The 55,692-nt window shown below is 64.6% G+C and carries 55 protein-coding genes (1 of these 55 only partly in view); 24 read left to right on the forward strand and 31 right to left on the reverse strand.

What is annotated here, in order from left to right; genetic code table 11:
- Positions 1-42: 42 nt before the first annotated feature.
- Genes ABB27_RS01810 through ABB27_RS01820 form a run of 3 tightly spaced genes read right to left on the reverse strand, consistent with a single transcriptional unit; the run spans position 43 to position 2,068 of the window.
- Positions 43-933 (reverse strand): DUF4097 family beta strand repeat-containing protein, encoded by an 891-nt coding sequence (locus tag ABB27_RS01810; RefSeq protein ID WP_057626522.1) that lies wholly within the window; start codon positions 931-933, stop codon positions 43-45.
- An 11-nt stretch (positions 934-944) separates the two neighbouring features.
- Positions 945-1,496, reverse strand: a complete 552-nt coding sequence (locus tag ABB27_RS01815; RefSeq protein WP_057626523.1) for a hypothetical protein — start codon at positions 1,494-1,496, stop codon at positions 945-947.
- Positions 1,496-2,068 carry an RNA polymerase sigma factor gene (locus ABB27_RS01820; RefSeq protein WP_057626622.1) on the reverse strand — a complete coding sequence of 191 codons (573 nt, stop codon included), beginning with the start codon at positions 2,066-2,068 and terminating at the stop codon, positions 1,496-1,498. Before ABB27_RS01820 ends, ABB27_RS01815 begins: the two co-directional genes overlap by 1 nt.
- Here ABB27_RS01820 and ABB27_RS01825 point away from each other — a divergent pair.
- From ABB27_RS01825 to ABB27_RS01840, 4 genes are all read left to right on the forward strand, one after another.
- Complete coding sequence (locus ABB27_RS01825; protein WP_152984388.1) at positions 2,055-2,324, forward strand: hypothetical protein; 270 nt, start codon at positions 2,055-2,057, stop codon at positions 2,322-2,324. The genes ABB27_RS01820 and ABB27_RS01825 overlap by 14 nt on opposite strands.
- A gap of 20 nt (positions 2,325-2,344) precedes the next feature.
- A complete protein-coding gene (locus ABB27_RS01830) occupies positions 2,345-2,926 on the forward strand; it encodes a mechanosensitive ion channel family protein (protein WP_057626525.1) in 582 nt (193 codons plus the stop codon).
- A 272-nt stretch (positions 2,927-3,198) separates the two neighbouring features.
- Positions 3,199-4,458: a sugar transporter gene (locus ABB27_RS01835; protein WP_057626526.1), complete on the forward strand. Its 1,260-nt coding sequence runs from the start codon at positions 3,199-3,201 to the stop codon at positions 4,456-4,458.
- 91 nt (positions 4,459-4,549) lie between these two features.
- The gene (locus ABB27_RS01840) at positions 4,550-5,068 is read left to right on the forward strand and encodes a GNAT family N-acetyltransferase (protein ID WP_057626527.1); all 519 of its coding nucleotides are present in this window, start codon (positions 4,550-4,552) and stop codon (positions 5,066-5,068) included.
- A gap of 85 nt (positions 5,069-5,153) precedes the next feature.
- Here the strand turns inward: ABB27_RS01840 and ABB27_RS01845 are convergent, their stop codons facing one another.
- Together ABB27_RS01845 and ABB27_RS01850 are read right to left on the reverse strand one after the other, a co-directional pair.
- A complete protein-coding gene (locus ABB27_RS01845; protein WP_057626528.1) occupies positions 5,154-5,417 on the reverse strand; it encodes a DksA/TraR family C4-type zinc finger protein in 264 nt (87 codons plus the stop codon).
- Between the two features lie 109 nt (positions 5,418-5,526).
- Positions 5,527-6,081 (reverse strand): DUF2058 domain-containing protein, encoded by a 555-nt coding sequence (locus ABB27_RS01850; protein ID WP_057626529.1) that lies wholly within the window; start codon positions 6,079-6,081, stop codon positions 5,527-5,529.
- Positions 6,082-6,163: 82 nt separating this feature from the next.
- Here ABB27_RS01850 and ABB27_RS01855 point away from each other — a divergent pair, with 82 nt between their 5' ends.
- Both ABB27_RS01855 and ABB27_RS01860 read left to right on the forward strand, forming a co-directional pair.
- A complete protein-coding gene (locus tag ABB27_RS01855; protein ID WP_057626530.1) occupies positions 6,164-6,661 on the forward strand; it encodes a M48 metallopeptidase family protein in 498 nt (165 codons plus the stop codon).
- 66 nt (positions 6,662-6,727) lie between these two features.
- The gene (locus ABB27_RS01860; protein ID WP_057626531.1) at positions 6,728-7,438 is read left to right on the forward strand and encodes an rRNA pseudouridine synthase; all 711 of its coding nucleotides are present in this window, start codon (positions 6,728-6,730) and stop codon (positions 7,436-7,438) included.
- Positions 7,439-7,636: 198 nt separating this feature from the next.
- On the opposite strand, the gene ABB27_RS01865 is transcribed toward ABB27_RS01860, so the two are convergent.
- From ABB27_RS01865 to sstT, 3 genes are read right to left on the reverse strand one after another with little or no spacing between them, the layout of a single operon-like run.
- Positions 7,637-7,939: an AzlD domain-containing protein gene (locus ABB27_RS01865; RefSeq protein WP_057626532.1), complete on the reverse strand. Its 303-nt coding sequence runs from the start codon at positions 7,937-7,939 to the stop codon at positions 7,637-7,639.
- Positions 7,936-8,664 (reverse strand): AzlC family ABC transporter permease, encoded by a 729-nt coding sequence (locus ABB27_RS01870; protein ID WP_057626533.1) that lies wholly within the window; start codon positions 8,662-8,664, stop codon positions 7,936-7,938. Before ABB27_RS01870 ends, ABB27_RS01865 begins: the two co-directional genes overlap by 4 nt.
- The gene (sstT, locus tag ABB27_RS01875) at positions 8,664-9,869 is read right to left on the reverse strand and encodes a serine/threonine transporter SstT (protein ID WP_057626534.1); all 1,206 of its coding nucleotides are present in this window, start codon (positions 9,867-9,869) and stop codon (positions 8,664-8,666) included. Before sstT ends, ABB27_RS01870 begins: the two co-directional genes overlap by 1 nt.
- Positions 9,870-9,992: 123 nt before the next feature.
- Here sstT and ABB27_RS01880 point away from each other — a divergent pair, with 123 nt between their 5' ends.
- Positions 9,993-11,564 carry a phospholipase D family protein gene (locus ABB27_RS01880; protein WP_057626535.1) on the forward strand — a complete coding sequence of 524 codons (1,572 nt, stop codon included), beginning with the start codon at positions 9,993-9,995 and terminating at the stop codon, positions 11,562-11,564.
- Positions 11,565-11,631: 67 nt separating this feature from the next.
- Here the strand turns inward: ABB27_RS01880 and ABB27_RS01885 are convergent, their stop codons facing one another.
- On the reverse strand, positions 11,632-12,690 hold the full coding sequence (locus ABB27_RS01885) for an HDOD domain-containing protein (RefSeq protein WP_161809594.1): 1,059 nt from the start codon (positions 12,688-12,690) through the stop codon (positions 11,632-11,634).
- A 70-nt stretch (positions 12,691-12,760) separates the two neighbouring features.
- Here ABB27_RS01885 and ABB27_RS19550 point away from each other — a divergent pair, with 70 nt between their 5' ends.
- The 3 genes from ABB27_RS19550 to ABB27_RS01895 all read left to right on the forward strand — a co-directional run bounded on the left by ABB27_RS19550 (position 12,761) and on the right by ABB27_RS01895 (position 14,403).
- A complete protein-coding gene (locus ABB27_RS19550) occupies positions 12,761-12,982 on the forward strand; it encodes a hypothetical protein (RefSeq protein WP_161809595.1) in 222 nt (73 codons plus the stop codon).
- A gap of 399 nt (positions 12,983-13,381) precedes the next feature.
- Positions 13,382-13,612: a hypothetical protein gene (locus ABB27_RS19880; RefSeq protein ID WP_057626537.1), complete on the forward strand. Its 231-nt coding sequence runs from the start codon at positions 13,382-13,384 to the stop codon at positions 13,610-13,612.
- On the forward strand, positions 13,612-14,403 hold the full coding sequence (locus ABB27_RS01895) for an IclR family transcriptional regulator (protein ID WP_057626538.1): 792 nt from the start codon (positions 13,612-13,614) through the stop codon (positions 14,401-14,403). Before ABB27_RS19880 ends, ABB27_RS01895 begins: the two co-directional genes overlap by 1 nt.
- A gap of 179 nt (positions 14,404-14,582) precedes the next feature.
- On the opposite strand, the gene ABB27_RS01900 is transcribed toward ABB27_RS01895, so the two are convergent.
- The gene (locus tag ABB27_RS01900; protein ID WP_057626539.1) at positions 14,583-14,873 is read right to left on the reverse strand and encodes a DUF5640 domain-containing protein; all 291 of its coding nucleotides are present in this window, start codon (positions 14,871-14,873) and stop codon (positions 14,583-14,585) included.
- A 103-nt stretch (positions 14,874-14,976) separates the two neighbouring features.
- Between ABB27_RS01900 and ABB27_RS01905 the strand changes: the two genes are divergently transcribed.
- Both ABB27_RS01905 and ABB27_RS01910 read left to right on the forward strand, forming a co-directional pair.
- On the forward strand, positions 14,977-15,780 hold the full coding sequence (locus ABB27_RS01905) for a carboxylesterase family protein (RefSeq protein WP_057626540.1): 804 nt from the start codon (positions 14,977-14,979) through the stop codon (positions 15,778-15,780).
- Positions 15,781-16,088: 308 nt separating this feature from the next.
- Positions 16,089-18,827, forward strand: coding sequence for a bifunctional diguanylate cyclase/phosphodiesterase (locus ABB27_RS01910; RefSeq protein ID WP_152984390.1), 2,739 nt, complete (start codon positions 16,089-16,091; stop codon positions 18,825-18,827).
- Positions 18,828-18,884: 57 nt separating this feature from the next.
- Here the strand turns inward: ABB27_RS01910 and ABB27_RS01915 are convergent, their stop codons facing one another.
- Positions 18,885-19,520, reverse strand: coding sequence for a LysE/ArgO family amino acid transporter (locus tag ABB27_RS01915; protein WP_057626542.1), 636 nt, complete (start codon positions 19,518-19,520; stop codon positions 18,885-18,887).
- 133 nt (positions 19,521-19,653) lie between these two features.
- Here ABB27_RS01915 and ABB27_RS01920 point away from each other — a divergent pair, with 133 nt between their 5' ends.
- Complete coding sequence (locus tag ABB27_RS01920) at positions 19,654-20,559, forward strand: LysR family transcriptional regulator ArgP (protein ID WP_057626543.1); 906 nt, start codon at positions 19,654-19,656, stop codon at positions 20,557-20,559.
- 114 nt (positions 20,560-20,673) lie between these two features.
- Entirely contained in the window at positions 20,674-21,813 is a 1,140-nt protein-coding gene (phaZ7, locus tag ABB27_RS01925; RefSeq protein ID WP_057626544.1) for an extracellular native short-chain-length polyhydroxyalkanoate depolymerase PhaZ7, read from the forward strand.
- 9 nt (positions 21,814-21,822) lie between these two features.
- On the opposite strand, the gene ABB27_RS01930 is transcribed toward phaZ7, so the two are convergent.
- Together ABB27_RS01930 and ABB27_RS01935 are read right to left on the reverse strand one after the other, a co-directional pair.
- Positions 21,823-22,575, reverse strand: a complete 753-nt coding sequence (locus tag ABB27_RS01930) for a transporter (RefSeq protein WP_244479103.1) — start codon at positions 22,573-22,575, stop codon at positions 21,823-21,825.
- A gap of 225 nt (positions 22,576-22,800) precedes the next feature.
- A complete protein-coding gene (locus ABB27_RS01935) occupies positions 22,801-23,724 on the reverse strand; it encodes a M14 family metallopeptidase (RefSeq protein WP_057626546.1) in 924 nt (307 codons plus the stop codon).
- 191 nt (positions 23,725-23,915) lie between these two features.
- Between ABB27_RS01935 and ABB27_RS01940 the strand changes: the two genes are divergently transcribed.
- Positions 23,916-24,287, forward strand: coding sequence for a glycine zipper 2TM domain-containing protein (locus ABB27_RS01940; RefSeq protein ID WP_057626623.1), 372 nt, complete (start codon positions 23,916-23,918; stop codon positions 24,285-24,287).
- A 63-nt stretch (positions 24,288-24,350) separates the two neighbouring features.
- On the opposite strand, the gene ABB27_RS01945 is transcribed toward ABB27_RS01940, so the two are convergent.
- On the reverse strand, positions 24,351-25,235 hold the full coding sequence (locus ABB27_RS01945) for an acyltransferase (RefSeq protein ID WP_057626547.1): 885 nt from the start codon (positions 25,233-25,235) through the stop codon (positions 24,351-24,353).
- A gap of 194 nt (positions 25,236-25,429) precedes the next feature.
- Positions 25,430-26,152, reverse strand: coding sequence for a cyclic nucleotide-binding domain-containing protein (locus ABB27_RS01950; RefSeq protein ID WP_161809596.1), 723 nt, complete (start codon positions 26,150-26,152; stop codon positions 25,430-25,432).
- Positions 26,153-26,436: 284 nt separating this feature from the next.
- Between ABB27_RS01950 and ABB27_RS01955 the strand changes: the two genes are divergently transcribed.
- On the forward strand, positions 26,437-27,327 hold the full coding sequence (locus tag ABB27_RS01955; RefSeq protein WP_057626549.1) for a GGDEF domain-containing protein: 891 nt from the start codon (positions 26,437-26,439) through the stop codon (positions 27,325-27,327).
- A 35-nt stretch (positions 27,328-27,362) separates the two neighbouring features.
- On the opposite strand, the gene ABB27_RS19555 is transcribed toward ABB27_RS01955, so the two are convergent.
- Complete coding sequence (locus ABB27_RS19555) at positions 27,363-27,707, reverse strand: hypothetical protein (protein WP_152984392.1); 345 nt, start codon at positions 27,705-27,707, stop codon at positions 27,363-27,365.
- Between the two features lie 47 nt (positions 27,708-27,754).
- Positions 27,755-28,690, reverse strand: a complete 936-nt coding sequence (locus tag ABB27_RS01965; RefSeq protein ID WP_425477468.1) for an MBL fold metallo-hydrolase — start codon at positions 28,688-28,690, stop codon at positions 27,755-27,757.
- Between the two features lie 126 nt (positions 28,691-28,816).
- Between ABB27_RS01965 and ABB27_RS01970 the strand changes: the two genes are divergently transcribed.
- Complete coding sequence (locus ABB27_RS01970) at positions 28,817-30,544, forward strand: serine hydrolase domain-containing protein (RefSeq protein WP_161809597.1); 1,728 nt, start codon at positions 28,817-28,819, stop codon at positions 30,542-30,544.
- A 49-nt stretch (positions 30,545-30,593) separates the two neighbouring features.
- Positions 30,594-31,568, forward strand: a complete 975-nt coding sequence (locus ABB27_RS01975) for a tetratricopeptide repeat protein (RefSeq protein WP_057626552.1) — start codon at positions 30,594-30,596, stop codon at positions 31,566-31,568.
- 48 nt (positions 31,569-31,616) lie between these two features.
- Here ABB27_RS01975 and ABB27_RS01980 read toward each other — a convergent pair whose 3' ends face one another.
- Positions 31,617-32,657 (reverse strand): S66 peptidase family protein, encoded by a 1,041-nt coding sequence (locus ABB27_RS01980; protein ID WP_057626553.1) that lies wholly within the window; start codon positions 32,655-32,657, stop codon positions 31,617-31,619.
- A gap of 220 nt (positions 32,658-32,877) precedes the next feature.
- Complete coding sequence (locus tag ABB27_RS01985) at positions 32,878-36,405, reverse strand: methylmalonyl-CoA mutase family protein (RefSeq protein WP_057626554.1); 3,528 nt, start codon at positions 36,403-36,405, stop codon at positions 32,878-32,880.
- Between the two features lie 304 nt (positions 36,406-36,709).
- On the opposite strand from ABB27_RS01985, the gene ABB27_RS01990 reads away from it, so the two are divergent.
- Complete coding sequence (locus tag ABB27_RS01990; protein ID WP_057626555.1) at positions 36,710-37,807, forward strand: Glu/Leu/Phe/Val dehydrogenase dimerization domain-containing protein; 1,098 nt, start codon at positions 36,710-36,712, stop codon at positions 37,805-37,807.
- Positions 37,808-37,886: 79 nt separating this feature from the next.
- Here the strand turns inward: ABB27_RS01990 and ABB27_RS01995 are convergent, their stop codons facing one another.
- The gene (locus tag ABB27_RS01995) at positions 37,887-40,739 is read right to left on the reverse strand and encodes an autotransporter serine protease (RefSeq protein WP_057626625.1); all 2,853 of its coding nucleotides are present in this window, start codon (positions 40,737-40,739) and stop codon (positions 37,887-37,889) included.
- Between the two features lie 192 nt (positions 40,740-40,931).
- On the opposite strand from ABB27_RS01995, the gene ABB27_RS02000 reads away from it, so the two are divergent.
- The 4 genes from ABB27_RS02000 (at position 40,932) to ABB27_RS02015 (ending at position 45,016) form a co-directional block, all read left to right on the forward strand.
- Complete coding sequence (locus ABB27_RS02000) at positions 40,932-42,107, forward strand: thiolase family protein (protein ID WP_057626556.1); 1,176 nt, start codon at positions 40,932-40,934, stop codon at positions 42,105-42,107.
- 121 nt (positions 42,108-42,228) lie between these two features.
- Positions 42,229-42,570 carry a hypothetical protein gene (locus tag ABB27_RS02005; RefSeq protein ID WP_057626557.1) on the forward strand — a complete coding sequence of 114 codons (342 nt, stop codon included), beginning with the start codon at positions 42,229-42,231 and terminating at the stop codon, positions 42,568-42,570.
- 195 nt (positions 42,571-42,765) lie between these two features.
- Positions 42,766-43,161, forward strand: coding sequence for a hypothetical protein (locus ABB27_RS02010; RefSeq protein ID WP_057626626.1), 396 nt, complete (start codon positions 42,766-42,768; stop codon positions 43,159-43,161).
- Between the two features lie 112 nt (positions 43,162-43,273).
- Entirely contained in the window at positions 43,274-45,016 is a 1,743-nt protein-coding gene (locus ABB27_RS02015; RefSeq protein ID WP_425477466.1) for a diguanylate cyclase, read from the forward strand.
- Here the strand turns inward: ABB27_RS02015 and ABB27_RS02020 are convergent, their stop codons facing one another.
- The 9 genes from ABB27_RS02020 to rlmD all read right to left on the reverse strand — a co-directional run bounded on the left by ABB27_RS02020 (position 45,017) and on the right by rlmD (position 53,577).
- On the reverse strand, positions 45,017-46,657 hold the full coding sequence (locus ABB27_RS02020) for an acyl-CoA dehydrogenase family protein (protein ID WP_057626558.1): 1,641 nt from the start codon (positions 46,655-46,657) through the stop codon (positions 45,017-45,019).
- Positions 46,658-46,719: 62 nt separating this feature from the next.
- A complete protein-coding gene (locus ABB27_RS02025; RefSeq protein WP_057626559.1) occupies positions 46,720-47,958 on the reverse strand; it encodes an FAD-dependent oxidoreductase in 1,239 nt (412 codons plus the stop codon).
- A gap of 78 nt (positions 47,959-48,036) precedes the next feature.
- Positions 48,037-48,243, reverse strand: coding sequence for a transcription antiterminator/RNA stability regulator CspE (gene cspE, locus ABB27_RS02030; RefSeq protein ID WP_057506519.1), 207 nt, complete (start codon positions 48,241-48,243; stop codon positions 48,037-48,039).
- A gap of 90 nt (positions 48,244-48,333) precedes the next feature.
- The gene (locus tag ABB27_RS02035; protein WP_152984394.1) at positions 48,334-49,086 is read right to left on the reverse strand and encodes an S-methyl-5'-thioinosine phosphorylase; all 753 of its coding nucleotides are present in this window, start codon (positions 49,084-49,086) and stop codon (positions 48,334-48,336) included.
- Between the two features lie 98 nt (positions 49,087-49,184).
- The gene (locus ABB27_RS02040) at positions 49,185-49,739 is read right to left on the reverse strand and encodes a hypoxanthine-guanine phosphoribosyltransferase (RefSeq protein ID WP_057626561.1); all 555 of its coding nucleotides are present in this window, start codon (positions 49,737-49,739) and stop codon (positions 49,185-49,187) included.
- On the reverse strand, positions 49,739-50,746 hold the full coding sequence (gene nagZ / locus ABB27_RS02045; RefSeq protein ID WP_057626562.1) for a beta-N-acetylhexosaminidase: 1,008 nt from the start codon (positions 50,744-50,746) through the stop codon (positions 49,739-49,741). The genes ABB27_RS02040 and nagZ overlap by 1 nt, the downstream gene beginning before the upstream one ends.
- A gap of 79 nt (positions 50,747-50,825) precedes the next feature.
- Positions 50,826-51,521, reverse strand: a complete 696-nt coding sequence (locus ABB27_RS02050; protein ID WP_057626563.1) for a DsbA family oxidoreductase — start codon at positions 51,519-51,521, stop codon at positions 50,826-50,828.
- 226 nt (positions 51,522-51,747) lie between these two features.
- A complete protein-coding gene (locus ABB27_RS02055; protein WP_057626564.1) occupies positions 51,748-52,233 on the reverse strand; it encodes a CYTH domain-containing protein in 486 nt (161 codons plus the stop codon).
- 3 nt (positions 52,234-52,236) lie between these two features.
- Entirely contained in the window at positions 52,237-53,577 is a 1,341-nt protein-coding gene (gene rlmD, locus ABB27_RS02060) for a 23S rRNA (uracil(1939)-C(5))-methyltransferase RlmD (protein ID WP_057626565.1), read from the reverse strand.
- A 124-nt stretch (positions 53,578-53,701) separates the two neighbouring features.
- On the opposite strand from rlmD, the gene ABB27_RS02065 reads away from it, so the two are divergent.
- Complete coding sequence (locus ABB27_RS02065) at positions 53,702-54,415, forward strand: Hpt domain-containing response regulator (RefSeq protein ID WP_057626566.1); 714 nt, start codon at positions 53,702-53,704, stop codon at positions 54,413-54,415.
- 133 nt (positions 54,416-54,548) lie between these two features.
- Here the strand turns inward: ABB27_RS02065 and recO are convergent, their stop codons facing one another.
- Positions 54,549-55,271 carry a DNA repair protein RecO gene (recO, locus tag ABB27_RS02070; RefSeq protein WP_057626567.1) on the reverse strand — a complete coding sequence of 241 codons (723 nt, stop codon included), beginning with the start codon at positions 55,269-55,271 and terminating at the stop codon, positions 54,549-54,551.
- A 198-nt stretch (positions 55,272-55,469) separates the two neighbouring features.
- Positions 55,470-55,692, reverse strand: the 3' portion of a protein-coding gene (era, locus tag ABB27_RS02075; RefSeq protein ID WP_057626568.1) for a GTPase Era. The gene runs 680 nt beyond the window's last position; the window shows 223 of its 903 coding nt (coding positions 681-903); its start codon lies beyond the right edge, outside the window; the stop codon is at positions 55,470-55,472.

Here is a 55,692-nt window from a genome sequence, read left to right on the forward strand (position 1 = left end):
CCCAGCCCTCCCCTTGCCTGCGGCAAAGGGAGAGCGGATCCATCAGCGGTCCAGACTCACCCGCACACTGCCCGAATGCGACTGGATCGAAATATCGCCGTCGCCGCCACCGATGCGTGCATCCAGATTCTTGCCCGGCCCGTAACGCGGGGTCTGCACCTGGCCGACGTCGGAACGGATGCTGCCACTGAAGCTGCTTACCTTCAGCTGCGCCGAGGTACTGGCAGGCAGGCTCAGCGACACCGAGCCGCTCACCGTTTCCAGGTTGACCCGGCCACCGGGCTGCAGCCCCGCACTGCGCACGCCAAGGCTGCCGGACACCGACTCGGCGTTGAGCCGCTGCACGTTGGCCAGGTCCAAGGTGATGCCACCGGAGACGGTATTGGCCGACACTTCGCCACCGCTGCCACCCGCGGCATTGATCGAGCCGCTGACCGTGGTGGCATCCAGCCGCGAAGTACGCAGCTGCGAACGGATCTGGCCGCTGACCGTGGTCAGATCCGCCTCACCGGCGCGTCCGTTGGCAGTGAGGTTGCCGCTGACGGTGTTGACCTGCAGGCGTCGCAAGTCCACCTCGTTCACGTCCACCGCCGCACTGACGGTGCTGGTCTGCAACTGCGCGGCGCGCGGCACCCGTAACTCCAGCACCGCGCCGCGGCTGTTGCTGCGGTTCTGCGGATAGACCACTTTCAGCGCCACACGGTTGGCACTGCTTTCCACGTCCAGCCGCTGGCCATCACCCAGCGAGCCGGTCAGCTGCACTTCGTTGCGGTCCCAGCCGCGCACGGTGACATGGCCGGCAATATTGCTCAACTCCACCCGGCCGCCGCTGGACAGCGGCAGGCTGCGGTTGACGGCGGTCTGCGCAAACGCGCTGGTCAGCGGCGCAAGCAACAGGGCTGCTGCCAATAGACGCTGCAAGGAAACATTCATGAGGGGCTCCTTCAAGTCGAAATTCCGGTCGGGTTGACGCCCTTGCGGGTGAGTTCCAGCCGCAGCGCATAGGTACGCTGCAACTGTCCAAGTAGAAACGTGGCATCGGGGCTCTGTGCGATGGCGCTGCGGATGCTGCCGGCGCTTTCATCCAGCTCGCGCAATGCCGGTTGCAGCTCAGCTGGCAGCTTGTCCTGGGGAAGCGTCGCCATCGCCTGCCGGTATTGATAGGTGATGCTGTTGGCGTGCTGCTGCAGGGCCGATTCCGTCACCGCCACGGTCGCCGGTGGCTGCTGCGGCAGCAACATCATGCTGGCCATGCCAACCAGGGCCACCACGCCTGCTGCGGCGGCGTAGCGCGGCCAATGCCGGCGCAGCGCGCGCCGCGCGGGTGCGCTGCTGACGGCGGCAACCGCTGCCACAGGCGGCGGCTGCAAGCGCGGCGTCTGCTCCATCTGTGCGGCAATGCGCTGCCATACCGCCGCCGGCGGTACCCGTTCGGACGGCAGCCCGCGCAGGCGCTGGGCCAGCGCATCATCGTGATCGTTGTCGTGGTGGTTCATCATGCGTCTCCAAGCCGCGTGCGCAACAAGCTGCGCGCACGATGCAGCTGTGCCTTGGAACTGCCGACGGCCATCTGCAGTTCCACGGCGATTTCCTGGTGTTTCCAGCCTTCGATGTCGTGCAATACCAGCACCGCACGTGCACGCGGCGGCAGCGTCAACAGCGCCCGCTCCAGGTCCATGCCGGTGGCATGGCAGCGCGGGGTGTCGGCCATTTCGGCCAATACGTCCATCCCCGACTCACCGATATCCAGCGACTCGAACGTCGCCGCGCGCAGCTCCATCAGCGCCGTATTCACCGCCAGCCGGTGCAACCAGGTGGCCAGCGCGCTCTCGAAACGGAACTGCGGCAGCTTGCGCCAGGCCTGGATGAAGGTCTCCTGCAGCACATCCTCGGCGCGCGCGGCGTTGCCGCCACACAGACGCCACAACAAGGCATACAGGCGCGGTGAGTGTCGCCGGTAGATACGCTCGTAGGCGCGGGTGTCGCCTTCGGCGGCAGCACGGGCCAGCGCGGCATCGTCGATGACGGGCGGTGAGGGAGCGGCAGCGGTCACAATGGTGTCGAGCATATCCATTGGATGCGGCAAGCAGCAAAAAGGTTTAAAGCCGTTTCAATTCTTTTTGCCGAAGCAGCTGGCAGCCCGTCCGCGACTGGCAGCAAAGGCCGTGCTGGCCGACAATCGTGGTTTATCCGACCCCTGCTGCCGAATGTTGCGTACTGCTGCTCTGCGCGGCCCTGGCCTTGGCTGGGTGCGCCAGCACACCCGCCGCCACCGACGCAGCAACGGCTGCACCCGCCATACCGGCGCTGCATTGAAGCGCTGACGTACTCGCAAGGAAACCGCATGAAGCACTACCTCCCCATCTCGTTGCAGCAATGGATTGACCCCATCAATATCGGCCTGGGCATCCTGCTGATCCTGGTCGTAGCCTGGCTGCTGCGCCTGCTCACCCGGCGCCTGCTGGCACGGGTAGGCAAGCACTACACACTGCCGGCGCAGATCGAGATGGCGATCCGCCGCCTGTCCAACTTCATCATCGGCGCGGTGGCGTTGGTTGCCATCCTGCAGAGACTGAACGTCCAGGCCAGCGTGCTGTGGACCGCCTTCACCGGCTTTGCCGCGGTGGGTGCGGTGGCGTTTTTTGCGGCCTGGAGCGTGCTGTCCAACATCTTCTGCACCTTCCTGATCTTCACCACCCGCCCGTTCCGCCTGGGCGACCAGATCGAGCTGCTGGAAAACGGCGAGAAGCCTGGCCTGAAGGGCGTGGTCACCGACATCAACCTGATCTACACCACCCTGCACGAAGTCGGCGGGCCAAGCGAAGGCACGCTGATGCAGATACCCAACAGCCTGTTCTTCCAGCGTGGCCTGCGCCGCTGGCGTGGCAGCGACACCCTGCCCACCACCGTGCAGGGAGATGGCTGAGCGTCACCAGGCCCGCTGCACAAAAGCCGCCGTCATCCCCACCGAGTTGGGGATGAAGGCCGCGACAGAACAACGCATACAGCCGCAACATCGCCTCGCAATCAGCGCCTGCAGCGCATTGCGGGGCCGGACCGGGCCGCCAGCGGCATCACCCAGCTGAACAAAGCCGCCACGCCCCCGCCCCGATCCACAGTGTTCCGCTCCCGTCCACACAGTGCGTGCGAAAATTGCCGGCATTGAGCGACCGGCCCGGTCGCAAGCCCCCGCACGTAATGTCCGCCTCTCCCAATACTTCATGCCCTGCCCCGCAGGCAGGCGACGCTTTTGCCGTTGCCGACGTCCAGCAACCCCGCTCCGACCGCCAACGCTGGCTCAGCGTGATCGCCCTGGCCCTGGCGGCCTTCGTCTTCAACACCAGTGAGTTCGTTCCGGTCGGCCTGCTCAGCGACATCGGCGCCGACTTCGGCAAACCGATCGAATATGTCGGCCTGATGCTGACCATCTACGCCTGGGTGGTGGCACTGACCTCGCTGCCGTGCATGCTGCTGACCCGCAATTTCGACCGTCGCAAGCTGCTGCTCGGCGTGTTCGCGATGTTCATCCTCAGCCATGTGCTGTCGGCCGTGGCCTGGAGCTACCCGGTGCTGATGGCTAGCCGCGTCGGCATTGCCCTTGCCCATGCGGTGTTCTGGTCGATCACCGCCTCGCTGGCGGTGCGCGTGGCCCCGGAAGGCAAGCGGCCGCAGGCGCTGGGCCTGCTGGCCACCGGCACCTCGGTGGCAATGGTGCTGGGCATCCCGCTGGGCCGTATCGTCGGCGAGCTGCTCGGCTGGCGTATCACCTTCATGGCCATCGGCGGCGTTGCCCTGCTGGTGATGCTGGTGCTGGCCCGGCTGCTGCCCGCCCTGCCCAGCCAGAACAGCGGCTCGGCCAGCAGCATCCCGGTGCTGCTGCGGCGCCCGGCCTTGATGGCCTTGTACCTGCTGGTGATGGTGGTGGTGTCGGCGCAGTTCACCGGCTACAGCTACATCGAACCGTTCGTGCAGAAGATCGGCGGCTTCGATGCGCATGTGACCACCCTGGTGCTGCTGTTGTTCGGCGGCATGGGCTTCCTTGGCAGCGTGCTTTTCTCTCGCTACGGCCTGCGCTGGCCGCGCGGCTTCCTGTTGAGCGCCATCGGCACCCTGGCCGCCAGCCTGTTGCTGCTGCGCACCGGTCTGCACAGTAATTGGCTGTTGTATGTGCTGGTCTCGGTATGGGGCGTAGCGATGATCAGCTTTGCGTTGTCGATGCAGTCCAAGGTATTGAATCTGGCCTCCGATGCCACCGACGTGGCGATGGCCCTGTTCTCCGGCATCTTCAACATCGGCATTGGCGCCGGCGCGCTAATCGGCAGCCAGGTCAGCCTGCAGCTGGGCATGCAGCATATCGGCCTGGTTGGCGGCCTGATCGCTACCGCAGGCTGGCTGTGGTGTCTGTACGCGATGCTGCGCTGGAGCGGCAGTTTCCGCCGTGGCGGCGTAAACCACTGAGCTGCGGCGGCGCACACGTTTACAGTGCGCCCGCTGCAGGTATGCTTCCGCCCACGCCCCTGCTTCCGGGGGTGCTGGCTGGGGGGAGCAAGTGGATCAGGACATCACTGTGCGCGACGCAGGCGCCGCCGACGCCGCCGCGCTGAGCGCGCTGGTCACGCCGCTGGCCCGGCACCTGCTGGATGCCGATAGCGGCGCCAGCGCGCACGCCTTCCTCGCTTCGTTGACCCCGGCCAGCTTTGCCGAGCGCCTGGGCAACAAGGAATTCGCCCACTACGTGGTAGACGATGCCGGCGCACTCGCCGGCATGATCGCGATGCGTGGTGACAGCCATATCCATCATCTGTTTGTCAGCCGCAGCAGCCGGCGCCGTGGTATTGCGCGCTTGCTGTGGGAGCACGCCCTGCGCGTGCATGGGCGCCGCGAGTACACGGTCAACTCGTCCGAAGTCGCGGTGCCGGTGTATGAGCGTTTCGGCTTCATCAGCAAGGCCGCGCCGCAGACAGTGAAGGGCGTGCGCTTCGTGCTGATGGAACGGCCGCGGCTGGTGCAGCGTGTCGTGCACAAGCAGTACTTGAATGATGTGCTGCCGCTGCCGGGGAAAAGCTGAGGCTTTCAGTTTTTGCCCGCACATGCTCATTGGCAGCTGCGCGGAAATGGCGATCGGGAGGCAACGAACACGGTCACAGCGTCCGTCAGCGCAGCTGGCTGTCCTTGCTGCCGCGCCGGTTGTAGCCGGCAAATGCCTCGTCTTCGTCCTGCGCCTGCTGGCAGGCAACGCACAGCCTCACGCCCGGCACGGCCTTGCGCCGCGCCTCGGGAATGGGCGCATCACATTCTTCGCAGTGTTCCAGCCCCGGGCCGCTGGGCATGCGGCTGCGCGCACGCTTGATCGCGTCCTCGACGGTGGCATCAATCTGATCCTGAACGGCGGTATCGCCCGCCCAACCGGTGGCCATGACCTGTCTCCACGTACAGCAACAGGTTCAAGCTGCCGCCTGCGCGGCCACAATTCAAGGCCTGCGTGCGCACCGTTCAGCTATCTACGGCGCGCCACAGGCCGGCCCCTCACCACATCAGGTCGTCGGGCACCTGGAACTGCGCGTAATAGGCATCGTCCTCGGCATTGCCGGTGGTAGCCGGCGTGTCCGCGCTCTGGCCGTGGTCGAGCACGATCAGGCTGGCATCACGCTCACGCACCTTTTCGGCGGCAACACGCGGCAGCAGCGCAAAGCTGTCGCCATCACGTGCGATCACCAGTGCGCCATTGGCCAGCTGGGTGCGCAGCGCCTCGGTGACCAGAATCGTGCGGATCAGCGTGCCGTCGTTGAAACGGTATTCCAGCTCGCCGGCGCGCGGCAGCTTGCGGTCGCCGATGATCTGCCGGGCCTGCGCGCGCAGCTCATCGGCACGGCGCTGGGCATTGCGCTCGGCAGCCAGCAGGCGGTCCTTCTCGGCCTTTTCGGCACGCGCACGCTCAGCCTCGCGTTGGCTGTCGGTCGCCGTCGCCGGGCCTTTGCCATGGCGGGCCTTGACCTGCTCACGCGCCACCTGCGAGACCTGTGATTTCTTCACCAGACCAGCCTTGAGCAGCTGTTCCTGCAGCGGATTACCCTTTGCCATCGTCGTTGTTCATGGTTTTGTTGCCGAGGCTGCCATGATAGCGGCCTGTCCCGTTCTGCCCAAATCCCCAGCCCAAATTCCGATGCTTCCGCTGAAATACCTGAATGGCTATCCCGAACACCTGCAACAGCGCGCCCGCGAGCTGCTGGACGCGGGCAAGTTGGGCGAAGCCGTGCGCAAGCGCTATGCCGAGCCGCATGCGGTGCGCAACGACCGCCAGCTCTACGACTACGTACAGGCCATCAAGGAGCGCCACCTGCGCCAGTCGGTGCCGCTGGGCAAGGTGCTGTATGACGGCAAGCTGCAGGTGGTCAAGCACGCGCTGGGCACGCATACCGCCATTTCCCGCAACCATGGCGGCAAGCTCAAGCACAGCCGCGAGATCCGCATCGCCAGCGTGTTCCGCGAGGCCCCGGCCGGCTTCCTGCGGATGATCGTGGTGCACGAGCTGGCACACATCAAGGAGGCCGACCACAACAAGGCCTTCTACCAGTTGTGCCTGCATATGGAGCCGGATTACCACCAGCTGGAGTTCGATCTGCGCCTGTACCTGACCGCTTTGGAACATGAACCCGGCTGAGCCGCCCATCGCCCCGGCCCCGCCACGGCGCTACACTCCCCGCCCTTCGTAGAACCCAGTGACGCCATGACCACCCCGATCCGTCTCGACAAGCGCGTTGCCGCGCAGCTGCAGTGCTCGCGCTCGCAGGCCCAGCAGTACATCGAAGGCGGCTGGATCAGCGTCAACGGCGTGGTGGTGGAAACCCCGCAGACCATGGTGACCGAGGAAGTCATCACCTTGGGCAGTGAGGGCAGCACCGAAGCCGCCGAAGCGGCCACCTTCCTGATCAACAAGCCGGCCGGCTGCAGTGGCGACCAGCTGGTCGCCCTGCTGAGCGACGACAACCGCTTTGCCGACGACGCTTCCGGCATCCGTCCACTGAGCCGTCATTTCCAGCGTCTGGACTATCTGATGCCACTGGACGATGCCGCCAGCGGCCTGGTCGTGCTGACCCAGGACTGGCGCGTGCGCCGCCACCTGCTCGAATCCGGTTCCAGCCTGGAGCAGGAGTACGTGGTCGAAGTCAGCGGTGAGCCCAGCCCCTGGGCCATGCCCAAGCTCACCCACGGCCTGATCTATGAAGGTCGCGGCCTGCCGCAGGCCAAGATCAGTTGGCAGAGCGAGCAACGCCTGCGCTTCGCGATCAAGGATGTACGTCTGGGGCAGCTGCAGAACATGTGCAACCAGGTCGGCCTGAAGGCCGAGCAGATCCGCCGCCTGCGCATCGGTCGTATCGGCCTGAGCAAGATGCCTGAAGGCCAGTGGCGTTACCTGGCAGCCAATCAGAAGTTCTAGGCCAAGGCCCCTCCATCCCCACAGGAGCCGTGACTTTGTGGGAACCGCCGTTTTGTAGGAGCGGCGTAAGCCGCGAAGCTGGCCATCGCTCCGGTCACGAAACAAAACGCCATCACACAATCTGCAGTCGCGGGCGATCAGCGCCCAGACAATGCACCGGCTTCGCGGCTGACGCCGCTCCTACAACCCCAGCTGCGCTCACAGCAGGCGTATAGCCGCCGCTGCCGCCGCACCCACAATCACCACCAGCAGAAACGGCAGCCGCAACATCAACGCAACCGCCGCCGCCAGCAAGGCGCCGATGCGCGCGTCGAAAGCCAGCCCCTGCCCGGCCGAAACGGTATTCATCGCCGTCAACGAGGCCAGCAGGCCTATCGTCAGGCAGCCGGCCACACGGTTCATGCGCGGTGACTGCAGCCAGCGTACCGGCACAAGGTAACCGGCAAACTTGATCGCCCATGCGGCGATACAGCCCAGCACGATCCACGCCCACAGCGTCATGGCACCGACTCCGGCCCGGTCCTGGGTGCGACATCCGGCTCCAGCCCTTCATCGGCAGGGCCGTGCCCGAACCAGCCCCACACCGCCGCAACTGCAGCGGCCAATAGAATCGGCACCCCGGCAGGCACCCATGGCAGCGCCAGCACCGTCACCAGCGCGCAGACCACGGCAATGGCCACCGGCTCACGTGAGCGCAGACGCGGCCACAGCAGGCCGAGGAAAGCGGCTACCGCTGCGCCGTCCAATCCCCATTGGCGCGGGTCGCCCAACGCATCACCGAGCAGCGCGCCCAACAGGGTGAACAGGTTCCAGCACAGGTACACGCCCAAGCCCGCTACCCAGAAACCGCGCCGCTGCTCCTGCGGATCGCTCTGGCTGGCGGCGGTTGCCGCCGATTCGTCGATGGTGACCTGTGCCGCCACCGGCTTGAGCCAGCCACGCGGGCGCAGCATGCGGTTGATCTGCGCGCCGTAGACCGCGTTGCGGATACCCAGCAAGGTGGCTGCGCCAAACGCCGCCGCACCCGCACCACCGGCGCCAATCACGCCGATGAAGGCAAACTGCGAGCCGCCGGTGAACATCAACAGGCTCAACGCAGCGGTCTGCGCCACGCTGAAGCCCGATGCCACCGCCAGTGCACCAAACGAGATGCCGTACAGGCCGGTTGCAATCGCTATCGAAACGCCGATGCGTACCGCCGGCGTGATGCGCCCAGCGCTGGCCATCAGCCGCGTCCGCGCGCTTGTTCGGCCGCGGCCACAAACACCACGTCGGTGGACGAGTTCAAGGCGGTTTCAGCCGAGTCCTGGACCACGCCGACGATGAAGCCCACTGCCACCACCTGCATCGCGATGTCATTGGAAATACCGAACAATCCACAGGCCAGCGGAATCAGCAGCAAGGAGCCGCCCGGCACACCGGACGCGCCGCAGGCACCCACCGCCGCCAGCACGCTGAGCAGCAAGGCGGTCGGCAGATCGACCGGATAGCCCAGGGTATTCACCGCAGCCAGGGTCAGCACCGAAATCGTGATCGCCGCACCGGCCATGTTGATGGTGGCCCCCAGCGGAATGGCCACCGAATAGGTTTCCTCATGCAGGCCAAGCTTGCGGCACAGCTCCATGTTGACCGGGATGTTGGCGGCCGAGGAACGAGTGAAGAACGCGGTGATGCCGCTCTCGCGCAGGCAACGCAGCACCAGTGGATACGGATTGCGCCGCGTCACCACCGCCACGATCAGCGGATTGCCAATAAAGGCCATGAACAGCATCGCGCCAACCAGCACTGCCAGCAGATGCGCATATTGCTTCAGCGCGCCCAGCCCGGACTCGGCCAGCAGCGAGGCGACAATGCCGAACACACCCAGCGGCGCCAGCTTGATCACCAGCCGCACCACCCAGGTGATGGCATCGGACAGATCGCTGACCAGCGTGCGCGTGGTCTGGCTGGCGTGACGCAAGGCAAGGCCCAGGCCTACCGCCCAGGCGAGCAGGCCGATGTAGTTGGCATTGAGCAGCGCATGCACCGGGTTGTCGACGATCTGCATCAACAGGGTCTTGAGCACCTCGCCAATGCCGCCTGGCGCACTCATGCCAGCCTCGACAGCCTTCAGCGCCAGCTTGCTCGGGAACAGGAAGCTGGCTGCAACGCCAACCAATGCCGCGGCCAGGGTGCCGATCACGTACAGCAGCAGAATCATCCGGATATGGGTCTTCTGGCCGTGCTGGTGGTTGGCGATGGAAGCCGTCACCAGCACCAGCACCAGGACCGGCGCCACCGCCTTCAACGCGGAAATGAACACCGTGCCGAGCAGGCCAACGGCGGTTGCCCCGGCCGGCCAGGCCATCGCCAACACGATACCGGCGATCAGGCCGATGACAATCTGCAGCACCAGACTGGGCGCTCGGAAGGAGGAAGAACGTTCGGTCATTACGGGGCTCGCGGCAAACGCAAACCCCGATTCTCGCCCAGCCGGGGCACCCACCGCACCCCCGGAACGTCATGGCTGCAGGACAAAATGCCGCCAACACAGGAACACCGCTAGGATGCGCACATGAACAAGCCGCCCCGCCCCCACCGTCTGCTGCGCTTCCTGGCCTATCTGTTCGGCGCGCTGCTGTTGCTGGTTGGCAGCGGCCTGCTGCTGGGAGATCACCTGACGCCCAAGGCCGTTGGCCTGCCTTCGCAGGCCTTGCCGCTGCAGCCACAGCAGACCCTGATCGACCGCCAGCTGCAGCCACTGTTGGCGGAGAACCCGGGCAAAAGCGGCGCGGTCTACCTCTCCGACGGGCTCGAAGCGTATGCCGCGCGTTCCATCGTCACCCGCCAGGCAGGGCGCAGCCTGGACCTGCAGTACTACATGTGGCACGACGACCTGCTCGGCCACCTGCTGGCCCACGATGTCTACCAGGCCGCCGAGCGCGGGGTGCGCGTGCGTTTGCTACTGGACGACATGAATGCCGCCGGCCTGGACCCGCAGATGCTGGCACTGGACCAGCATCCCAACATCGAGATCCGCCTATACAACCCGTTCCGCAACCGCGATGGCCTGTGGCGGCTGGTGGAGATGGTGCAACGGGCTTTCAGCATCAACCACCGCATGCACAACAAGGCATGGATCGCCGATGGCCGTGTGGCCATTGTCGGTGGCCGCAATATCGGCGCCGAGTATTTCGACGCGCGCCCGGACGTGAACTTCCGCGACCTCGATCTATTGCTGGCCGGCCCGGTTGCCAGCGATGCGAGCAGCATCTTCGATGAGTTCTGGAACAGCGATGCGGTGGTGCCGATCGCCGCCCTGCATTACAGCACCGACCAGCAGATGGCCAACTTCGTCAGCCAGGCCGAGCTGGACGCACGCCAGAAGGAGGCCGCACCGTACCTGCAGCGCGTGCGCGCACGGCTCAGCGATGCCTATCTCAGCAAACAATTGGACCTGTATTGGACCAAGGGCGTGCGCATCCGTTCCGATCCGCCGCGCAAGCCGGTTGGTGGTGACAGCAGCCAATGGCTGGTCACCCGCCTGGTCGAGGTGCTGAGCAGCGCCGAGCACAAATCACTACTGATATCGCCCTACTTCGTCCCCGGCGCGACCGGCACCAAAGCCCTTATTGGGCAAGTGCACGATGGCGTACAGGTCGGCATCATCACCAACTCGCTGGCCGCCAACGACGTAGCCGCCGTGCATAGCGGCTACATGCATTACCGCCGCCCGCTGCTGGCCGGCGGCGTGCAGCTGTACGAACTGAAATCGCGCGGGCATACCAGCAAGGCATCGCCGTTCGGCAGCAGCGGCGCCAGCCTGCATACCAAGGCCTTCCTGGTTGACGACCGCCGCGGCTTTGTCGGCTCGTTCAACCTCGACCCGCGCTCGGCCTATCTCAATACCGAAATGGGCGCCCTGTTCGACGATCCGGTATTGGCCGCACGCCTGCACCAGGAGTATCTACGCCTGTCCAGCCCCGAGCTGAGTTACTGGGTATACCTCAACAAGGATCACGAATTACGCTGGCTGGACCGTGCGCAAACCCCGCCAATCAGCCTGCGCACCGAACCAGACACCAGCTTCATGCTGCGCGCCAGCACCCGCGTGATCAGCTGGTTGCCGCTGGAGTCGCAGTTGTAGGCCGTCGGCGTCGCCTGGTAGCCCACAACACGAAGTCAGCGCAGTCCGCTTCAGCGCGCTGCGCCGCCTATTCCTGCACGCCATCGGCCTGATTCATCCGCTTCCATAGCCACGTCGCCACATGTTCGGGCAGCTCGCTGGCAAGGGCAGCACAGGCATCGGCCTCGCTCATCAAGCCCTGTGCGTGCAGCATCGCTGCGCTGGCCGCAAGCTGGCCTACCTGCAGCGAGCGTGCCAGACCAGTGGCTGCGGCGGCGTCCACCTGTTTGAGTGCCTGCACTATCGTCGCCGACAGCTTCCAGTGCTCGGCGATACGCACCGCGGTAGGCCCGGTGCAGCGTTCCAATATCTCCAGCAGGCTACCGGGCTCGCGCGTGCGTAGCGGCGGCTTCACCAGTACATCGGCGGCAGCCTGCATCGCCATGGCCGAACTCAGGCCCAGCAACAGGCCAGCCAACTGCGCGGCAAATCCGTCCTCGCGCTCCACGCTGCGGGCGTGATCTGCCGCGGCCAAAGACACCCGCAAGGTGTATTCCCACAGCAGGCGTGCAAACTCGGCGTCGACACCGCTGGCCGATTCCATCACCGGCTGTACCAATGCGGCGGAAATGATCTGGCGGATGCCATCGTTGCCAATCAGAGTCACTGCCCGCTCGATGCTCTGCACGTCCTGCTGCTGCAGGCGGTACAACGAACTGTTGGCGATACGCAGCAGGGTTGCGGCCAGCACCGCATCGCTGCCGATGATGCGCGCGATGGAGCGCGAGGAAGCGGTGCTGTCATTGACGCTCTGGATCAGCTGCGGCAACAGATTGGGCCGCCGTGGCGTATAGCGCGAGGACAGATCGGCGCGACTGAGCGCGGCCACCACGTCATCGACCACCGCCCGCTGCACGCGCAAGGCATCTTCCGGCGCTTCCGCTGCGCCAAGCGCGCTCAGCAGAAAGCGCCGCTGCAGGTCGACGCTGCCGATCGTCGAATCGGGTGTACCCGCCGCTGGGGGCGCTGCCACGACCGGGGCCATATACACGCGCCGCCGCAGCTGCGGCGCGTCGTCACGGCCTCGCAGCCAGAGCCAGACCAGGCCTCCGACCACCACTGCTGCAAGCACTGCCGAAATAATCACCATGAGGAACAGAAAACACCCACGCGGAAAGCTGCCTGTTATATCGACCCAAATTCACCCTTCTTTAGCGATGGACCGGACCGCTACCCAGGCGAATGAAACAACACCTGCATTCTTCCCGCGCGTGGCCGCCAAGCCTGCTTTTAGGACAAATCTCAAAGCAACCGGAAATGCGCAACTCTATATTGCAAATTCCGACACGAAGATAATGACTGAAATTAATAAACACGCGAAAGAAGCATTACGTGAACGCAGCCGACCAAGCCGGCAGCACTCAAAGAAATTTGAATAAAATCCTTACAAATCAATGCAGCGCTCGCCACCACCTGAAGACGACACCAACGCCAGGCCCAAGCCAAACGCGCACCCTTCGCGAACCCGCATCAGAACGTTGTTTCACCCACTAAACCATAATCACACCACGCTGCAACAACCAAGGAAAAACTAAACCGAAATCAAGCAAACACCGCACACAAAATATCAAATCTGTGAATAGCAGCACACGCAAATGGCGGCTTTCCCGATTGCAGCCACTCCAATCGTTGCTATCGTCAATTACAGCTTCTGTATTTAGATTTAGTTTCAAATATAAAACCATTCTCTCAATACCCCGCACGGGCAGAACCACATGCGTTGTAAAACTGGCTGCGACACATCGCGGGGGCGCGGCGGGTACCGCTTTGCTACCACGATGGAAGGCAACGAGCACGGCGATTTCCTAGTCAATGGCGGCTACGCAATTGAGGGGCTCCGCCCGCCTGCCCATGCGCTGCAACGCCAGGGTTTCATCGAAGACAGGCGCGAATGCCCGCTCCTGAAGGCGGTCGCGAACATCCGCAGCGGCCACTGCCTGCAGCGCCGGCGATACCCGGCCGACATCGACGACACACGTCTTTGTCTTCAACCAAAGGGAAGACGGTAATGTCATCGCCCCAAGCAACACCGCTGAAAGAACAGACCCGCTACATGGTGCCGGCGCTGGAGAAAGGCCTGAACATGTTGCAGCTGTTTGGACAGAATGGCGAGCTGAGCTTCACCCAGGTATGCCAGCGCACGGGCCTGCCCAAAGCATCGGTGTACCGCACGGTGCAGACGCTGGAGCAGATGCGCTTTCTGACCCGCAATAGCATCAGTGGCAGTTATAGCCTTGGCATCAGCGTGCTGCGCCTTGGCTTTGACTATCTGTCATCGATGGACATCGTGCAGATCGGGCGGCCAGTGATACAGCGCCTGCGCGACACCACCAGCTATTCGGCACAATTGTGCGTGCTGGACGGTCGCGAGATCGTCTACGTCGCACGGGCCAGCGCGGTTGGCGAAGCAGCGGCCGCGGTTGGCGTGGGTACGCGCCTGCCTGCGCATTGCACCGCCATTGGCCGGGTATTGTTGATGACACTGCCACAGCAGGACCTCAGCCTGCTGTTCCCCGAGCCCAGCTTTTCCTTCACCACCGAGCAGGGCCCGAAGACGCCGCAGGAACTGATCGAACTGCTCGGCAGCGACTACCAACGTGGCCATGCCATCAGCGAGTCGTTCTACCAACCAGGCGTGTCCGCGGTGGCCTATCCGCTGCGGGACCGCGACGGCAACGTCGTGGCGTCGATCAGCGTCATGGTTCCGCGCTCGGTCCTGCCAGCAGACCTGAAGACCTCGCTGAGCACACAAGTACAGAAGGCCGCGCGTGAAATCGAAAAGTTCCTGCACATCACCTAGCTGCGTGCCGGGCGCGGCCAGAAATCGCGCCACCGCCACCCAGGCAATAGTCCGTCACTTGCATGCGTGGCGCTAGTTGGTTCAAGCGCGGGGCCATGCAGTGCTTGCACCGTTTCGCGGCTCTGCACGCATAGTCGTGCCAATTACCTGCATTCTCGCAACGCGGTAGCGGTATTGGCTTACTTTTCCTGCTTCTGCAGACGCACGCCCATCGGCCCCTGCAGCGAGCCATCCTCATTGAGCGTGAACTCCAGCGCCTCACCGTTGCTGTCGGGCACCTCGACCTTCAGCATGTCGCCCTCGAGGCGGTACTTTGTCTGCTGCGACTTGCCCAGCATCTCCACCGTCACCTTGCCATCGGACGCAAAGGTATAGCTCACCATGCCCATGCTGTCGCTCCAGGTACCGCTCAAGCCCTGACTGCACGCCGCCAGCAGGGCCGCCAGCGCGATGATCAGCAATTTCTTCATGCAACACTCCAGGTAAACCCCGCACGCCATCGCGGTGTCTGTGCAATTATTCTGGCACAGCACCCATCAGGCTAGGCTGGTGCGGTTGGCAACGGAGTCTGGGATGGGTCGCATACTGATATCGCTTTGCCTGTTGGGCCTGCTGCTGGGCTGCAGGACCACTGCCACCGTAGCCACCAGCGCCCAGGCGCATGGGCAGTTTGTGGCGCGGCAACTGGATTTTGAAGGCCGCCAATTCCGTTATCAGGTCTTTGTACCGGCCGCTGCGGCAACGCCGCCCGGTGCCCGCCCACTGGTGTTGTTCCTGCACGGCTCGGGCGAACGTGGCGATGACGGGCTCAAGCCCACCTTGGCCGGCATCGGCCCTTGGCTGACCCAGAACCCCGACACCTTCCCCGCGCTGGTGGTATTCCCGCAGGTACCAGAGAACGAGGAATGGCGCGGGCGCAACGCACGCATGGCGCTGGCGGTGCTGGACGCGGCCAGCGCCGAGTTCGGTGCAGACCCGCGCCGCATCTATCTCACCGGTATCTCGATGGGCGGCTACGGCAGCTGGGAACTTGCCCTGACCCGGCCCGATCAGTTCGCCGCGCTGGTCCCGATCTGCGGCGCCCTGCGCGCACCGCGAGCGGACCGCCCGGGCCTGATGGTGGACCAGGTCGCCAACGCCGACGATCCCTACCAGGCCACAGTTGCGCGCCTGCGCGATGTACCGACCTGGATCTTCCATGGCGCGCTGGACCAACTGGTCCCCACCACCGATGACCGCGCCATCGCCGCCGCCAGCCAGCAACTGGGCGCCAACTGGCGCTACACCGAGTACCCCGACGTGCCCCACAACGCCTGGGACCCGACCTATCGCAATCCCGCCATGTGGGAATGGATGTTCAGCCAACAGCGCCGCTGACTGGCCGTGACGCCTGCGCGGGCAGCCCGCGCGTAGGCGACAAGCCCGCAGCATTGCCGGCGTATGCCTGCTTCGGCGGTAAGAGCGATGCGCCAACTGCGATAGCGTGACGGCAATCACACACCAGCCGCCCCGCCTACACCGGCCCTGCACAGCCCGGATCGGACAGTTGCAGGCACACACTCAGCCATCTTGCATCCCTTCACAAACACGCACGGTTCGTGCCATAACAGCACCACGCCATGCCCGCCTCCTGCAGGTACAGCGATGCAACGCGCTACGCTGCAACGGAAACCGGAGACTGAGGCTTGGCAACTACCGCATCGGCAACGCTTGACCCGTTGCCGCGTACCCGTGGTCTCTATTCCCGGCTGCACCTGCTGATCCTCGCCACCCTGTTGCCCCTGCTGGTGATTGGCGCCTTTGCGGTCTGGAATGCAGCGCGCGACTACCGACTAAGCTCCGAGCAACGCCTGCAGGAAACCGCTGCCGCCCTGGCCCGGGGCGTGGATCAAGGCATCGAGGACAACATCAATCAGCTGCGCCTGCTGTCATTGCTGGCGCCGCAACTGCGGGAAACAGCGCCGGAACTGCAGGCGTGGGCACGCCAGAACCCGGACATCCGGCTGATCCAGGATGACAGCGCCGATGCCCGCACCTTGCCGTCAGACTTGCTGTACGACGCCCGCCGCGAGGGCAAGGTGCAGGTCTCGGACCTGTTCACCAATATCGACAGCAGGGCGCCTGAAGTAGCCATCGCATTGCCCTTCGACGCTGCCGGCAGCACCCGCGTACTGACCCTGGTGCAGCCCTCCAACCGCTTGATCGCCAGCATCACCGGTGCCGGCAGCGATCAACACCTGCTGGCCGCCGTGGTCGACAGCAATGGCGTCATCGCCGCGCGCTCGCTGTCACCGGAGCGCTATATCGGCAAACCGGTACCCGACTGGCGGACCCTGCAACGCAGCGGCGGCGAGCAGGGCTTGATTGATGCCAACAGCACGGAAGGCACGCCGGTGATCTTCGCCTACCACCGGCTGCGGGCCGCACCGGGCTGGGCGCTGGTGGTGGGTGAACCGCAACAAAGCTTCCAGGCGCGCTGGCAACAGCCGCTGCTGGGGATCATTTTCGGTGGCATCGTCGCTGCGGTGATCGCCCTGCTCTGCGCCCATGCCATCGCCCGCAGTATCCTGCTACCCATCCGCTCCCTGGCCCAGCGCAGCCACAGCATCGTGGCCAATATGCAGGCCCCGCCCGATCCGCAGCCGTCCAGCATCCGCGAAGTGCGCAGCCTGCAGAGCAGCCTCAGCGGCACCGTGGATGTATTGAAGAAGAGCGCCGATGAAGCGCGCGAGCTTGCCCGCGACCTCAAGGCCAGCGAGCAGCGCTACCGCGCCGTTGCCGAAGCCGGTGCACTGGTGCTTTGGCAATCCGACCGCAATGGCACGGTGCTGTCGGCCACTGGCTGGCGTGAACTGACCGGCCAGCCCGATGATCAAGCGCTGGGCAAGGGCTGGCTGCGGCGGGTCAACGAGGACGATCTTGCACAGATCGAGATCGCCCTGGAACAAAGCTTCACCGCCGCGACCTCGACGCCGTTGGATGTGGAATTCCGCGTGCTCGATCTGCACGGAAAATGGCGCTGGCTGCGCGCCCGCGGTGCGCGCATCGGCCACAGCCAGAGCAGTTGGGCCGGGGTACTGGAAGATGTGGACGCGCGCCGCCAGGCCCAGGCCCGCATCGCCTATCTGGCACAGCACGATCCGCTGACCGGGTTACCCAATCGCGCGGTGTTGTTTGAAAAACTCGAGCACGCCCTCACCGCTGCCCGCCGCGGCCACCGCAGCGCCTTGCTGCTGTTGGACCTGGACCGCTTCAAGGAGGTCAATGACAGCCTCGGCCATCCCAGCGGCGACCGCCTGTTGCAGGAAGTTGCGCAGCGCATCCTTGGCTGTGTCCGTGGCAATGATCTGGTCGGCCGGCTGGGCGGCGATGAATTCGCAGTACTGATGGCACCGGAGAGCCGCGCCCCCGAAGCCGCCTCCTCGCTGGCCGCACGGCTGGTGGAGGAACTGGGCCGCAGCATCGAGCTGGACGGACATCAGTTCGCGGTCAGCACCAGTATCGGCATCGTATTGATCGACAACCAGTCCACGGCCGCCGACACCTTGATGCGCAACGCCGACCTGGCCCTGTACCGGGCCAAGGATGAAGGCCGCGGCTGCTATCGCTTCTTCGAGGCGGAGATGGACACGCGCATGCAGCGCCGCCGGCAGCTGGAAACCGAACTGCGCACGGCACTGCACCAGCAGCAGCAGTTTGAACTGCACTACCAACCCCTGGTGGATCTGCGCGAGCGCAGCGTCGTTGGCTTCGAAGCCCTGCTGCGCTGGAACCACCCGCAGCGCGGCCTGCTTGAGCCCATCCACTTCCTGGGCCTGGCCGAAGACATCGGCATGATGGTGGCCCTGGGCGACTGGGTGCTGCGCCAAGCCGCGCACGACGCCTGCCAATGGCCGGAGCAGATGAAGGTGGCAGTGAACCTGTCGGTATCGCAGCTGGCCCAGTCCAACCTGGCCGAGGCCGTCGAGCAGGCCCTGGCCGCAACCGGTCTGGCACCTTCCCGGCTGGAGCTGGAAATCACCGAGAACGCCTTGATCGCCAACATCCAGGCTGCATCGGCGCATCTGCTGCGGCTGAAGATGGCCGGCGTGTCGATCGTGATGGACGACTTCGGCACTGGCTACTCGTCGCTGGGCTACCTGCGTGCGTTCCCGTTCGACAAGGTCAAGATCGACAAGTCCTTCATCCGCGACCTTGGCGAGCAGAGCCAGGGCAGCGCCATCATCGGTGCGGTCTCGCACCTGTGCGCCAAGCTCGGCATCACTTCCACCATTGAAGGCGTGGAAACCCAGGCGCAGCTGGCGCAACTCAAGGAAGAGCACTGCGCCGAAGGCCAGGGCTATGTATTCGGGCGGCCGATGCCGCTGGCGCAGGTGGATGACTTCATCCGCGACTGGCACCTGCACTGGAACAGCGACAGCTGAGCCAGCACTACGCCGTCTGCTGCCGGCACAGCGGGCGCTGTGCCGGCAACTGCGGGCTTAGTTGACGCCGCGAATCGCCAGCGTCAATGCGAGCACGCTCAGGATCACCGCAATGGTGCCATCCAGTATCCGCCAGGTGGACGGCTTGGTGAACAACGGCGCCAGCATCCGCGCGCCCAGCCCCTGCACGGTCAGCCAGACGCCGCTGGCGGTGACCACACCGGCAGCGAAGGCCATGCGTGAATCACCGAAGTTGTCGGCAATGGAGCCGATCACCATCATGTCCAGCCAGAAATGCGGGTTGATGATGGAGAAACCGGCCGCCGCCATCAGCGCGGTACGCAGTGACTGCTCGCCGTTGTCGTCCAGCTTCATGCCGCCACCGCCCACCACCGCACGCCGCGCCGACTGCGCCGCATACCAGGTAAGGAAGGCCACGCCACCCCAGAGCAGCACGGTGGTCAGCCACGGCAGCTGATCGGTCAGCTGGCGCAGGCCGGCCACGCTGGCCAGGATGAACACCGCGTCGATGGCAAAGCACGTGGCAATGATCGGAATCACGTGCTGGCGCATGATGCCCTGGCGCAGGATGAACGCACTCTGCGCGCCGACGATGGCGAACAGACCAATACCGATACCGGCACCACTGAGCCAGGCACTGCCTGCGGCTTGGGCGGAAATGACCGAAAACATGGGAGACAACCTTGTTACCTGGAGGATGGACGCAGCGGGAGAACCCACCGGCACGTCCGGACGCGGCAATTGTCGCAATGCAGCATCAAAAAGTAGAGCTAAACTTAGTTAACCGTCTTTAGCAGAACTTAATATGCGCATCGACCACGCCCAACTGCGGGCTCTGGCTGCAGTGATCCGTGAGGGCAGCTTCGAGCGGGCCGCCTTGTCGTTGAATGTCACCGCCTCGGCGGTATCGCAGCGGATCAAGGCGCTGGAGGACAGAGTCGGCAAACTGCTGATCAAGCGCACCATTCCCACCGAGGCGACACCGGAGGGCCAGGTACTGGTACAGCTGGCCGAGCAGACCGCCCTGCTCGAGCGTGATGCCTTCGAGCGGATCGGCCTCAGCGATGCCGAACTGCCGCGTGCCAGCATCCCGGTGGCGGTCAACCACGACAGCATGGAAACCTGGTTCCCGGAGGCGGTGCAGAGCTTCTCGCAAAGCACCTCCACCACCCTGGACCTGCATACCGAAGACCAGGACCACACCGTCGCCCTGCTGCGCCAGGGCGCGGTGATGGGCGCGGTCACCACCTTGTCCGAGCCGGTGCAGGGCTGCCAGATCCACGCCCTGGGCAGCATCCGCTATGCCGCCACCTGCACCCCCGAGTTCCATGCCCGCCACTTTGCCAAGGGTGTTACCGCACAGGCCCTGGCGCAGGCGCCGGTGCTGGTGTTCAACCGCAAGGACGATATGCAGGCGCGCTATGCGCGGCGTCTGGCCGGGGTCGAGCAGCCACACAACGCGCCCACCTGGTGGATTCCTTCCACCCGCGCCTTTGTGCACGCCAATCTTGGCGGGCTGGGCTGGACCATGAACCCGTTGCCGCTGGTGCGCCGGCACCTGGACAGCGGCCGCCTGGTCTACGTCAAGGCGCGCGCCTGGGAAGACGTGCCGCTGTACTGGCAACACTGGAAGGGCGAGGTCAAGACCATGGCCCTGCTGACCCGTGCCATCCTGCAGGCCTCGACGTCGCTGGTGCGCAAGCGCAAATGAGCACCCGGCCCTGCGACGTGCTGCGCTGCAAGTTTCCCTAAAGGACACTGTCTGTACCTGCCTGAGCGGCGGAAGCTGGGCTGATTGCAACGCCCACCCGTCAGGAGCTGCCAGATGTCGATCACCCGGTCTGTCCCCGTCGTTTCCAGCTGGCTGCTCGGTGCGTTCGCCGCGCCGCTGGCCACTGCCATGCTGATGTTGATGCCGGCCAGCGCCCAGGCGCTGGACTGCGGCAGCAACAATGGCTACACCTGCAGCGGAACGGCCAACCAATACGCTGGCGGCTTCAGCCCGGGCGTCGGCCAGGGCGGCTTTGGCGGCGGCAGCTGCACCGCAAGCAAGACCCCGGTGGTGTTCATCCCCGGCAATGGCGACAGTGCGATCAGCTTCGACATGCCCGCCGGCGCGGTGAGCGGCTACACCACCCCGCCGCGCTCGATCTATGCCGAGCTCAAGGCAGCCGGCTACAACGATTGCGAACTGTTCGGCATCACCTACCTCAGCGCCAGCGAGCGCGCCGCACCGCAGTACAACTACCACTCCCCGGCTACCTATCAGGTGCTCAAGACCTTCATCGACAAGGTCAAGGCCTATACCGGCAAGAGCCAGGTCGACATCGTCAGCCATTCGCTGGGTTCGACCATGGCGCTGGCGATGATCAAGTACTCCGGCAACCAGGCCAGCGTGCGGCGCTTCATCAATATCGCCGGCGGCCTGCGCGGCCTGCAGACCTGCCGCAGCACCGGCTATCAATCCACTCTGGCCCCCACCTGCAATGCCGAGGCCTACGTCTATCCGTACACCTATTACACGTTCGGCCTGTACCCGAGCACCGGCATCACCTATTACGGCTACAACCGCTGGACCGGCAGTGGCAATGGCAGCCTGCGAACCTTCCCGGCCAGCTATGCCGGCATCCGCTTCTACACCATCACCGCCGGCTCGCGTGACCAGGTGCATTGCTTCACCACCAGCTACAGCGCTGGCTGCGCCGATGGTGCGCTGTTCAACAGCAGCGCCAATGTCTACGCCCAGGTCGATGTCGGTGCCGGCAGCAGTGCCTACAGCTTTGACTGGGATTGGAGCGATGGCAGCCCCTACAACTTCGGTGGTGGTGATACCAGCAGCGGCGTCGGTCATTTTCGTTCCAAGAACAACGCCGGTCTGATCGTACGCAACATGCTCGGCAGTGACTGCAGCAGCGACTGCGCGGCGGGCTACAGCGGCGTTTACGGGCCCGCGGTGAACCGCTGAGCGCCCTGCTCAGTCGAAGTAGATCGACACACCTAACCCGTCTTGCCAGTCGGTGGTGTCCGCGTCCAATCCACGCAGCACCGAGGCATCCAGCTGCAGACGCGGGCGCAGCATCCAGCTGACACCGGCACCGGCCGCACGCATGTACTGCGCGCCGGTGCCGTAACCGGCTTCGACATACGCCGAGACATCGTCGGCCAACGTGAAGCTGTAGCTGGGTGAGAACAACCAGCCCTTGCCGCCGTCACCCCATTGGCGATCGGCATACAGGGCAAAACTCGTATCGCCCGGCAATGCCCAGGCGACACTGATACCCAGATCGTAATCGTGCCCGCCGTCGCCCAATGGCGCCCGGCCCCAGGGCAGCGTGGCGCCGGCCTTGAGGGCAAAGGTGAGCTGATCACTGGCCAGCGCTGGCGCCCATTTCAGCGCCACACTGCCATCGCCACCGCCCTTCTCGTCCACATGCAGGCCCGCGCCACGTACACGCAACCCGGCCCAGCTGTCGGCGCCTAGCTGCAACTCCAGCGTATCGGCCACGCCGTAACGCAACAGCGTGTCTGCAATCCACTGGGTGACGGTCACGCCGCCGCTGCGGTCACGGCTGGCATCGGGCAGTCCCTGTTCCCACGCCCACACCTGCTTGCCAATCGTACTGGTGGAAAAGCCAATGCCGGGGCGGTCGAATTCGGGCGCGTCATCGGCATGGGCGCAAGGGGCGGCCAGCGCAAGTGCGACAAACAGAGGGATCGGGAGGTTCATGGCTGCCATGGTCCACAGCGGCTGTGCTTGACCGTGTGAACGTGGTGCGCAGCGCGGCGTAGCCGCCGGCCTGGCGGCGTTCGCTCGACGCGTCGGTGCTGGCAGCGCTACGGGCTTCCCGGCACGCTTTGCTTACCCGGGCTACGGTGCTGATCAATCGATGCCGGCGGAGCTGTCGGCTTCCCGGGTGCGCTTGCGCTTACCCGGGCTACGGTGTCGGCGACCTCAGTTATGGGTCAGTGCGTAGTCCAGCGCGCCGACCACGGCAGCTACCTGCGCATCGTTGCACTGCTGCGGGGTTGCCTTGGGACTGTCCGGATACACCTCGGTGGTGGTGGTGTAACGCGCACCACTGACGCTGGCGCACAAGCCCAATGCCTTCAACGGGTACTCGATGACGCCTTCGGCGACCACGGTTGAACCGATGATCTCGCCACGCTCATCAGCCGGAGCCAGGTGGGTCACCTTGGCGACTTCCGCATTGACGGCCTGCTGGAACTGCGGCTGGCGGTTCTCGGTGTCATCCACCAGATAGAACCCGTCCGGAATCTCGCCCGGCTCGAACGGCTTGCCGTCGCGCGCAGCCAGTGCCGGACGGAACTCGGTTTCGTCGGTATCGGTGGTTTCGTGCAGATCGATATGCATCAGCACTCGCCCCTGCAGTGGCGCGACCAGCGCCATCAACGCCGCCGACTCCTGTGCCGGGCTGTTCGCCACGAAGGAGCGGTTCGGGTCCAGCGCCTCTGCATTCCAACGCTGGATGCGCTCGTAGCCCCACGGGCTCACGCACGGTGCCACCAGCAGATTGCAGCGGCCGGCATAGGATTGCGCCTGCTGATCAACAAACTGCAGTGCACCCTGCACGCCACTGGTTTCGTAACCGTGCACACCACCGGTAACCAACATCACCGGCAAGGTTTCGTCCCAGTTGCGGCTGCGGATGGCGAACAGCGGGTAGCGGCCCGAGGGGTAGTCCAGCTCGCCGTACTGGCTCACGTCGAAACGCTCGCGCAAGGCGTCGATCTTGCTCACCACTTCCCCGGCATAGCTGCGCTGCACCTGCTGCAGGGCCAGCCATTGCGCACGCTCGAGCGCGCCCCAGGCCTGACCGGGAGTACCTACGGGATAGAAAGCGGCAACAGTGCTCATGCGCGGTTCTCTTCAATACGAATGATGGCGCGCACTCTACACCCAAGCCGCGTCGCCTTCAGGCAGCCGCGCCGCAAAGCATGAACACCGGTTCAATCGGCGCGCCCGCACTTCACCTGCAATTCCAGTTGTCCGGTGCAGGCTGGAGCCACATTGACGCCACTGTGCGCCGCCAGCAACAGGAGTCCGCCATGGGCAAGCTTCGCCTCTCTCTCGCCTCGGCCATCGCCGTCACCGCCATCACGCTGTCCGCCGGTGCGCAGGCACAGACCTACGGGCCCAACGATGAAGGCCGCCGCTTCAATGACGGCAGCCGCGTGGTCTGCCACAAGGTTGAGGTCGCCAACAACGCGCGCGACCAGAACCGCATTGCCGGCACGGCCACCGGCGCGGTGGTCGGCGGCCTGCTGGGCAACCAGGTCGGCAAGGGCAATGGCCGCAAACTTGCCACGGTGGGTGGCGCGGTGGCCGGCGGCCTTGTCGGCCGCAATGTGCAGGGCCGCAACCAGGAGCGCAATGGGCAGCGCGCAGTTGAAACCCGCTGCGAGCGCGTCTACCGCTGACGCGCGGTGGATGCAAACAACAAAGGCCCCGTCAGGGGCCTTTGTTGTTTTCGGGCCTGGCAATCAGGCCTTGTTTTCGAGCAGACGGCTGATGTCCTCATCCTTCTGCAGCCACAAGCCGTTCATCCACTGCTGGAACTGCGCACGGAAGTTGCGGTCTTCCTGGTAGTTGCGGCCGATGAACTCGGCGGGGATCGGCAGCTTGCGTACCAGCACCTTTACTTCCGGCAGCCGGTTGGCCATCAGGTCCATCATCGAGGGAATGCCTTTGGGATAGACGATGGTCACGTCCAGCAGGGCATTCAGGCCCTTACCCATGGCATCGAGCACGAACGCCACGCCACCGGACTTGGGCTTGAGCAGATGTTTGAACGGCGAGGCCTGGCCGGCATGCTTTTCGCGGGTGAAGCGGGTGCCTTCGACGAAGTTCATCACCGCCACCGGGATGCTGGCGAATTTCTCGCAGGCCTTGCGGGTCACTTCCATGTCACGGCGCCCCAACTCGGGGTTCTTGGCGATCTGCTTGCGGGTGTAGCGGCCCATGAACGGGAAATCCAGCGCCCACCAGGCCAGGCCCAGCACCGGCACCCAGAACAGCGAGCGCTTCAGGAAAAAGCGCAGCAGCGGGATACGCCGGTTGAACACTTTCTGCAGCACCAGGATATCGACCCAGCTCTGGTGGTTGGCCAGCACCAGGTAGTGCCCATCGCGCTCCAGCCCTTCGGTACCGCTGACCGTGAAACGGGTGGCGGTGAAGGCATGGATCATTGCGCTGTTGACCGCGATCCAGCTCTCGGCCAGCCCGGTCAGCAGCGGATTGCAGGCCCTGCGTACCACCTGGAATGGCAGCGCCGCCTTGAACAACGCCACCACGAACAACGGCAGGCAATGCGCCAGCGTGTTGATCACGATCAACGGGAGAATCAGAGCTACACGCAACCACACCATGGAAATAACCGCGGGGAACAGCCCCAGAACCCAAAGAAGCACAGGGTAGCAAAAGCCGCGCTTCAGGTTTTATCCCAAGCCCACTTCAAGGCCCTCAATTGCCGCCAAGCCACTGGATTGCCTACGGTTTACCCAGAGCATCAGGGCAGCAACCGGTACGGACATTCAGTCGGTAGCCCGCGCCGGTGGCAAGCTTACTGCAGGCTGGTCTGCACCACCTCAACCCGGATGCCGGCATCGGCCATGGCCTGGTTGGCAGCCGCCAGCTTCAGCCGCATGTCCTTGCGGAAGCACTGGTCGATGGCGTGCTCTATCTCCGGCTCGCGTGCCATCAGCGTGCGCAGCGCATGCCGCTCCAGCGCCAGGTAGCGCGTCGGCTTGGCGGTGACGACCGTTGCCGTGGCCGGCATGTCAGTCAGCACGCTGATCTCGCCGGACAGGGCGCCGGCACCACACCAGCCCACCACCACGTCGTTCACCACCACCGCCACCTCGCCGCTGGCGATGAACAGCATGTGGCTGGCCTGTTCACCGTGCCGTATCAACACCTCCCCTGCGTCAGCCTCGCACCACTGGCCCAGGTCCAGCACCCGCCGCGCCTGCGCCGGCTCGACCAAGGGCAGCACCGCCTCGCGGAAGCGGCGTTCCTCAACGGAAAAATGGCTGATGCGGTTGCGGTAGGCCTGCAATGACAACTGGCCCACATTGACCGCCACGAAGATGACCTCCCAGGTTGCACTGACGTAGTCGGAGATCATCACCGAGTAGGTGATGCTGAGCAGCCCGGACCCTACCGCCAAGCTGCGCAGCCACATCATGCGCGTCATCAGCATCGACAGGATCAACAACAGATAGCTGGCGTGGCCAACCATGCCGTCAAGCGAAAGGGCGGATTGGAAAAAGCTGTTCAGGTCCATGCGCGGAGCATGGGACAAGCCCTGCCCGCCCGCAATCAGCGAGTTCAAGCAGGCCGTACCGGAACCCACAGGCCGCGTGCCCCTGCCAGTGCCCGGCGGTAAATACCCACTATGGCCGTGACCAAGCATGGTCACTGCGGGGTGCCCTGCGGCCCCGCCAATCCGCCCCACCCCGCCTTAGCAGGCTGCAAACATCCGCAATCCAGGGGTGTGGGCCGCCGCCTGACAGACGCTGTAATCTGGACACCGCATAATCCCTGCCCTCGCTTTCGCCACACGCCTTCATGCCTTTCAAGCTGCCACCGCTGGGTGAGGTACTGGATCTGCTGCCCGACGCGGTATGCATGGTTGCGCCCGACGGCGAGCTGCTGTTGGTCAACGCCGCATTCGAAACCATCTTCGGCTACAGCCCCGCCGAAGCAATCGGCAGGCAGATCATGGAGCTGGTGCACCCGGATGATCGCGCCGCCACCGAGCAGTCGGCGCAGGATGCGATGGAAGGCCGGCCGCGTTCAAATTTCCGCAATCGCTATATCCGCAAGGATGGCAGTGTCGTCGACATCCAATGGTCGGCCAAATGGCTGCCCGAGTATGGCATTCGCATCGGGGTTGGCCACGAGGTAACCGCCTTGCGTGGCATCGAGCGCCAGTTGGAGCACCTGGCCAGCCACGACGCGCTCACCGGCCTGCCCAACCGCTACCACCTGCGACGCGAACTGGAAGCCGCGCTGGCGCGCGCGACATGCAGCGCCGAAGGCCTGGCGCTGCTTTATATCGACCTGGACGGTTTCAAGGCCGCCAACGATCGCTATGGGCATGAAGCAGGCGACCGCCTGCTGCGCGATGCAGCCCGGCAACTGCGCGACGGCCTGCGCCAGAACGATCTGATCGCCCGCGTCGGCGGCGACGAATTCGTCGCCGTATTGCCTGCCTGTGCCAGCCGCGACGACGCCTTGACCATTGCTGCCGCCCTGCGTGCACGGCTGGCGCTGCTGGAAAGCCTGGGCAGCGACACGCCGCAGATCGACGCCAGCGTCGGGGTAGCGTGCTTCCCGGCCGACGGCGACGATGTGGACGCGTTGCTGCGCCACGCCGATGCCGCCATGTACGCCGCCAAAGCAAAGAAGCGTCTGGGCGATAGGCCTTCCGATCCGTTCCTGGAGCCCGTGTCTTGATGTAGTTGGCTGCTGCTCGGCAGCCAGTGCCAGCCTCAGTGCTTCACCTCGGCCTGGAAGGTCGAGACCCGATTTCCCATTGCGATGATCTCATCGGCATTCAGCCCGGCAATCCTGTCCTTGATCCTGGCGATGCTAGGGTGCTGCAGCTCAGGATTGCCTGCGACCTCATACGCCGAGTTCACTCCGGCCAGATTGATCTGAAGCATGGCCACCAGCAGTTGCTGCTGCTTCTCTCGGCTGACCGATTCCGTCATCCGTTTCCAACTGGATTTCGCGGATGCATCCGACGAGGCGTCCAAACGAATGGACTCCCCGGCCTGGACGCCAGCCACGGCCAGAAATCCAATCAGAAATACCGCTAAAGAACATGTTTTCACGGGATGCACCTCAAGGTCTGGCGACCGAGCCTAGCCACATTAAACCACTACTTCCACGGCATTTCGCCCTTGGCTACCTTCGCGCTGAGTTGCAAGGATGCCTCCCCTTCAAGTCCCGGATAACGCTGCTGCATGGCGGAGATCAAGGCCTTGGAATCCTTGGCCTTTGCGCTTTCTTCATCAAAAGCCCGGATGTAGCCGGCGGTGAAATTCACCGCATCCAGATCCTGCGCCGCGCCATCGGCGTAGTGGCCGGGGATCACCCGCGCCGGGGCAAGATCCTTGATCTGCTGCAGGGCCGCCAGCCATGCCTGATGCGATTGCGGTGTCTGCGTGTCGGCCATGAATACATGCGAGCCGGCATCCACCAGCACCCCGCCCATCACCGTCCTGATCGAGGGTACCCACAACGCGGTACGTTCGGGGCTGGCACCGGCCAGGCCAATAACCTTCAGCGCCTGCCCTTCCAACTGCAGTGTGTCGCCCTGCAGCGGCGACGGCACCAGCAGCTGCTTGGGCGCGTTGGCGCCCAGCTGCGGCCCCCAGATTTTGAGCTTGTCATCCTTGCTGGCCTGGATATGCGCGATGGTCTGCGGCGTGGCCAGGATCTGCGCATCGGGGAACGCCGCGTGCAGCGTCTCCAGCCCGAAATAGAAATCGGGATCGCCGTGACTGATGTAGATCGTGGTCAGCTTCTTGCCGGAGGCCTTGATCATCTCCACCAGCTTGGCCGCATCGGCAGTGGAAAACTGCGCATCCACCAGCACCGCATCACGCGCACCGGTCAGCAGCTCGGAGGACACCGCGAAGATGCCGCTTTGGCCAGGGTTGAATACAGCCACCTGCAAGGGCTGCTGTGTACCGTCGCGTGTAGCCGGCGTGGCCGCTGCTGGCGCTGCCGTTACCGCGCCTGCCGCAGGTTGCGTCGCCGCGTCCTGCTTCGCGCACGCGGACAATGCAGCCAACACTGCAGCAGCGCCCAGCACGTGGCGTATCGACATCTTGCGTGTATCCATCATCACTCTCCGTTCGCCCTTGCTGGGGCACGACACCATGCGAGATTGCCGGTGGGCGGAGTCGCAGTACCACCGCTGCCAGCAACGATGCCAATGCTGACCATGGCGTCGTTATCGGCATGTAAAACACGCCATTTCTTACTCAGCCGTACCCGGCACACGGTGCCGGCAGCCAGCACTGCATGCAAGACACAGTTCAAACCCGGGCAAAGTACCAGCACCCGCAAGCGCACGCTAAGCTGCCCGGACCTGCCCCTGGCCCGGATGCGAATACCCATGAGCCGCAAGTTCAAGCAAGGCATTTCCCATATCCGATGGTCGTTGCTGGTAATACTGGCGACCGGTTTCATCGGCCCCGTTCTCGCCTCCGATCCGCGCCAGGAAATCGACGATGCCTTGACGCACGGCCTGCGCCCTGCGGTGTTGCCTCTGCAAGCCCCGCTCCCTCACTGGTCACTTGCAGAACGCATGGCACAGCACAGCGTTCCGGGTACGTCGGTGGCTGTGATCCGTGATGGCAAGCTCGTCTATGCGCGTGGCTTCGGCACACGCCAGGCGGGCAGCAACGACCCGGTGGATGCGGACACCTTGTTCTCGGTGGGCTCGGTAAGCAAGGTCGTCACCGCCGCGGTCACCTTGCGCGAGGTCGCCGACGGCAAGCTTAACCTGGACCGCAGCGTCAACGGCTATCTGCACTCCTGGAAGATCCCCGCCGGCGCCGGCGTCGATCCGGACACAATCAGCCTGCGGATGTTGATGTCGCATACCGCAGGCTTGGGCGTGTGGGGCTTTGAGGACTACCAACCCGGCGAAACACTGCCTACCCTGCTGCAGACATTGAACGGCGAATCGCCGGCAAAGAACGCAGCGGTACGCATCCAGTTTCCTCCGGGCAGCCGCATGCTGTATTCCGGTGGCGGCGTCACCATCGAGCAACTGCTGCTGCAGGACACCAGCGGCAAATCGTTCGCGCAACTGGCGGACGAACGCGTGTTTTCCCCGGTCGGCATGTCACGCAGCACCTTCATCAACCCGCTTCCCGCCGACACCCGCAATGTTGCCCATGCACACGACAAAAAGGGCCAAGCCACAGCCCTGCCCAGGGGCTGGGAAAGTTTTCCGGAGCAGGCTGCCTCCGGCCTTTGGACCAGTGCCAACGACCTGGGGCATTTCGTCGCGGCATTGCTCAGCGCCTATCGTGGCCAAGGCCCGTTTCTTCCCCAGTCCTTGGCCATTGCGATGATGACCGAGGTGGCACCCAGCCAACACGGGCTTGGCCCACGTCTGGAGGGCGAAGGCAGGTCCCGCGTGTTCCACCATGGCGGCAGCAATGACAGTTATCGCGCCTGGATCGAGGGCTACCCCGCCAGCGGCGACGGCTTCGTAATCCTCACCAATGGTGCCAATGGCGCCAGGCTGGCGGCGGAGCTGCGCAATGCATTGACCGACCTCAGCGGCGACAACCAGGTCCTGCGCACCATAGAGCTGCCGACCACAACCTTGGCCGATTTCGAAGGTGACTATCTACTGACCCCCGACCTGCCGGGCAGCGTCACCGGCAGCATGACCGGCTACTTCGACCACGATCGGTTCCGGGTGGCAGTGGCTGACGACACGCTCGTCGTGTCGCAGGCTGACGACAATCCACGCCGCTTGCAGCCGCTGACACCTACCCGCTTCGTCAACCCTGCTGGTGATGCCTCGCAACCGCGGTTCGAGTTCCTGCGCGGCGCAGACGGAAAGGTGCAGGGCCTGCGTGTGCAACGGGACGGCGGCCAACTGCACTTCCACAAGCTGCAAGGCAGTCCAAGCCAGCCCTGAGAAGCGCAGCACGTGCCATCATTCCGGCACCCTGTTGGAACTGCCGGTAATGAGCACCGAACACGAAGATCTGGAGCGCATCCACAACCATGCCTACGCAGCGGTGGACGATGGCCAACTCAACGATGCCACCTGCGCTTTCGACATATTGCTGCAGCACCATCCGGACAACCCGTTCTATCACTACATGCGCGGGCTGGCCTTGAAGTACCAGATGGACTGGGCCGGATCGCTGCGGGACAACCTGCGCGCCATCGAACTGTCCGACGAATTCGACCAGGCCCAGCATTGGAACGCGGCCATTGCCGCCACCGGTCTGGGCCAGTGGGCGACCGTGCGCGAGCTATGGGCCGCCTGCGACATTCCCCTTCCAGAAGGTGACGGCCCCATCGATGGTGACTTCGGCGTGGCGGTTGTGCGCCTGAACCCATGGAGCACCGGCGAGACGGTTTTCATGCGCCGCATCGATCCGGTGCGCGCACGCATCCTCAATGTGCCACTGCCGGAAAGCGGCCACCGTTTCGGTGACATCGTGCTGCACGACGGCGCTGCCACCGGCTCACGCTTTGATGGCGAGCGCGAGGTGCATGTGTTCAACGAACTGGAGCGGCTGCTGCCGTCCGAGTTCCAGACCTTCGTGGTGTTCGTGCGAGCGCCCAGCCGCGAGGATATCGACGCACTACTGCGCGCGAGTGCGCCTGGCATCGGCTATGCCGAGGACTGGACCCAGAGCATCCGCCACTATTGCCTGCGCTGCAGCTACGGCGCGCCACACAATCATGCGCAGGTGCAGGATGAGAACCCGCAGTGGCAGACCGAGCGCAACCTCGGCATTGCCGCACAGAGCCACCTGTCGGTCGAGAAACTGTTGAAAGACTGGGTAGCCGGCCACCCGGACCGCCACCTGGATACGATTGAAACCCGCGAATGTGCACCTCTGGTACGCGAAGACGGCCATGCCTGGTGGCTGTCGCCAGAGGCCGAAGACGAGGCTGAGGACGCGCAGGGCGACGAAGAGGAATAAGCCGGGAGATTGGCGACGTGACGGCAGCCCGTCACGTCACTGCCGGCGTCACGCGCCGCTGAGTACCGGCTGCAACAACCGGAACGTCCCTGCATCGGCGTCCATCTCGACCTTGCCGCCGACCGGCACGATGAACTGCTCCTTGATGTGGCCGATCATCGCCCCGCGATAGGCCGGGATCTTCAACGGCAGGATGTAGTCGTCGAAGATCTGGTCCAGGGTCAACGACCCATAACCATCGCCCGGCGAGCAGTCGGTGCACTCACCGAAAATGAAACCGGCGATCTTGTCCAGTGCGCCCATCAGCTTCAAGGTGCTGAACATGCGGTCGATGCGGTAAGGCGCCTCGGCCACGTCTTCCAGGAACAGGATCTTGCCGCTGAAATCCGGTAGGTACGGCGAACCTGCCAGCGCAGTGAGCACGGTCAGGTTGCCGCCGATCAACTCACCTTGCGCCCTGCCGCCACGGATGGTCAGCGTGCGGTTGTCACGCGGCACCAATTCGTCGTCACTTTCGCTGCGGTTCTGGTACTGCATCAGCTCGCGCTTGAAGAACAGCTGATCAAACTGATCGACGTTGAAACGATTCCAGCTGCCCGCGCCGATCTGCCCATGGAAGGTGACCAGCCCGGTCTTGGCCTGGATGGCGCAATGCAGAGCGGTGATGTCCGAGTAACCCAGCAGCACCTTGGGATTGGCGCGGATGCGATCGTAGTCGAGCAGCGGCAGCAAGCGCGCCGCGCCGGAACCACCGCGTACACAGATGATGGCCTTGACCTGTTTGTCGCCGAACATGGCATTGAGGTCGCCAGCACGTTCGGCGTCGGTGCCGGCCAGATGACCATGGCGGGCGTCGTAGTGGGCACCGGTCTTGACCACGAAGCCCAGCGCTTCCATCGCCTCGCGTGCCAGCTGCAGACTGAGCCGCTCACTGCTGGCCGAGGACGGACTCACAAGGCCAACCGTATCGCCCTTGTTGAGTCCCGCGGCAAGCAGTTGCCCGTGGGTGGCGGCAATTGCGCCCTGCATGCCGATCAGGGGCAATGCAGCCGCCACTGCCGCCCCACCGATGAAACGCCGTCTATCCATGTTGTTGCCTGTAACCGGGATGTTGGCCCAAGAGTAACAGCGGCCGACGGTAGAGCCGAGCCATGCTCGGCGGGGGCTTTACCGGGAAGGCCTCTGCCGAGCATGGCTCGGCACTACAGGTGGAGCGCTGCATGGTTTCTGGGTAGAGCCGAGCCATGCTCGGCTGGGCTCTACTGGGAAGGCCTCTGCCGAGCATGGCTCGGCACTACAGGTGGGGCGCTTACATATTGCGGCGGTACTCGCCGCCTACGTCGTATAGCGCGTGGCTGATCTGGCCGAGGCTGTGGGTTTTCACTGCTTCGATCAGGGCTTCGAACACGTTGCGGCGGTCGCGTGCGGTCTTCTGCAGGTAGGCCAGGCCGTGGCCGTCGTGCGCTTCCCCGTTTGCGGCCAGGCCTTCAACCTCGTGCGAATGCGAGGTTTCGCCGGCCGGCGCCAGCGCATTGCGATTGCGCTGCCAGCTGTGCACGTTCTCGATCTGCTGGCCCTTCTCTTCCTCGGTCGAGCGGATCAGCTCGATCTCGGTCGCCACTTCACCGGCATGCTCCTTGGGCAGGAACATGTTGACGCCGACCAGCGGCAGGCTGCCGTCGTGCTTCTTGTGCTCGTAGTACAGCGATTCTTCCTGGATCTTGCCGCGCTGGTACATGGTATCCATCGCACCCAGCACGCCACCGCGCTCGCTGATCGCCTCGAACTCCTTGTACACCGCCTCCTCGACGATGTCGGTGAGCTTGTCGACGATGAAGCTGCCCTGCCACGGGTTCTCGCAGAAGTTCAGCCCCAACTCCTTGTTGATGATCATCTGGATCGCCACCGCGCGACGCACACTCTCCTCGGTCGGCGTGGTGATCGCCTCATCGTAGGCGTTGGTATGCAGGCTGTTGCAGTTGTCAAACAAGGCATACAACGCCTGCAGCGTGGTGCGGATGTCGTTGAACTGGATCTCCTGCGCGTGCAGCGAGCGGCCCGAGGTCTGGATGTGGTACTTCATCATCTGGCTGCGCTCGTTGGCGCCGTAGCGCTCACGCATCGCACGCGCCCAGATGCGGCGGGCTACGCGGCCGATCACCGTGTACTCCGGATCCATGCCGTTGGAGAAGAAGAACGACAGGTTGGGCGCGAAGTCATCGATCTTCATGCCACGCGCCAGGTAGTACTCGACGATGGTGAAGCCATTGGACAGGGTGAAGGCCAACTGGCTGATCGGGTTCGCACCGGCCTCGGCGATGTGATAGCCGGAGATCGACACCGAGTAGAAATTGCGCACCTTGTGGTCGACGAAATACTGCTGGATGTCGCCCATCATCCGCAGCGCGAACTCGGTGGAGAAGATGCAGGTGTTCTGCGCCTGGTCTTCCTTGAGGATGTCGGCCTGCACGGTGCCGCGCACGGTGGACAGCGTCTCAGCCTTGATCCGGGCATAGGTATCGGCATCCACCAACTGGTCGCCGGTCACGCCGAGCAGGGCCAGGCCCAGTCCATTGTTGGTCGGTGGCAGTTCGCCGTGGTACTGCGGGCGGCCGCGGCCTTCAAAGAGCTTGGCGATCTTCGCTTCCGCCTCGGCCCAGCGCGCGGGGTCTTCCTGCAGGTATTTCTCGATCTGCTGGTCAACGGCGGTGTTCATGAACATCGCCAGGATCATCGGCGCCGGGCCATTGATGGTCATCGACACCGAGGTGGTCGGCGCGCACAGGTCGAAGCCGGAATACAGCTTCTTCATGTCGTCCAGCGTGGGGATGTTGACGCCGGAATTGCCGATCTTGCCGTAGATGTCCGGTCGCGGTGCCGGGTCTTCGCCGTAGAGAGTCACGCTGTCGAACGCGGTGGACAGGCGCGCGGCCGGCTGGCCCACGCTCAGGTAATGGAAGCGGCGGTTGGTGCGCTCGGGCGTGCCTTCACCGGCAAACATGCGGATCGGGTCTTCGCCGCTGCGACGATACGGATAGACGCCGCCGGTATACGGGTAGGAGCCCGGCAGGTTTTCCTTCTGCAGGAACACCAGCAACTCGCCCCAGCTGCGGTAGGTGGGCGCGGCGATCTTTGGGATCTGCTGGTGGCTGAGCGATTCGCGGTAGTTCTCGACGCGGATGGTCTTGCCGCGCACCTGGTACTCATTGACCGGCTCGGTGATCGACTTCAGACGCGCCGGCCACTCGCGCAGCAGGCGCAGCGCTTCGGAATCCAGTGACTGCACGGCATCGTTGTAGCGTTGGCGCAGGATCAACAGCGAGCGATCAACCTGAGCCCCTCTCCCGGCGGGAGAGGGGAGCAAAGCATCGCCTGCATACAGATCCAATGCATTCGGCAACGCTGCATCGTCCAGCTCCTTCAAGGCCTGCCACAGCCCCTGCGCGCGCTCGGCAACCTCGGCCTGCGATTCAATGCGGGCATTGATGCCCCTGCCCTGCTCGGCGATCTCGGCCAGGTAGCGCACGCGGCTGCCCGGTATCAATACCGTGGCGCGCGGCTCTTTCAGCGTTGTATCGATCTGCGGCGCGAGTTCGGCCTTGGTCCTGGCGCTCAGCAGACGGCACAGGTTGGCGAACATCCAGCTGATACCCGGATCATTGAACTGGCTGGCGATGGTCGGATAGACCGGCACATCTTCGTCCTTCATGGTGAAGGCGACGCGGTTGCGCTTCCACTGCTTGCGCACGTCGCGTAGTGCGTCTTCGGCGCCACGCTTGTCGAACTTGTTCAGCACCACCAGCTCGGCGTAATCGAGCATGTCGATCTTTTCCAGCTGGCTGGGCGCGCCGAAATCGCTGGTCATCACGTACATCGGGAAGTCGACCAGGTCGACGATCTCCGAGTCACTCTGGCCAATACCGGCGGTCTCGACGATCACCAGATCGAAGTGCAGCGACTTGAGGAAACCAATACAGTCGCGCAGCACCGTATTGATCGCCGCATGCTGGCGGCGGGTCGCCATCGAGCGCATGTACACGCGCTTGGAACGCAGCGAGTTCATGCGGATGCGGTCGCCCAGCAAGGCACCGCCGGTACGGCGGCGGGTCGGGTCCACCGAGATCACCGCAATACGCATCTGCGGGAAGCTGGCCAGGAAGCGATTGAGCAGCTCATCGGTCACCGAAGATTTGCCCGCACCACCGGTGCCGGTGATACCGATCACCGGAGTGGCGCCTGCGGCCAACTGCCACTGCTTGCGCAGATGGCCTAGCCCGACTTCGGAATGGCCACCATCTTCCAACTCCGACAACACCCGGCCGATACCGATTTCATCCTCGATCGACGGCGTTTCGATCTCATCGTGGTGTGCAGCCGCTTCGCGTGCCTTGCCGGCGCGCGCCACCACATCCTCGATCATCTCCACCAGTCCCATCTTCATGCCGTCGTTGGGGTGGTAGATACGCTCCACGCCGTAGGCCTGCAGCTCGCGGATCTCTTCCGGGGTGATGGTGCCGCCACCGCCGCCGAATACCTTGATATGGCCTGCGCCCTTTTCACGCAGCATGTCGACCATGTACTTGAAGTACTCCACATGCCCGCCCTGGTAGGACGACAGCGCGATGGCATCGGCGTCTTCCTGCAGGGCGGCGCGCACCACGTCTTCCACGCTGCGGTTGTGCCCGAGGTGGATCACCTCCGCACCCTGCGCCTGGATCAGGCGGCGCATGATGTTGATGGCCGCGTCGTGGCCATCGAACAGGCTGGCGGCGGTGACAAAGCGCAGCGGGGTGGTTTCAGGCTGCGTCTGCGGGAGCTGGGAGGCGGGGGTACTCATGGGCCGTGCAACATCCGGTTTCTATTGCAACCGATGATAGAACCGCTGGCCCTGCAGGTCAGGTTGCAGCGCAGCGTGACCTTTTGCAGGTTTACGCTCCCGATGGGCACACGTGACGCCAACTCCCGCAACACCGGGTGCCAGCGAGGGTAGCCAAACCTGAACATTCCCCCAGCGCGAATGGATTAGAATGCCCCATCCGCGACCCGTCACTACCCCGACGAAGTCGCATTTTTTGTTTTCCGGCCAGCCATTTTGGCCACACGATCACTGACGTTGTGGCAAGCACGCCATCGGAGCCCGCATGTTGTTCGAAACCCTCGAGACCTCCGGCCATGAGCAGGTTCTGTTCTGCCAGAACCGCGATGCCGGCCTGAAGGCAATCATCGCCATCCACAACACCACCCTGGGCCCGGCCCTGGGCGGCGTGCGCATGCGCCCCTATGCCAACACCGACGATGCGCTGCGCGACGTGCTGCGCCTGAGCCGCACCATGACCTACAAGAACGCCCTGGCCGGGCTGAATGTGGGTGGCGGCAAGGCGGTGATCATCGGCGACCCCAGGACCGCCAAGAGCGAAGTGCTGTTCCGCGCCTTCGGCCGCCAGGTCGAAGCGCTGGCGGGCCGTTACATCACCGCCGAAGACGTGGGCACCGACGTCAACGACATGGAAAACATCTACCTGGAAACCGGCTTCGTCACCGGCGTACACCAGGTCCATGGCGGCTCCGGCGACCCGGCCCCCTTCACCGCCTATGGCGCGTTGCAGGCGCTGATGGCCTCGGTCAAGCGCAAGTTTGGTCATGAGGAAATCGGCAAGCTCAGCATTGCCGTGCAGGGACTGGGCCATATCGGCATGGAGCTGGTGAAGCTGCTGCGCGAACGTGGCGCCAAACTCTATGTCACCGATCTGGACCCGGTACTGGTGCAGAAGGCCGTCGCTGAATACGGTTGCGAGGCGGTCAAGCCCGACGCCATCTACGACGTGGCTGCCGACGTGTTCGCGCCCTGCGCGATGGAAGGCGCCATCGACATGGCCACCCTCGAGCGGCTCAAGGCCAAGGTCATCTGCGGCACCGCCAACAACCAGCTGGCCAGCCATGCGGTCGGCGATGAGCTGTACAAGCGCGGCGTGCTGTGGGCCCCGGACTATGCGGTCAATGCCGGCGGGGTGATGAACGTGTCGCTGGAGATCGACGGCTACAACCGCGAGCGCGCCATGCGCCTGATCCGCAGCATTTACCACAACCTCGGCAAGATCTTCGACCAGTCCGAACGCGATGAAATTTCACCACAGCGTGCGGCCGATCGCATCGCCGAAAACCGGCTCGAAGCCATTGGCAAACTGAAGATGCCGATGGGCCGTGCAGTGCCGCGCATGAACCGCCTGCGCGGCGAATAAGCAGCAGGGTTAAAACACAGAAGGCGGGCGATCATCTCGCCCGCCTTCTGCTATTTCAGCCTGGCAAAGGCCGCGCCGATCAGAACGCCTGCTGCAGCCGCAGCGACACCTGACGGTTGTCACCGCGCGGACCGAAACGCTGGTCATAACCCAGCGACAGCCGCGTATTACGGGCCAGCCACGACTCCACAGATAGCCCGAACAGGCCGCCAGCGCGTGCAGGCTGCAGGCCGGCAATTGGCGCCCAGGCATCCACACCGACGAAACTGGCATCAAGACTCAGGCCATTGCCGCCCAGCGCCTGCTGCCATTCGGCATAGCCGTTGAACGCCACCTGCTTCCACAGGTACTGGCCACGCAGGCCCGCCAAGGCCTGCACACGGCTGCTACTCCAATCATCGGCGCGCAGGCCAAAACCGTAGCCGCCCTGTTCATTGAAGGCACCACCATCGATACGCGTGTAATCGGCGCCCAGATACGGAGTGAGCTGGGCCGAACCACGCCCCAGCCGATAACCGGCCTCCACACTGCTGGACAGGAAATTGCCGCTGTAACGGGCATGCACGCCCGCACGCTCGGCGCCCAGCAGCAAACCACGATCCAGCTCACGCTGGTACTGGCCAAACCCGGCCTGGCCCAACACATAGACATCGCCGCGCTGCCAGCCTGCATACAACTGCGACTGGGTCTGGCGGTCGCGACCGCGATCCTGGCTTACCCCGCCGTTGCCATTGGCCCGGGTTTCACCGAACGCAAAGCCCAGCACGGCATTGCCGGACAGCGCAGCTTCGCCGCCCATCATCCAGCCGGCAACACTGTAGTCGCTACCCAGGTAACCGCCCTGGCCGCCTCCGCCCAGGTTGCGCATCCACACACCACTGGCCGCTGCGCGGCTGCCGCCTTCGGCAAACTGGCTGGACAGCGCGCGACGGCTCATGTCGATGCTGTCAAAGGTCATTGCCGTGGCCGTGGCATGGGCCTGCCCGCTCAGGCTTTCCAGACTCTGTGCCAGGCCGGAAAAACCACCGCCCACACTTTGCACGGAGCCCGCCGCCGCGCCGAATGCGGTGGCCTGCAGAACCGTATCGCTATCCAGTAGTTCGAAGGCGTGCTCCACCCGCTGCGCCGCCGACATCGCGCGCAGCCCGACGCCAGCGCTGCTCGCCATCGCGGTGACACTCACCTGGTCCAGCTGCAGCCAGGCGTTATTGGCGTCGTAGCCATATTTGACATCCAGCAGGGTCACGCCAGTGTCACCTGTTGATGGCGTAGCGAATTGCCCGCTAACTCCACCGCCTGCATGCAGCAGGTCCTGGCGACGGCCATTCTGCGGCACATAGCCATTGACCGCACCACTGACCGTCACCCCGCCGTCCAGGCTGGCGGTGCCGGTCACCTGCAGGGCATTGGAGCCCAAGGCCACCATCAGCTGCGCGCCGGAGCGCTGCAGGTAGTTGCCCTCAATGGTTGCCGAGCCCACATTGCTGAGCACGATCACGCTGGCGCCATTGTCCACGTTGCCGACCACCCGTGTGCTGCCGCCCATGAACTGCAACGCGGCAGCGCTGGGATTGGACTGCGCATCGATGGTGACGTTGGAACGGATCGAGCCGCCGTCCTGCAAGGCCAGCGTGCCCCGCTGGATGCGGGTAGCGCCGGCATAGGTGTTGGCGGCCGACAAAGCCAATGAGCCGCTGCCACTTTTCACCAGGCCACCGGCGCCACTGATCGGATTGCTCCAGACAGAATCCAGCCCGGTCTTGTTCACATCGACCTTGATGTCGCCCCAATCCGCCTTGCCCGGCCCCTTCACCGCCTTGCCCACATTGAGCAGGCCATAGCCGAACACCGCATCCGGGCCAGCCTCACCCAGGTCGGTGGCCGTACCCAGCAGGGTCTGCCGAACCAGGTCGTTGTTGAAATAGGGGAAGGCCTGCCACACCAGTGCCGCCGCGCCCGACACCAGCGGCGCCGCATACGAGGTGCCGCTGCCGTAGAAGTAGGCCAGATTGTTGGCAGTGCTGTCATGGCCGATGAACATCGATGTACCCGGCGCCACCAGACAGTAATTCTTGGCCACACCGCAGGCGTTGGAGTAATACGCCAAAGCAGTTGGATTGGCTGTATCCAGTGCCGCCACCGCCAACCAGCCGCGCTCCAGGTCTGCCGCCGGGTAGGTGCTACTGCCGCCTACCTTGCTCGGCAGCGCCGCCATGTCGGATGGATTGGCCTTGGACTCATTGCCGGTGGCAAACACCACCAGGCCGTCATTGTCCCTGATGAAGGGGCGGTACTCGTTGGCGATCTCGGCCGTTACGTTTGGCCGGGTCCAGTACAGGCCGCCCCAGGAGTTGTTCATGATGCGCATGCCGTCGCCGATCAGGTCAGCATGGATGGGCGCCAGGCCCAGTGCGCCGGTCACCTCATTGCCATTGCCGGAACCGTCGTCGGTGGGCTCCTTGTCAGCGATGATGCGCGCCGACAGGATCTGCGCCCCCGGTGCAACGCCACCTGGCCATTGCCCGGTAGGTGCACCTGCAGCCAGCTGCGCCACCGTGGTGCCGTGGCCAACCACGTCATCCACCGACAGGTTGTTCTCGGTCGGGTTGATGTAGTTGCGGTTGACCAGCACCCGACCCGCCAGCGCCGGATGGTTGCGCATCACCCCCGAATCGATCACGCCGATGGGGTAGCCAGCGCCGGTCAGGCCCATGGCGTGGGCCGCCTGGGTATTGGTCAACGCGAGGTGGGCATCAAACGCCGGCTGCGGCGTCACCGGTGGGGTGACAGGCGGTGTCGTGGTCGGCGGCGGGGTCACCGGTGGTGTCACCGGCGGCGGATCGGATTTGGGTCCACTGCCACTACCGCAGGCAGCCAAGGCCAGCGCCAGGGAACTGGCCAATACACCGCGCGCCAAGCTACTGCTTTCCATTGCACTGCTCATTACTTTCCCCTCCGTCCTGTGGATGATTCGCCAATTCAGGTATTACCTGAGCTCGGTAGCGCTCCGGCTACCTTCTATACTGCAACGACAATCCCCTGTCTGTGGGGATGTGCCGTTGGTCCAATATGCCCGGCCCCGCGGACGTTCGATAATTGCCGCAAGGTATAACCGAGATTGCTCATGTCTGACATCGTCATCGCCGCCGCCAAGCGTACCGCCATTGGCTCCTTCCTTGGCCAGTTCAACGGCGTCCCCACCCCGACCCTCGGTGCAGCCGCGATCAGCGCGGCCATGCAGCAGTCCGGCATTGCTGCCAGTGACGTGTCCGAAGTGATCATGGGCTGCGTGCTGCCCGCCAACCTCGGCCAGGCACCGGCCCGCCAGGCCGCATTGGCCGCCGGCCTGCCGACCAGCACCGGCGCCACCACCCTCAACAAGGTGTGCGGCTCGGGCATGAAAGCCATCATGCTGGGCCACGACCTGATCAAGGCCGGCTCGGCCAGCATCGTGGTCGCCGGCGGCATGGAATCCATGTCCAACGCACCACACATGCTGCCCAACTCGCGCACCGGCAACCGCTACGGCAATTTCCAGGCGGTGGACCACATGGCCTGGGACGGCCTGACCAACCCCTACGACGGCCAGGCCATGGGCGTGTTTGCCGAGGCCACCGTGGCCAAGTACGGTTTCACCCGCGAAGAACAGGACGCCTACGCCATCGAGTCGGTCACCCGCGCCCAGGCCGCCGTGGCCAATGGTGCATTTGCCGATGAAATCGTTGCGGTCAAGGTTGCCACCCGCAAGGGTGAAGTGGAGTTCAACCAGGACGAACAGCCGGGCAAGTCGGACATCAGCAAGATCCCGACCCTGCGTCCGGCGTTCAAGAAGGACGGCAGCGTTACCGCCGCCAGTTCCTCCAGCATTTCCGATGGCGCCGCCGCGCTGGTGCTGCTGTCTGCCGACGATGCCGCCAAGCGCGGCGTGCAGCCGCTGGCACGCATCGCCGCGCATGCCACCTTCTCGCAGGAACCGGAGTGGTTCACCACCGCGCCGATCGGCGCGATCACCAAGGTGCTGGAAAAGGCCGGCTGGAACATCGGCGCTGTTGATCTGTTCGAAATCAACGAAGCATTCGCTGTCGTCGCCATGGCACCGATCCGCGAACTGGGCATCCCGCATGCCAAGATCAACGTCAATGGCGGTGCCTGTGCATTGGGTCATCCGATCGGCGCTTCGGGTGCCCGCTTGGTGGTTACGCTGGTAAATGCATTGCGCACACGCGGCCTCAAGCGTGGCATTGCATCCCTCTGCATCGGCGGCGGCGAAGCAACCGCTATCGCCATTGAATTGATTTGATTGAAAAATTTCAGATTTTTTCAAACCTGAATGCGGGACCGCTTGACAGTCAAAATGGGCTTGTCATCATGTTCCCGGCGCGCAATGGCGCGTTGCCTAATTTCACGACGAGGATTCACAAATGAGCATCAACAAGCTGCTGATCGCGATGACCCTGGGTCTGGCCCTGACCGCCTGCTCGAAGCAGGAACAGGCTGCTGACGCTGCCGCTGACGCCAACCAGGCTGCTTCGGAAGCCCAGGTCGCTGCTGACCAGGCCGCTACCGCCGGCGCTGCTACCGCCGACGCTGCCCAGGCTGCTGCTGACACCGCCGCTACCGCTGCTGACGCCGCTGGCGAAGCTGCTGGCGCCGCTGCTGCTGCCACCACCGACGCTGCTGCTGGCGCCGCTGCTGACGCTGCCAAGGCTGCTGAAGACGTTGCTGGCCAGGCCAAGGACGCTGCTGAAGAAGCCAAGAAGTAATAACTTCTGCTTCCAAGCTAGTCTTGAAAAGCCGCTGGTTCGCCAGCGGCTTTTTTTATTGCCGATTGCCTTGCTGCACTACCGGCACATGCGTTGGCTGCCTTAACCAAGTCCCTCCAACAGCGGCTGGCCTTGACGCGATCTGAATACGCCAGCACCTAGGCTGTGATCATCGATCACACAACGGAGCGCGCCATGAAATCATTTGTCCCCGTATTGGCTGCAGGCTTGGTTCTGGCGCTTGCAGGTTGCAACGACCGCAACGCCGAGCAGGCCAAACAGGATGCCGCTGCTGCCGCCGAGCACGCCGGTGATGCCGCACGCAGTGCAGCCGCGTCCGCTGCCGACGCCACCCGCGATGCCGCCGATTCTGCAGCGGCCGCTACCCGCAGCGCCGCCGCCGAATCGCAGCAGGCACTGGACAAGGCCGCCGACGCTACCAGCAAGGCTGCAGATGATGCTTCCGTAGCGGCCAAGGACGCTGCCGCCGATGCCAGTGCCGCTACTGCGAATGCCGCACAGAAGGTGGCCGATGAGGCCCACGACGCTGCCAAGCATGCACGCGACAAGGCGGACGTCGCCAAGCATTGATAGACTTCACCGCGCAGCCGTCAGTTGACGGCTGCGTGGCATACGCGCCGGATGCGTGGTGCCATCGGGGGCCGGATGCAAACCATCCGAGCGGGCAGGTGATCCAACGCGCATGGCAGCACGCGCGCCTCACCTCGGTCATGCGGTCAAGGGCGCGATGCAGAAACGCACTAGTAGTAAATTCGCGCTGATTTTCTCGGCGCTGGTATTTGTCGCCATCGGTATTGGCGTTTTTATCGGTGCACGCAGGTTCATCGCCGATGCGCGCCTGGTCGCCCACACCCATGAAGTCATCAGCCGCATCGACGAAATCCAATCGATGGTGCTCGATGCCGAATCGGCGGAGCGTGGCTATCTGCTGACCGGCAGCCAGGCCTATCTGCTGGACTACCAGATGAGCGTTGAACGCTTGCCCCTGCTGCTGGCCGCGCTCTCCAAATCGGTTCCCGACAACCCTGACCAGCTGCACAACGCCACCAAGCTCAAGGAGTTGGTGAACCGGCGCCTGCAGCAGATCCAGCACGTGGTCGATATCTATGACGCGCAAGGCCTGGACAGCGCCCGCGCGGCGATCAACCAGACCGCCTTCCGCACCACCAGCGCCATCCGTGAACAAGTGCGCACCATGGTCGAGCAGGAACGCGAACTGCTGGTGGAACGTGCCGCCAGTTCCCGCCGCAGTGCCGACCTGCTGCTGGGTCTGGCTTTCGCCGGCATTCCGTTCGGCCTGGCCGTGGTCGCCTCGGTCTACGGCATCCTGCTGTCAGAACTGCGCCGCCGCAGCCGCGCCGAAAAGCGCGCCGCCAATGCCAGCCAGCAATTGGCCGGCAACCTGGAACAGATCGAGCGCTCCAGCGCCGACCTGCAGACCCTAGGCCGCTACACCGGCCTGCTGCAGAGCTGCGCCAACCCGGAAGAAGCACTGGAAATCAGCGCCCGTACCCTGGAGGCACTGATGCCCAATGTCGCCGGCTCGGTCTATCTGCTGCGTGCATCCAATGACCGCGCCGAGAACATCGTCAGCTGGGGCACGCCGCTGATCGAAACCAGTGCCTTCCTGGTGCCCAGCGATTGCTGGGCGATCCGCCGCGGGCAACCGCATGTCATCGATGATCTGCTGCGTGACGCAAGCTGCCCGCACATCACCCGGCCCGAAGCCGGAACCAGCGTGGCCACCGCCTGCATCCCGATGTCGGCACAAGGCACGCAGATCGGCTTTTTGTTCCTCTCCGGCGCCGGCCCTGGCCCACTGCCGCGCTTGAACATCGCCGAATCGGCGGTGGAGCAGCTGTCGCTGGCGTTGAGCAATCTGCGTCTGCGCGAGTCGCTGCGGCTGCAGTCGATCCGCGACCCATTGACCGGCCTGTACAACCGCCGCTACCTGGAAGAATCGCTGACCCGGGAAATCGCCCGCTGCGGCCGCCGCAACTTGCCGCTGTCGGTGATCATGCTGGATGTGGATCACTTCAAGCAGTTCAATGACACCCACGGTCACGGCGGCGGCGACGCCCTGCTGGCTGCCGTTGGCCAACTGCTGAGCTCGCGCCTGCGCGGCGAAGACATCGCCTGCCGCTATGGCGGCGAGGAGTTCACCGTGATCCTGCCCGAATCGGACAGCAGCGATGCGCTGCGGCGAGCAGAGGAGCTGCGCCTTGCCCTGTCGCAGATGAGCGTGCCGCTGTCCGGCAAGACGCTGCCACCGATCACCGCCTCGTTGGGTGTAGCAAGCTACCCCGTTGATGGCGTGGCTGGCCTGACCTTGTTGCGCAAGGCCGATGCCGCGCTGTACCGGGCCAAGCGCAGCGGCCGCAACCGGGTGGCGCCCTTCGATGCAGCGCTGGACGGCGCCGGCTGATCAGCCCTGCGGCAGCGCCCGTTCCAGTATTTCGCCAAAATTGACCTGCGCCGGCAGTACGCCATACACGCCGGCAGCACGCGGTAACCGCGTCTGCACGAACCCTGCTGCAAGCGGGCTGCCCGCGCGCAACAAAGCCGCCGCCTGCAACAGCACTGCAATCGCACTGACCAGGCTGCGCGCATCGGCCTGTTGCAGTTCAGTGCCGTCCAACTGCGTCAGCGCAGCGTCCAATGCGTCGTCGTAGCCCGTATCGCGGCCGGCCACCTGCTGCAACTCGGCCTGCAGCGCAACGCGGGTTTCCGGTTCGCGTTGCAATGCACGCAGCACGTCCAGGCATTGCACGTTGCCGCTGCCCTCCCAGATCGAATTCAACGGTGCCTGCCGATACAGTCGCGGCAACATCGACTCCTCCACGTAACCGGCACCGCCCAGGCATTCCTGCGTTTCATTGACGAAGGCCGGTGCGCGTTTGCATATCCAGAACTTGCCGATGGCAGTGGCAATACGTGCAAACGCCGCTTGCTGGGGATCGTGGCCTGCGGCATCCACCGCACCGGCCACGCGCATGGCAAGAGTGGTGGCCGCCTCCGACTCGATGGCCAGGTCGCTCAACACATTGGCCATCAATGGATGCTCCACCAGGCGCTTGCCGAAGCTGCGCCGGTGCCGCGCATGATGCAGTGCCTGCGCCAGCGCCATGCGCATCTGTGCGGCCGAGCCCAACATGCAATCGAGCCGGGTCAGCATCACCATCTCGATGATGGTCGCCACGCCTCGCCCCTCGTCACCAACACGGCGCGCCCAGGCGCCGCAGAACTCCACCTCGCTGGACGCATTGGCCCAGTCGCCGAGCTTGTCCTTGAGCCGCATCAGGTGAAAATTATTGCGCCGCCCACAGGCCAGGCGACGCGGCATCAGGAAGCAGCTCAAGCCGCCCGGCGCCTGCGCCAATACCAGCCAGCCATCGGACATCGGCGCGGAGAAAAACCATTTATGCCCGACCAGGCTGTACTCACCCTCGCCTGCCAAGGGCGTGGCCAGGGTGGTATTGCTACGCACATCCGAGCCGCCCTGCTTCTCGGTCATGCCCATGCCGACGGTGATGCCCGGCTTGTCACCGATGGGTAGGTCGCGTGCGTCGTAGAACGGCGCCGCCGCCTTGCTGGCCCACTCGGCCAGCGCCGGCTCCTGCCGCAACACCGGCACCGCGGCATGGGTCATGGTCAACGGGCAGCTGGTGCCGGCCTCGGCCTGATGATGCAGGTAACTCAGTGCCGCCCGCGCCACATGCGCACCCGGCTGCGGTGAGCGCCAGGACAAACCGGCGACGCCACGGGTTTTCGCCGCGGCCATCAAGCGGTGGTAGGCCGGGTGGAAATCGACACTGTCAATGCGGTTACCCTGCGCATCGTGGGTGCGCAGCAACGGCCGCTGCCGGTTGGCATCAAAGCCGATCCGGTACAGCTCGCCACCGGCCAGCACGCCGTACTGCTGCAATACGCTCGTAAACGCCTGCGCACCTTCGCGGGCCACGCTCTGCTGCAGGACCTGATCGTCCAGCCATAGATCGCGTTCGCCGAACGGCGGCGGCTGGTTGTCGACGACATGGGTTTCAAACGGTGGCGGCTGCGGCAGCATGGCGGCGACTCGGGGAGGACCGTCCTTGATTCTGCCGCAAGCGCCTGCCGCCCGCGCGCCGTTCAGCGTTTCTCGGCGACCTCGGCCAACGCCGCGATGAAGTCATCCTGCAGGGCCAGCTTGCCGAACAGACCGTGCTGGGTGCCGCTCAACACCCGCAGCATATGTCCACGTCCGCCGGGCATGCGCCCCATCGGCTTGAACAGCAGGTCACGGCCATTGGCGACCCAGTCGCGATCGGACTGGAAGATAGGCGTCAGCCAGCGGCTCCAGAACTGGTACAGCCATACATGCGCCTTGCGCAGCAGCTGGTACTGCGCCAGCGCCGCGTCGATGTCCGGCTGCGCGCGCAGGGCATCGCGCAAGGCCATGGCATCCATCAGCGCCATGTTGACGCCCTGCCCCAGCTGCGGGCTCATCGAATGGGCGGCATCGCCGGCCAACACCAGCCGGCCGCGGTACCAGCGGTCCATCACCGCATCGCGGTAACTGGCGCGGGCCAGCTGCGTCTGCAGGCTCACCCCGGCCAGGCGCTCGCGTGCCTGCGGCCACAACGTGGCGATCTCATCCAGCCACGGCTCCAGGCCGTCGCGCTCCCAGGCCTGGAACCCATCGCGCGGCAGGCTCCAGAAGAAGCTCAGGCGCTGCTCGCTGTCGCCCGGGCGGCTGCCCACCGGCAACAGCCCGATCATCTTGCGCGCGGCCACATAGCGCTGGCGCAGTTCGTCACCGTGCTGCCAGTCGCCGCGCGGCAGCAGACACCACAGCGCTCCCCAGGGATAGACCCGGTCCAGCCGCGTGCCCTGCACCTGCGCGCGCAGCCCCGAGGCGGAGCCGTCGGTGGCGATCACCAGATCAAACGGCCCGTGCCAGCGACCGTGCTGGTCCTGTACGCGTTGCAGGCTGTCGTCGATGCCGCCGATGCGGCTGTCCACGTGCAGCGCCTGGCGGCCATCCCAGGCGGCATCCAGCAGCGAGAACAAGGCTCCGCGCTGCATGCCGACGCCGCACAGGCGTGCGTCCAGCCCGGCATAGGTCATGTCCATCACCGCGCGCCCGCACGGGGTTTCGCCATACAGGCGGCGCACCACCGCGCCGTGCTCAAGCACCTGCGGCATCAACTGCATCTGCCACAGCGCCTGCAGGCCACTTGGCTGCAGCAGGAAGCCCGCCCCAACCGGGCCCGGCGTAGCAGCCTGCTCAAACACCTGCACCCGGTGCCCGTCGCGCGTGAGCAGTACCGCCAGCGCCTGGCCGGCAGTGCCGTAGCCGACGATGGCGATATCCAGTGTCTTGTCCATTACAGTCCCTCCCCGGGCGACCGCCTTTGCTAAAAAAAAACCCCGCCGAAGCGGGGTTTTTCCGCACAACCGGGTGGATTACTCGGCCGGCGTGATGTTCGAAGCCTGGGCGCCCTTCGGGCCCTGGGTCACGTCATAGCTGACGCGCTGGCCTTCCTGCAGGCTGCGGAAGCCCTTGGAATTGATCGCGGAGAAGTGCGCGAAGACATCGGCGCTGCCGTCCTCCGGTGAGATGAAGCCAAATCCCTTGGCGTCGTTGAACCACTTGACGGTACCGTTCGGCATGGTGATGCGAGACCTTCTTCGATGAATGGATTGATGTACGCTGAATGAAGCGCACTGGCGGAGTATGCAAAGCTTAAGCCGGGATGACAATCACCCCCGGGCCAATTCACCCACCAAAGTCGGCAAACCAGACGAAGCTGCGTCCACATTGGCCAGAACCTCGGCCATGGTGATCTCCGCTGCGTCACCGCAGCCGGCGGCCCAATTGGCGACAATCGCCAGACAGGCGTATTCCAGCCCCAGTTCGCGCGCCAGCCCGGCCTCGGGCATGCCGGTCATGCCGACCAGATCGCAGCCATCACGGCGCATCCGCGCGATTTCCGCATTGGTTTCCAGTCGCGGCCCCTGGGTGGCGCCATAGCAACCGCCGTCCTGCATCGCCACACCCTTGGCCTCGGCCGCCGCCAGCACCTTGGCGCGGAACGACGGGGTATAGGGGTGGCCGAAGTCCACGTGCAGCACCTCGCTGCCGGGCTCCTCGCTGAGCGTGGAGATACGGCCCCAGGTGTAGTCGATCAGCTGGTCCGGGCAGGCCAGCACGCGCGGCCCGAAGTTGTCACCGATGCCGCCCACCGTGTTCAGGGCCAGCACCCGCGTAGCGCCAAGCTGCTTGAGCGCGGCCAGATTGGCGCGGTAGTTGATCTTGTGCGGCGGGATCGAATGACCTTCGCCGTGGCGGGCCAGGAACGCCACCCGCTGGCCGTTCAGCATGCCCACCCGCACCGGGCCGGAGGGAGCGCCGTAGGCGGTTTCCACTTCATGGCTCTGGACATCGTCCAGCGCCGCCAACTTGTAAACGCCGGTGCCGCCGATCACGGCCAGGGCAATAGGTTCCATGCTCATTCCTGATGTTCCCGTTGGGCACGCGCAGGCCACGCGCATGGCGTGGCCTGTGTGCGATCAAACCGGTCGCCGATGCCAAGAAGCATCGGCTGCCGGTATTACTGCTTCATTGCGTAGATGGCCGGCAGTGAGCGCAGCGATTCGTTGACGTCCATGCCGAAGCCGAACACGAAGCGGTCCGGCAGCTCGATGCCCGAGTAGTCGGCCTTGACGCCCGGCAGGCAGCGGTCGTGCTTCTTCACCGTCAGCACGGCGATGCGCACGTCGGTGGCGCCCTGCTCCAGGCACCATTCGCGCACGCCCTGCAGGGTGAAGCCCTCGTCCAGGATGTCGTCGACAAGGATCACCCGGCGGCCGAACAGGGCCGACACCGGGCGGTGCTTCCAGACCAGGTCGCCGCCGCTCTCACCGTGGTAACGCGAGGCCTGCATGTAGTCGAACTGCGCGTCCTGACCACGTGCGCCCAGCTCCAGCGCCAGCTGGCCGGCGAACGGCAGCGCGCCATTCATGATCGAGATGAACACCGGCACTTCGCCCTTGTAGTCGCGCGCGATGGCGTCGGCGATGCCGGCGATGGCGGTGTCGATGGTGGGGCGGTCGACCAGCAGGTCGGCCTGGGCCACGGCTTGTTCAAGAGTGAGTTTGCTGGACATCAGGCGGTTCTTCCAAGGTTTTCAGACAGATGATTACGGGTATCAGTGTGGCGGGCGTCGGCCAGCAGGCCGCCCCAGCCCATCGCGCCGCGGCCGATCAGGCTCAACAGGGCGGCGGTGTTCAAGCTGCGGCCGGACACGGCCTGCAGCGATTCTTCGACCAGCTCCGGGTGGCACACCAGCACCACATCACAGCCGGCATCCAGGTGCGCATCGACCCGGGCCTTGACCCCACCGGCCGCGAACGAAGCCGCCATGCCGATGTCGTCGGAGAACACCACGCCGCGGAAGCCCATCTGCTCGCGCAGGATCTGATTGATCCAGCGCGGCGAATAGCCCGCCGGTTCCGGTGCCACCTGCGGGTAGATGACATGGGCCATCATCACCGCATCGGCACCGGCGGCGATGCCGGCACGGAACGGGATCAGGTCGTGCGCTTCAATTTCGGCAAGCGGACGCGGGTCAACGGCGGTGTCCACATGGGTGTCTTCACGCACCGTGCCGTGGCCGGGGAAATGTTTGAGCGTGGCGGCCATGCCGACGGAGTGCATGCCGCGCACATAGGCTGCGGTCAGTACGGCAACCACCTGCGGATCCTCGCCGAATGCACGGTTGCCGATGGCCAGGTTGGCATGGCCCACATCCACCACCGGGGCAAAACTCAGGTCCAGGCCGGTGGCGCGGATTTCGCTGGCCATCAGCCAGGCGTGCTGTTCGGCCAGCGCCAAGGCTGCGTCCGGGTCGCTTGCATACAGCTTGCCGAAGCCCTCAAGCGGCGGCAGCTCGGCATAGCCCTCGCGGAAGCGCTGCACGCGCCCGCCTTCCTGGTCGACGGTGATCAGCAGCGGCCGCGCGGTGGCCGCGCGGATCGCCGCGGTCAGCTCCGTGACCTGCTCGCGCGAGGCAAAGTTGCGCTTGAACAGCACCACCCCGGCCACCGCGTTGTGCTGCAGCCAGCCTCGCTCCTGGGCGCTCAGTTCAGTACCGGCAACGCCGATCAAAAGCATGCAAGGACTCCAATCCACCGCGGACTGCGGCCTAGCGGAGCATTGTCGCAGATGGCGCCCGCCGCGTCAGAGCCCGCGTTCAGACGCTGCAACCATCCGGGCCACAGGCCTGTTCATCCTGGCTGGCGGCCGGCGCGGGGGCCTGTTCGGCGGCGATCTTGCGCAGCACCTGGGCGAACACTTCCGGCGGCTGCCCGCCCTGCACCGCGTATTGGCCGTTGATGACGAAGGTCGGCACCGACTGGATGCCCAGCGCCTGCGCCTGGCCAATCCCGGCCTGGACCTCGGCCAGCCCCTCGTCCGAGGCCAACATCGCCTGCACCCGCTCGGCCGGGATATCACCGGCCGCGGCGGCGCCGATCAAGACCTGCGGCTCGGCCAGATTGCGACCTTCGGCGAAGTGCGCGCGGAACAGCGCCTCACCGACCTGCTCCTGCACGCCGTACTGCCCGGCCAGCCACAGCAGCCGGTGTGCCGGCAGGGTGCTGACCTTGACCTGGCCCTGGCTGAAATCCATCGGCAGGCCCATGGCCTGGGCAGCGGACTGGGTTTGCGCCAGCATCTGCTGGGTACGCTCGACCCCACCGAATTTGGCCGCGTAGGCCTCCATCAACGGTACCGGCGTGGTGCCCGCCTCCGGATCAAGCAGGAACGGATGCCAATGCACATCCAACTGCGGCGCGTCCTCGCCCAGCAGCTCAACGCCACGCTGGAAGCGGTGCTTGCCAATCCAGCACCAGGGGCAGACAACGTCGGACCAGATATCGATGCGCATGAATGTTCCTGCTCACAAAGGAATGTAGTGCCGAGCCATGCTCGGCAGGGGCTGTACCTGCAATGCCAAGGTAGTGCCGAGCTATGCTCGGCAGCAGCTTTACGCAAGATACCAAGGCGATGCCCAACGATGCTCGACTGAGGCATTTGCGGCAAAGCCCCTGCCGAGCATGGCTCGGCACTACGGGCCTCCGCTTATGCCGAGCGTGGCTCGGCATTGCGGGGTTTTACCACTGGCTATAGGGCTTGGATGCCAGCGCCAGATTGTAATAACGCAGCTCGTCGGTCACTTCGGCGCCGGCCCAGTCTGGTTTGGCAAACACCTGATCGGCGCTTTCCAGTTCCACCTCGGCCACCACCAGCCCGGCGTTGTCGCCGAGAAACTCGTCCACTTCCCACAGCAGGCCATCGTGCTGGACCAGGTGCCGGCGCTTGTCGATCAAGCCGCCGACGCACAAGGCCAGCAGCTCACGGGCCTCGCTTACCGGCACCGGGTAATCAAACTCCTGGCGGGTGTGGCCGAGCTCGCGCGACTTGATGTTCAAGTACGCCTCCTCGCCCTGGATGCGCACCCGCACCGAGGCCTTCTGCGCACCGCTGTCCATCGCCGCCATATCGTTGATATAGCCCTGCGCCATCGGAATCACCGCATGCGCGGCAGCGCGCCAGCTGTCATCGGTGACAAGGAACTTGCGTTCGATCTCGATGCCCATGGCTTAGTGCTTCTCGAAAACGGCAATGCTTTCAACATGCGCGGTATGCGGGAACATGTCCATCGCACCTGCCGACACCAAGGTGAAGCCCCGCTCGTTGACCAGGTAGCCCGCATCGCGTGCCAGCGAGCCCGGGTGGCAGCTGACGTAGACGATGCGCTTGAACTGATCCAGCGGCAATTGCTTGAGCACGTCGATCGCGCCCGAACGCGGCGGGTCCAGCAGCAGCTTGTCAAAGCCCTGCTGCATCCACGGCGCACTGCTCTGATCCAGGGTCAAATCGGCGGCGTAAAATTCGGCGTTGTGCAGACCATTGCGCTCGGCGTTTTCCTTGGCGCGCGCGACCAGACCGGCCTCGCCTTCCACGCCGACCACTTCGCGCACGGTGCGCGCCAGCGGCAAGGTGAAATTGCCCAGGCCGCAGAACAGGTCAAGCACGCGCTCGTCCGGCTGTGCGTCCAGCAGGGTCAGCGCATGCGCGATCATCTGCTGGTTGAGCTTGGCATTGACCTGGATGAAATCCAGCGGCTGGAACGCCAGCTCCACATCCCATTGCGACAACGCGAACGACAGCGCCACGCCCTCGGCCGGCCACAACGGTGCGACCGTGTGCAGGCCACCGGACTGCAGGTAGATCGCAAAACCGTGTGTCTGGCCGAACGCGATCCATGCCTGCCGATCGGCATCGCTGAGCGGCTGCAGATGGCGCACGGTCAGCGCGATGGCGGCGTCGCCTGCGATGAACTCGATCTGCGGGATGTCACGCTTGCCATCCAGCGATTCGATGAATTCGGACAGCGCTGCGACCTTGCTGCCGATCTCCGGGATCACCGTCAGGCACTGCGACAGGTCGGCCACAAAACGCGGGTCCAGCTCGCGGAAGCCGACCAGGGTCTTGTCCTTCTTCTCGACACGGCGGACCGAAAAACGGCCCTTGCGGCGATAGCCCCAGCTGTCCCCCACCAGCGCCGGCAACACGCTGCCCGGGCTGACGTGACCGATGCGGGTCAGGTTCTCGGTCAGCACATGCTGTTTGGCAACAATCTGCTGTGACTCCTCCAGATGCTGCAGCACGCAGCCGGAACACACACCGAAATGCGGGCAGCGCGGCTGCACGCGATCCGGCGAGGCCTTGAGCACTTCCACCGTCTTGGCTTCGTCGAAATGCCGGCTCTTGCCGGTCTGTTCAGCCATCACCGTCTCACCCGGCAATGCACCGTTGATGAAGGTGACTTTGCCACCCTCGCCGTCGCGGCGCGCAACGCCACGGCCATCGTGGCTCAGGTCGAGGATGTCGGTCTGGAACGGAGTTTTGTCTATGCGGGGGGATCTGGATCGGGCCACGTGGCAAAAGGCTGCGGGCAAAAGGGCGCACATTGTCGCAGATGCGCGCCGCGAACACCCCGACGGCTTGCACAACGCCGCGCCATCGCTAATATGCGGGCTGTAGCTGACATGGAGGCAGCAGATGAATACGTATCACCAAGGAAACCTACCGCGCCTGTTACTGGTCGAGGACGACATGACCAGCCAGGGCTTCTTCCAGTTTGTGCTGGAATCGCTGCCGGCCAAGGTTGATATCGCCGATTCCTGCGCCAGTGCACTGCGCCTGGCCCAGGCCGGCACTTACGACATGTGGCTGCTCGATGTGAACCTGCCCGACGGCAACGGCGCCAACCTGCTGCGCATTCTGCGCGAGCGGCATCCGCGTACCGTTGCGCTGGCGCATACCGCCGACACCAGCCAGGAAATACAACGCACGCTGCAACAGGCCGGCTTCCAGGAAACACTTGTCAAGCCGATCAGTCGCGATGCCCTGCTTAAAAGCGTACGCCGCGCTCTGGCCAAGTCGGCGGTAAAGGCCGATGGCGAGGTTGCCGAAGCCGCGCTGGATTGGGACGAGTCAGCGGCGATGAACGCGCTCAATGGGCAACAGGCGCATGTTCGTGCACTGCGCGAATTGTTTCTGTCCGAGTTGCCCAGCACCCGCGACGCGGTCAGCCACGCACTGGAAGAACACGACGACAAAACCCTGCACGCGCAGCTGCACAAGCTGCAGGCCAGTTGTGGCTTTGTCGGTGCCTCGCGGCTGGCCTATGCGGTACGCCAGTTGAACCACGATCCTGCATCGATGCAGGCGCGCCAGCAGTTCGGCAGCGCCGTCAGCGCATTGCTGCGCTGAATCATCCAGGACGCCCAGATGTAGTGTCGAGCCATGCTCGGCAGGGGCGTTCCCGGTAAAGCCTCTTGCCGAGCATGGCTCGGCACTACAGAGTTGGATTTTGTGTACGGCCCCTGCCGAGCGTGGCTCGGCGCTACGGTTGCGAGCGCGGCAGTTCGCCCAGCATTTCCCAGGATTTCAGTCCACGCCCACCGAGGTGATGCAGCAATACCGCGCGCATCTGCAGGCGCAGACTGGCCAGATCACTGTTGTCGGGCTGCTGGTCCACGGCCAGTGCCAGCAAGGCACTGCCGGTGGCCAGGCTGCGGCGTTCGTTGTTGCGCTCACTGAGCAGGCGCAACGGACCCTGCAGCGGATCCAGCCGATAGCGGGCGGCCGGATCGATAGGCTCACCATCGGCCGCGCAGCACCAGTCAAAGCCAACACCCAGTGCATCCAGCAGGTCGCGTTCGAAGCGCCGCAGTGACCAGGCCAGCGTAGCCGGCTGGTCCAGCTGCGCACGCAGCTGGCCGTAGGCTTCATACAGCTCGGGCATCGGGTCCTGACGTGGCGTCAGGCGCATCACCAGCTCATTGATATAGAAACCGGCCAACATCGCGTTGCCGTGCAGGCGCGGGGCGACGTCCTGGCTTTCGGCACGGCGCAGCTGCGCCAACTCGCCAGTTTGCTGCGCATCGAAACGGATTGCCTGCAGGGGCTGCAGGGCCGCACGCAGCGCCTGCTTCTTCGGCCCCTGCACGCCGCGCGCAAGCAGACCCAGGCGCCCATGCTCCAGGCTCAGTACCTCGACCAGCAGACTGGTCTCGCGCCAGGGCCGGGCATGCAGCACGTAAGCGGGCTGGTCTTCAATGCGCATTGCGGGGAAGCCGTGGCTCGGGATAGGCAACAGCCTGCATCCGTAGCGGCGCAGGCTTCATCCAACATCTTAGCGGCCGGGCCCAGGGCGCAGGCGAGAAGCCGAAGTAACCAGGCTTGTCGTGGCCCTGCCCTGTCTCAGTCGCGGGCGGTCGCCATGGCTGCCGCCGCTTCCGGATCACCCATTGCCCGCCGGCAATTACTGCTCGCCGTAGCCGAAGGCCTTGAGCGCGGCCTCGTCATCCGACCAGCCTTCACGCACGCGAACCCAGGTTTCCAGGAACACCTTGGCGCCGAACAGACGTTCCATCTGCAGGCGGGCCTTGGCGCCGATTTCCTTCAGACGGGTGCCGCCCTTGCCAATCACAATCGCCTTCTGGCCTTCGCGCTCGACCCAGATGACCGCGCCGATGCGCAGCAGC

Origin of the sequence: Stenotrophomonas terrae, assembly GCF_001431465.1 — a bacterium.
In the GTDB taxonomy this organism is placed as follows: domain Bacteria; phylum Pseudomonadota; class Gammaproteobacteria; order Xanthomonadales; family Xanthomonadaceae; genus Stenotrophomonas; species Stenotrophomonas terrae.

What these genes read in the sequence shown, in the direction of transcription:
- ABB27_RS01830 (WP_057626525.1), top strand. Translation starts at nt 2,345, where the DNA reads ATGAAGCACTACCTCCCCATCTCGTTGCAGCAATGGATTGACCCCATC.
- sstT (WP_057626534.1), bottom strand. Translation starts at nt 9,869, where the DNA reads ATGACCGAACGTTCTTCCTCCTTCCGAGCGCCCAGTCTGGTGCTGCAG.
- ABB27_RS01945 (WP_057626547.1), bottom strand. Translation starts at nt 25,235, where the DNA reads ATGGTGTGGTTGCGTGTAGCTCTGATTCTCCCGTTGATCGTGATCAAC.
- ABB27_RS02065 (WP_057626566.1), top strand. Translation starts at nt 53,702, where the DNA reads ATGAATACGTATCACCAAGGAAACCTACCGCGCCTGTTACTGGTCGAG.
- ABB27_RS01870 (WP_057626533.1), bottom strand. Translation starts at nt 8,664, where the DNA reads ATGGCCAGCGCTGGGCGCATCACGCCGGCGGTACGCATCGGCGTTTCG.
- ABB27_RS01950 (WP_161809596.1), bottom strand. Translation starts at nt 26,152, where the DNA reads ATGGACCTGAACAGCTTTTTCCAATCCGCCCTTTCGCTTGACGGCATG.
- ABB27_RS01985 (WP_057626554.1), bottom strand. Translation starts at nt 36,405, where the DNA reads ATGAGTACCCCCGCCTCCCAGCTCCCGCAGACGCAGCCTGAAACCACC.
- ABB27_RS01935 (WP_057626546.1), bottom strand. Translation starts at nt 23,724, where the DNA reads ATGAGCACTGTTGCCGCTTTCTATCCCGTAGGTACTCCCGGTCAGGCC.
- ABB27_RS01905 (WP_057626540.1), top strand. Translation starts at nt 14,977, where the DNA reads ATGGGTCGCATACTGATATCGCTTTGCCTGTTGGGCCTGCTGCTGGGC.
- ABB27_RS02005 (WP_057626557.1), top strand. Translation starts at nt 42,229, where the DNA reads ATGAGCATCAACAAGCTGCTGATCGCGATGACCCTGGGTCTGGCCCTG.
- ABB27_RS02010 (WP_057626626.1), top strand. Translation starts at nt 42,766, where the DNA reads ATGAAATCATTTGTCCCCGTATTGGCTGCAGGCTTGGTTCTGGCGCTT.
- ABB27_RS02025 (WP_057626559.1), bottom strand. Translation starts at nt 47,958, where the DNA reads ATGGACAAGACACTGGATATCGCCATCGTCGGCTACGGCACTGCCGGC.
- ABB27_RS01990 (WP_057626555.1), top strand. Translation starts at nt 36,710, where the DNA reads ATGTTGTTCGAAACCCTCGAGACCTCCGGCCATGAGCAGGTTCTGTTC.
- ABB27_RS01865 (WP_057626532.1), bottom strand. Translation starts at nt 7,939, where the DNA reads ATGACGCTGTGGGCGTGGATCGTGCTGGGCTGTATCGCCGCATGGGCG.
- ABB27_RS01855 (WP_057626530.1), top strand. Translation starts at nt 6,164, where the DNA reads ATGCTTCCGCTGAAATACCTGAATGGCTATCCCGAACACCTGCAACAG.
- ABB27_RS01880 (WP_057626535.1), top strand. Translation starts at nt 9,993, where the DNA reads ATGAACAAGCCGCCCCGCCCCCACCGTCTGCTGCGCTTCCTGGCCTAT.
- ABB27_RS01825 (WP_152984388.1), top strand. Translation starts at nt 2,055, where the DNA reads ATGGTGTCGAGCATATCCATTGGATGCGGCAAGCAGCAAAAAGGTTTA.
- ABB27_RS02055 (WP_057626564.1), bottom strand. Translation starts at nt 52,233, where the DNA reads ATGGGCATCGAGATCGAACGCAAGTTCCTTGTCACCGATGACAGCTGG.
- ABB27_RS01930 (WP_244479103.1), bottom strand. Translation starts at nt 22,575, where the DNA reads ATGAACCTCCCGATCCCTCTGTTTGTCGCACTTGCGCTGGCCGCCCCT.
- ABB27_RS01920 (WP_057626543.1), top strand. Translation starts at nt 19,654, where the DNA reads ATGCGCATCGACCACGCCCAACTGCGGGCTCTGGCTGCAGTGATCCGT.
- cspE (WP_057506519.1), bottom strand. Translation starts at nt 48,243, where the DNA reads ATGCCGAACGGTACCGTCAAGTGGTTCAACGACGCCAAGGGATTTGGC.
- ABB27_RS19550 (WP_161809595.1), top strand. Translation starts at nt 12,761, where the DNA reads ATGGACCGGACCGCTACCCAGGCGAATGAAACAACACCTGCATTCTTC.
- ABB27_RS19880 (WP_057626537.1), top strand. Translation starts at nt 13,382, where the DNA reads ATGGAAGGCAACGAGCACGGCGATTTCCTAGTCAATGGCGGCTACGCA.
- ABB27_RS01915 (WP_057626542.1), bottom strand. Translation starts at nt 19,520, where the DNA reads ATGTTTTCGGTCATTTCCGCCCAAGCCGCAGGCAGTGCCTGGCTCAGT.
- ABB27_RS01995 (WP_057626625.1), bottom strand. Translation starts at nt 40,739, where the DNA reads ATGGAAAGCAGTAGCTTGGCGCGCGGTGTATTGGCCAGTTCCCTGGCG.
- ABB27_RS02050 (WP_057626563.1), bottom strand. Translation starts at nt 51,521, where the DNA reads ATGCGCATCGATATCTGGTCCGACGTTGTCTGCCCCTGGTGCTGGATT.
- ABB27_RS01815 (WP_057626523.1), bottom strand. Translation starts at nt 1,496, where the DNA reads ATGAACCACCACGACAACGATCACGATGATGCGCTGGCCCAGCGCCTG.
- ABB27_RS01820 (WP_057626622.1), bottom strand. Translation starts at nt 2,068, where the DNA reads ATGCTCGACACCATTGTGACCGCTGCCGCTCCCTCACCGCCCGTCATC.
- ABB27_RS01970 (WP_161809597.1), top strand. Translation starts at nt 28,817, where the DNA reads ATGCTGACCATGGCGTCGTTATCGGCATGTAAAACACGCCATTTCTTA.
- ABB27_RS02040 (WP_057626561.1), bottom strand. Translation starts at nt 49,739, where the DNA reads ATGTCCAGCAAACTCACTCTTGAACAAGCCGTGGCCCAGGCCGACCTG.
- ABB27_RS01980 (WP_057626553.1), bottom strand. Translation starts at nt 32,657, where the DNA reads ATGGATAGACGGCGTTTCATCGGTGGGGCGGCAGTGGCGGCTGCATTG.
- ABB27_RS02000 (WP_057626556.1), top strand. Translation starts at nt 40,932, where the DNA reads ATGTCTGACATCGTCATCGCCGCCGCCAAGCGTACCGCCATTGGCTCC.
- ABB27_RS01940 (WP_057626623.1), top strand. Translation starts at nt 23,916, where the DNA reads ATGGGCAAGCTTCGCCTCTCTCTCGCCTCGGCCATCGCCGTCACCGCC.
- ABB27_RS02020 (WP_057626558.1), bottom strand. Translation starts at nt 46,657, where the DNA reads ATGCTGCCGCAGCCGCCACCGTTTGAAACCCATGTCGTCGACAACCAG.
- phaZ7 (WP_057626544.1), top strand. Translation starts at nt 20,674, where the DNA reads ATGTCGATCACCCGGTCTGTCCCCGTCGTTTCCAGCTGGCTGCTCGGT.
- ABB27_RS01975 (WP_057626552.1), top strand. Translation starts at nt 30,594, where the DNA reads ATGAGCACCGAACACGAAGATCTGGAGCGCATCCACAACCATGCCTAC.
- ABB27_RS01860 (WP_057626531.1), top strand. Translation starts at nt 6,728, where the DNA reads ATGACCACCCCGATCCGTCTCGACAAGCGCGTTGCCGCGCAGCTGCAG.
- ABB27_RS01810 (WP_057626522.1), bottom strand. Translation starts at nt 933, where the DNA reads ATGAATGTTTCCTTGCAGCGTCTATTGGCAGCAGCCCTGTTGCTTGCG.
- recO (WP_057626567.1), bottom strand. Translation starts at nt 55,271, where the DNA reads ATGCGCATTGAAGACCAGCCCGCTTACGTGCTGCATGCCCGGCCCTGG.
- ABB27_RS01845 (WP_057626528.1), bottom strand. Translation starts at nt 5,417, where the DNA reads ATGGCCACCGGTTGGGCGGGCGATACCGCCGTTCAGGATCAGATTGAT.
- ABB27_RS01955 (WP_057626549.1), top strand. Translation starts at nt 26,437, where the DNA reads ATGCCTTTCAAGCTGCCACCGCTGGGTGAGGTACTGGATCTGCTGCCC.
- ABB27_RS01835 (WP_057626526.1), top strand. Translation starts at nt 3,199, where the DNA reads ATGTCCGCCTCTCCCAATACTTCATGCCCTGCCCCGCAGGCAGGCGAC.
- ABB27_RS01900 (WP_057626539.1), bottom strand. Translation starts at nt 14,873, where the DNA reads ATGAAGAAATTGCTGATCATCGCGCTGGCGGCCCTGCTGGCGGCGTGC.
- ABB27_RS02035 (WP_152984394.1), bottom strand. Translation starts at nt 49,086, where the DNA reads ATGAGCATGGAACCTATTGCCCTGGCCGTGATCGGCGGCACCGGCGTT.
- ABB27_RS01850 (WP_057626529.1), bottom strand. Translation starts at nt 6,081, where the DNA reads ATGGCAAAGGGTAATCCGCTGCAGGAACAGCTGCTCAAGGCTGGTCTG.
- ABB27_RS01895 (WP_057626538.1), top strand. Translation starts at nt 13,612, where the DNA reads ATGTCATCGCCCCAAGCAACACCGCTGAAAGAACAGACCCGCTACATG.
- nagZ (WP_057626562.1), bottom strand. Translation starts at nt 50,746, where the DNA reads ATGCTTTTGATCGGCGTTGCCGGTACTGAACTGAGCGCCCAGGAGCGA.
- ABB27_RS02015 (WP_425477466.1), top strand. Translation starts at nt 43,274, where the DNA reads ATGGCAGCACGCGCGCCTCACCTCGGTCATGCGGTCAAGGGCGCGATG.